Genomic DNA, 57,537 nt, shown 5'->3' on the forward strand with positions numbered 1-57,537 from the left:
GCCGATTTTCTTGCGCAGGCGACTGACATAGACCTCCACGGTGTTGCTTTCGATTTCCGAACCGAAAGCATAAAGCGCTTCTTCGATCTGGTCCTTCGAGACGATGGCGCCCGGCCGTGCGACGAGCAAATCGAGGACGGCCCATTCCCGCCCGGTCAACACGATATCCTTGCCGGAAAGCGTAATGCGCCGTTGCGGCAGGTCGATTTCGAGATCGGCAAAACGAACTGTTGGCTGCGGGCTGCCGCTGTAACGGCGGGCCACCGCCATGATGCGGGCCGTAAGCTCGCCGAGATTGAAAGGCTTGACCAGATAATCGTCGGCGCCGCTGTTCAGGCCCTCGATACGGTCGGAGATCTGGTCGCGGGCGGTCAGAATGATGACGGGCGTCTCGTCCGGCTTGCGGCGCAACTTCTTGAGGAAATCGATGCCGATGCCGTCGGGAAGCTGAAGGTCAAGCAGGATGAGGCCGTAGTGCACGGCACTGGTCACCTCTGCGGCATCGGCGAGGTTTTTCACCCAGTCGATGGCATGCGGAGTCGCAGCGATATGGTCGCGAACCGCGCCGCCGATCATATCGTCGTCCTCGACCAGAAGAATCCTCACCTGTCCCTCGCAACATCGCCGGTGCATCAGTTAATGCCGACGAACCTATCTGGTCAATAAAGGCCGAAATAAGCCACAAAGAGAAGCACAGTTCTTATCCTTGGGTTCTCCGGCTGACAACGTTCACAACGGCTATGGACAGAGATCGGAGCCGCGATTACTTCTTTGCTCCCAATAAGGAGCGCGGCTGTCGGAATCGCCGCTGATGGAAGAGCTGGAGGAGAGTCGTTTATGCTGAAGGGAATTTCGCCGCTATTGAATGCGGACGTGCTGCATGCGTTGAAATCGATGGGGCATGGCGACATGCTGGCGATCGTCGACACGAATTTTCCGGCCGATGCGATTGCACGCCAAACTAGGTTGGGCCACCTCCTGCGGATCGACAATGTATCGGCGGCCGAGGCTGTCGCGGCGGTGCTGTCGCTGATGCCGCTCGATACGTTCATCACCGATGCGGCGGGGCGGATGGAAGTGGTCGGCGCGGCCGATGAGGTGCCGCAGGTTCAGAAGGAAGTGCAGGCGGCGATCGATCGCGCCGAAGGCAAGCACTGGCCTCTGACGCCGGTCGAGCGTTTCGCTTTCTATGAACGGGCAAAAGCCGCCTATTGCGTGATCCAGACCGGCGAGCGCCGCTTCTACGGTTGTTTCACCTTGACCAAAGGCGTCATCCCGCCGGAAACTGAGTAGCGAGCCACGCTGGTGCCGCATCCGGTTAGAGGGTGTTGCTTTCGCAGAGGAATGTGATGGTCAGGAAGTTGGATTCCCAGGGGCGGCTTGACGATGCGGCGCGAGCCGGCTGGCTGTATTACGTTGCAGGGCGGACGCAGGACGAAATCGCCGCAGCTATGGGAATCTCCCGGCAATCGGCACAGCGGCTGGTATCGCTCGCGGTTGCCGAGAGGCTGATCAAGGTGCGGCTGGACCATCCGATCGCCGCCTGCCTCGAATATGCGGCGGCGCTGCGGGAAAAATTCAAGCTGAGGCATGTGGAAGTGGTGCCGAGCGATCCGGACGGGACATCGTCCACGGTCGGTATCGCCGAAGCGGGAGCCGCCGAGATCGAGCGCTGGCTGAAGCGCAGCGATCCGATCGTGCTGGCGATCGGCACGGGCCGCACGCTGAAGGCGGCGGTCGATCAACTGCCGGTCATCGAATGTCCGCAGCACCGGGTCGTGTCGCTGACCGGCAATATTGGGCCGGACGGCTCTGCCGCCTATTACAACGTCATCTTCAGCATGGCCGACGCGATCAAGGCGCGGCACTATCCCATGCCGCTGCCGGTGCTCGTCTCCTCGGCCGAGGAGCGGGAACTTCTGCATGCGCAGGCACTGGTACGCTCGACGCTCGATATCAGCGCGCAGGCCAACGTGACGTTCGTCGGCGTCGGCGAGATGGGCATCGAGGCGCCGCTCTGTCTCGATGGCTTTCTCGAGAAGGACGAGATGCTGGCGCTGATGAAGCGGGGAGCGGCCGGCGAAATCTGCGGCTGGGTTTTCGACGGCGACGGCAAGCTGATGTCGGACGCTATCAACGACCGAGTCGCGAGCGCGCCGCTGCCGCCACGCGAAGCCTCTTCCGTCATCGGAATAGCCAAGGGCAAACGCAAATTCGAGGCGATCAAAGCGGCCGTTACCGGCCATCAAATCAATGGTTTGATCACCGACGAAGCGGCTGCTGAATTTCTGCTCAAAGACTGAGCAAAAAATAACTTCATAAAAACAAAGAGATGAGCTGCGTGTTCGGCGCTGCAGCAATGAATTCGCATTGACATTTTGTCGCAAGAGGTGAGTAATTGCTCACGAGCAAAGCGAATGCTCATAGCTAGCTGATCTTCTGGGAGGAAGATATGAAATTGAAAACTTTCCTGCTGGGCGCGTGCTCCGCACTGATGTTTGCTGGAATGGCGTCCGCCGAAACCCTCACGATTGCCACCGTGAACAACGGCGACATGGTTCGTATGCAGAAGCTTACGGACGATTTCAAAGCCAAAAACCCCGACATTGACCTTCAGTGGGTCACGCTCGAGGAAAACGTATTGCGCCAGAAGGTTACGACAGACATCGCTACCAAGGGCGGCCAATACGACGTGCTGACGATCGGCACCTACGAAGTGCCGATCTGGAGTAAGCTCGGCTGGCTCGCGCCGCTCGACAAGCTTGCTGCCGACAAGAGCTACGATGTGGATGACCTTCTCCCGGCTATCCGCAGCGGTCTGACGGTGGACGGCAAGCTCTATGCCGCTCCGTTCTACGGCGAAAGCTCGATGGTGATGTACCGCAAGGACCTGTTCGAGAAGGCCGGCTTGAAGATGCCGGATGCGCCGACCTGGGACTTCATCGCCGATGCTGCCCGCAAGATCACCGACAAGGACCATGAGATCTACGGCATCTGCCTTCGCGGCAAGGCCGGCTGGGGCGAAAACATGGCATTCCTGACGGCGATGTCGAACTCGTTCGGCGCGCGCTGGTTCGACGAAAAGTGGAAGGCACAGTTCGATCAGCCGGAATGGAAGGACACGCTCGACTTCTACGTCAAGCTGATGAAGGACGCCGGCCCTCCGGGCGCTTCGTCCAACGGCTTCAACGAAAACCTGGCTCTGTTCCAGTCCGGCAAGTGCGGGATGTGGATCGATGCAACGGTCGCAGCCTCCTTCGTTTCCAACCCGAAGGAATCGAAGGTTGCCGATAAGGTTGGCTTCGCTTTGGCGCCGGACAAGGGCCTCGGCAAGCGCGGCAACTGGCTCTGGGCTTGGAGCCTGGCGATCCCGGCATCTTCGAAGAAGACCGAAGCTGCTGAGAAGTTCATCTCCTGGGCAACCGGAAAGGACTACATCAACCTTGTTGCTCAGAAGGAGGGCTGGCTGAATGCACCTCCCGGCACCCGCGCTTCGCTCTATGCGAATGCGGACTACCAGAAGGCAGCACCTTTCGCGAAGATGACGCTCGACTCGATCAACTCGGCCGATCCGACCCACCCGACCGTCAAGCCGGTCCCGTATGTCGGCGTGCAGTTTGTCGCTATCCCTGAGTTCCAGGGTATCGGCACCGCTGTCGGCCAGCAGTTCTCTGCTGCCCTTGCCGGCCAGGTCCCCGTCGATACCGCCCTCAAGTCGGCACAGCAACTGACCAGCCGTGAAATGACCAAGGCTGGCTATCCGAAATAAGAAACCTCCCAAGGTATGAAGGGGCGCGTCTCGCAGCGCTCCCCTTCCTTAAGGTCGCCGAGTGTCCGAACTCTCTTCGGCGGCCTCTTTTATTTCAGCCGGTCCGCGGCCACTCTCCCTGCTAAAAGATAGGTCGGTACTTGCCATGGCAACGCTACACACCCGTTCTACCGCACGCGTCATGATGGCGCCCTCGGTTTTGCTTCTGTTCGCGTGGATGATCGTCCCGCTGGTCATGACGATCTATTTTTCGACGCTGAACTACAATCTCATGTCCCCCGGTGCGCATGACTTCATCGGGTTCTTGAACTACGAATATTTCGTCACCGACCCGGCCTTCTGGAATTCGCTCGTCGTCACTATTCTGCTCGTGGTCGGCGCGCTCATCATCACGGTGGTTGGCGGTATTGCTCTCGCGCTCCTTCTCGATCAGCCGATCTTCGGCCAAGGCATCGTGCGCATGCTGGTGCTTGCGCCCTTCTTCGTCATGCCGACGGTCGCCGCCCTCATTTGGAAACACATGTTCATGAACCCGGTGAACGGGCTTCTGGCATATCTTTTCAAGCTTTTCGGGCTCGATCCGCTGACCTGGCTGGAGACGATTCCGCTATTTTCGATCATCATCATCGTCGCCTGGCAGTGGCTGCCCTTCGCAACGCTCATCCTGCTGACCGCTTTGCAGTCGCTCGACGAAGAGCAGAAGGAAGCCGCCGAAATGGACGGCGCCGGCGCGGTATCGAAGTTCATTTATATCATCCTGCCGCATCTGGCGCGCGCGATCACGGTCGTCATTCTCATCGAGACGATCTTCCTGCTCTCGGCGTTCGCCGAAATCCTGGTCACCACCAATGGCGGTCCGGGCACGGCAACGACCAACCTCACTTACCTGGTCTATTCGCAGCTCGTTCTGCAGCAGGACGTCGGCGGCGCATCGGCGGGCGGCATCATCGCCGTCATCCTCGCCAATATCGTCGCGATCTTCCTGATGCGTGCAGTCGGCAAGAATCTGGAGGCTTAAGATGGCTCGTACTGTCTCAACCAAACACAAGGTGGTCGTATCCGTCGCTGCCTGGGTGGTCGCGATCCTGATCTTCTTCCCGATCCTCTGGACGTTCCTGACGAGCTTCAAGACGGAAGGCGACGCCATCGCCTCGCCTCCGCAATTCCTCTTCTTCCATTGGACGCTGGAGAATTATTTCGAGGTGCAATCGCGCTCGAACTATTTCCTCCACTTCGGCAACTCGGTGCTCATCGCCTTCGGCTCGACGATCCTCGGTTTGATCGTCGCCGTTCCGGCCGCCTGGGCCATGGCCTTTTCGCCGACAAAGCGCACCAAGGACGTGCTGATGTGGATGCTGTCCACCAAGATGATGCCGCCGGTCGGCGCCTTCATCCCGATCTACCTGCTGTTCCAGGCTTTCGGCCTGCTCAACAATCAGTTTGCCAGCCGCCTTGGCATGGTCGTCGTGCTGATGCTGATCAACCTGCCGATCATCGTGTGGATGCTTTATACCTACTTCAAGGAAATCCCCGGCGAGATCCTCGAAGCGGCCCGCATGGACGGTGCGTCGCTGGCCAAGGAGATCATCTATGTGCTGACGCCGATGGCGATCCCGGGCCTAGCCTCTACGATGCTTCTCAACATCATCCTCGCATGGAACGAGGCCTTCTGGACGCTGAACCTCTCCGCCGTCGACGCGGCGCCGCTCAGCACCTTCATCGCCTCCTATTCCAGCCCGGAAGGCTTGTTCTACGCCAAGCTTTCGGCGGCATCGACCATGGCGATCGCCCCGATCTTGATCCTCGGCTGGTTTTCGCAAAAACAACTCGTTCGCGGCCTCACCTTCGGCGCGGTTAAGTAAGGAAGAGAAACATGGGTAGCATTGTCCTTAAGAAGGTTTCTAAGGTCTTCGGCGAAGCCAAGGTCATCCCTTCCATCGACCTCGAAATCAATAACGGTGAGTTCGTCGTGTTCGTCGGCCCTTCCGGTTGCGGCAAGTCCACGCTGCTGCGCCTGATCGCCGGCCTTGAAGATGTCTCCAGCGGCCAGATCATGATCGACGGCAAGGACGGCACCAATCTGGCGCCGGCACAGCGCGGCCTCGCCATGGTGTTCCAGTCCTACGCGCTCTATCCACATATGAGTGTTCGCAAGAACATCGCCTTCCCGCTCAAGATGGCGAACATGCCGCAGGCGGAGATCGACAAGAAGGTGGCGGATGCGGCCCGTGTTCTGAACCTGACGGATTACCTGGAACGCAAACCGCGCCAGCTTTCCGGCGGGCAGCGCCAGCGCGTCGCCATCGGCCGGGCCATCGTGCGCCAGCCCGCGGCCTTCCTGTTCGACGAGCCCTTGTCGAACCTCGATGCCGCGCTGCGTGTCAACATGCGTCTCGAAATCAGCGAACTGCACCAGCAGCTCAAGACGACGATGATCTACGTGACGCACGATCAGGTCGAAGCCATGACCATGGCGGATAAGATCGTGGTCCTGAACCGCGGCAATATCGAGCAGGTCGGTTCGCCGCTTGAGCTTTATCGCAGCCCGCAGAACCTCTTCGTTGCCGGCTTCATCGGCTCGCCGAAGATGAACTTCGTTACGGGCGCCTATGCTCAGAACCTCGGCGCCCACACGATCGGCGTCCGTCCGGAACATGTGCTGCTGTCGACCACCGAGGGTGACTGGCAKGGTAGGGTGAATGTTGCCGAACATCTCGGCTCCGACACGTTCCTGCATATCGATGCCGATGGTATCGGCACGATCACCGCCCGCGGAACCGGCGACTTCCCGGCGCGCGCCGGCGATACCGTCTATCTGACACCCGACAAATCCCGCATCCACCGGTTCAACGACAGGGGGCTGTCGATCTAAATCGAACGCCCTCACCATGCCCGGCCTCACGCGGCATGGCGGATACCATTTAGACCTGGGCCACATCAGGTAGGCCCAGGCCATCCTAACTGGATAAGACATTCCCAATCCATCCGGAGCAGAAGACCTTTCAGAAGGACTTGAGACATGACGTGCAAATTATCGCTCGCAACCCTTCAGGAGGCGGCTGCAACGGCTGCCATCCCGACCTATGATCCAAAGTCGCTGTCGGCGGGCATCGTTCATTTCGGCGTCGGCAATTTCCATCGCGCTCACCAGGCAATCTATCTCGATGACCTCTTCAATGCCGGCGAGGATCATAATTGGGCGATCATCGGCGCGGGCGTGCTCCCTTCGGACGCTGCCATGCGGGAGAAACTCGCGGCTCAGAATTTCCTGACGACGGTGGTCGAGCAGGATAACAACCGCACCGCCGCTCGCGTCACGGCGCCGATGATCGATATTCTGCCGGTCGGTGACGCCAAAGCCATCATCGCCAAGCTTGCCGACCCTTCGATCCGCATCGTTTCGATGACGATCACTGAAGGCGGTTATTTCATTGATGCCTCCGGCAAGTTCAATCCCAACCATCCGGCCATCGTTGCCGACGGTCAGAACGCGGATACGCCGAAGACGGTGTTCGGCCTGATCGTCGCTGGCCTCAAGGCCCGAAGCGCCGCCGGCCTTCAGCCCTTCACCGTCATGTCCTGCGATAACATTCCCCATAATGGCGGCGTCACCAAAGCTGCCGTCGTCKGCACAGCGAAGCTTTCGGATCCGGCCTTTGCCGACTGGATAGCCGCCAACGTCGCCTTCCCGAACGGCATGGTCGACCGCATTACGCCGGCGACGGGCGCACGCGAGATCGATCTGCTGAAGGAAGCCTTCGACATCGAGGATAACTGGCCGGTCTATTGCGAAGAGTTCAAGCAGTGGGTGCTGGAGGACAATTTCCCGGCCGGCCGTCCGGCGCTGGAAAAGGTCGGCGTCACCTTTGTTCCCGATGTTACGCCTTACGAGCACATGAAGATCCGCATCCTCAATGGCGGCCATGCGGCAATCGCCTATCCGGCGGCGTTGATGGACGTGCATTTCGTGCACGAGGCCATGGAAGAGCCTTTGATCCGCGCCTATCTCGCCAAGCTTGAGAACGAAGAGATCATCCCCGTGATCCCGCCGGTGCCGAACACGGTGCTTGCCGACTATTTCAAGCTGATCGAGCGCCGCTTTTCCAATCCGAAGATTGCCGACACCATTCCGCGCCTGGCGCAGGACGGCTCGAATCGGCAGCCGAAGTTCATTCTGCCGTCGACGGCCGACCGGCTCCGCCGCAAGGAGGATGTCGTGGGCCTGGCGCTGGTGTCGGCGCTGTGGTGCCGCTACTTCGCCGGCACCACCGACAGCGGCAAGGATATCGTCTTCAACGATGCCAGTGCCGACCGGCTGCACGCCGCGGCGCTGAAGGCCAAGGACGATCCGAATGCCTTTCTCGTCTTCGACGACATCTTCGGCGACGTCGCCAAATCGGATCTTTTCCGCAAGCGCTTTGCCCATGCATTAAAAACGCTGTGGGAAAAGGGCACTCGCGTCACCCTGCAGCTATACCTCGATAATAAACTTACGGAATAACTGTCCATCGGCCGGGTGCCCAAGTCCCGGCCGAATTTTTATGGCCATGCCTGCGTTGCAAGAGACGCGGCTCAAAACAGGGTTCGGGTTGGATCTGCGATGAGTGATGCGGAGAAGGGACTCGTAATCTTCGACTGCGACGGCGTGCTCGTCGACAGCGAACCGCTGTCCGTCAGCGTGCTCATCCAGGCCATGCACGACGTCGGCGTGGATATGAGCGAGGAGGACATCTACAGTCGCTTCCTGGGCAAAAGCCTTGCGACGCTTGTCGATACGCTGGAGACGGAGTTCGACGTCTTCATCGATCAGGATTTTCTCGATCGCATCCGCAATGACCTTTATGACCGCTTCCGGCATGAATTGAAGCCGATCGATGGTGTTGCCGAAACGCTGGACGCGCTGACCATTCGGCGTTGCGTCGCTTCCTCCAGCCAGATGGAGCGCATCCGTTTGTCGTTGGGCGTTACCGGCCTCTTGCCGCGGCTGGAGCCGAATATTTTCAGCGCCAGTATGGTCAAGCGCGGCAAACCGGCACCCGATCTTTTCCTTTATGCCGCCAAGCAGATGCAGGTCGCTCCAGAGGACTGTATCGTCGTCGAAGACAGCCCGGCCGGGATCACGGCGGCGAGGGCGGCCGGCATGACGGTTTTCGCTTTCACTGGTGGATCGCATGCCCATTCGCCGAGTTATCGGGCGGAATTGGAGCGGCTTTGCCCCGAAGTCGTGTTTGACGCAATGTCGGATTTGATACACCTTGTCCGCAACAAGACGTAAGTGGATGGGGCCTCTGCTGTATGCGTGATCATGTGGTTGCGGTCGATATCGGCACTGGCAGCGCGCGGGCTGGCGTGTTCACATCACGCGGCGCCCTGCTGGGCAAGGGCGAACACCCGATCATCATGAACCGCCCGCGTGAGAACCACGCCGAGCACGATTCCGAAAACATCTGGGCCGCGGTCTGTACGGCCGTGCGCGCCGCCGTCACCGCCTCCAGCGTCGACGTATCCGTCATAGGCGCCATCGGCTTCGACGCCACCTGTTCACTGGTGGTACGCGACACGGAGGGCAAGCCGCTCACGGTTTCGACCGGTGGCGAAGACCGGTTCGACACMATCGTCTGGCTCGATCACCGGGCACTTGCCGAAGCGGATTTCTGCACGGCGACCAAGCATCAGGTCCTCGAACACTCCGGTCACTTCATGTCGCCGGAAATGGAGATGCCGAAGCTGATGTGGCTGAAGAAAAATCTGCCGCAGAGCTGGGCAAAGGCCGGTTATTTCTTCGATCTTGCCGATTTCATGACCTGGAAGGCCACGGGTTCGCTTGCACGCTCGCGCTGCACGCTGACGGCGAAATGGAATTATCTTGCCCATCGCCAGCCCGGCTGGCAGACGGATTTCCTCAATGTGATCGGTCTTGGCGATCTGCGCGAGCGCGGTAACCTGCCGGAAGAGACGACGCCGGTCGGGGAAAGCGTCGGCACGCTGACGGCGCAGGCAGCGGAAGCCTTGGGGCTCGACCGCGAGTGCCATGTTGGCGCCGGTATGATCGACGCCTATGCGGGCGCGCTCGGCACGCTCGGCGGACATGCCGGTGATCTCAACGCGCTGGAGCATCAATTGGCGCTGATTGCCGGAACGTCGAGCTGCATCGTCTCCTTCTCGCGCGAACGCAAGCGCAGCACCGGCATGTGGGGACCCTATTATGAAGCCGTATTTCCGGACACCTGGCTGGTCGAAGCCGGGCAATCGGCGACGGGTGCGCTGCTCGACTATATGGTGGGCATGCATGCGGCCGGCGGTGAGCCGACGGCGGCATTGCACGACCGCATCGTAAAGCGCATCGCCGAACTTCGCGCCGTCGAAGGCGATGCCTTTGCCGAGCGCATCCATGTTCTTCCGGATTTTCATGGCAACCGATCGCCGCTTGCCGATCCCCATGCGGTCGGCGTCGTCAGCGGCCTGACGCTGGATGCATCCTTCGACGGTCTCTGCCGTCTTTATTGGCGCACCAGCGTCGGCGTCGCGCTCGGTATCCGCCATATTCTCGAGAGGATGCATGACTACGGCTACGTGCCGGATACGCTGCATGTCGCCGGCGGTCATGTGAAGAATGCCGTGCTGATGGAGCTCTATTCCGACATTACCGGCTGCAAGGTGGTCGTGCCGAAGATGAACGAGGCGGTGCTCTTGGGAACGGCGATTGCGGCTTCCGTCTCCTGCGGCCTTTACGACAGTCTCGCTGCGGCAGGCTCCGCCATGTATCCCGGGGGGCATGAGCGCCTGCCGGATATAAGCAAGAAGACGCTTTATGACCGCGATTACCGGCGTTTTCTCGCGATGTACCGCCATCGCGCCGAGCTGGAATCCATGGAATAAAAAACGCCGGAAGGGCTTTCCGGCGTCCAAACCATCATTTGTTGAGCACTATCGAAGCGGCATGTGGGCGAACATGCCTTCCAGTTCTTCGATCCTGTGGATGCGGCTTTCCGCCTCCTCGCCGGCCGTGTGAATGACAGCAACGGCCAGGAATTCCAGCAGCGCCATCATTGCAGACAGGTTTTCCTGGTTGCCGGCGCGAAGCGGCGGCAGCGACAGCGTCATATTGGCGAATTCATGCGCCCATTCCGTATATTGGCTGGTGATCAGCAGCACCTTGTAGCCGGAGCGGCGGGCGGAACGCGCCAGCAGCCGCGAGGCGACGAAGCGAGGCGAATCAACGATCACCACCAATGCATCGTTCGACTGATGGCCGAGGAGCTCAATATAGCTGCCATTGGCGCCGTCGAGGAATTGCACGTGGTCGCGGGCGAATGCGAGGCGGTTGCAGAGATGGCGCCCGAGGCTCGCGAGACTGAGATGTGACGTGACGAAAACTTCGCTGGACGACAGTATCGCCGCGACCGCATCCAACCATTGCGGCTGGCTGGTGAGATTGTAGATATGCTGCAGCATCTCGACCTGCTCGGCGATCTGGCCGGCAATCGGACGTCCCTCGTTGGCATCCTTCTGCAACTGCTCCAGAACGTTCGGCAGTTGCAGCGTCACCGGCGTCACATTTTCCCGCAGGTGCACTTTGATGCCGTCCAAGCCCTGATAGCCGAGCGATCGCAGAAAACGCCCGACGGTCATCGGGCTCAATTCCAGCCTGTCGGCGACGGAAGAGGCAGTTTCAAAGGGCAGCTCGTTCAAGTGTTCGGAGAAATACTTGGCGATTCGACGCTCGGCGGGAGTGCCTGTTTTGATATATTGTCTAAGTTTCTGGCCCAGGTCTTCCAAATGTATCGCCTCGCTGACGGTCTATCCGAAGTGTGATCGCGCCGAATGCCGAAACAATCGGAGTGCTTGCAGATTTTTGATGACCGTTGATCATGTTTAGGTTGTTGTTTTTCATATGTAACACACCATATATTAGTGTGGACTTGATTACAACAATTCAAATGGGTGAGGGTTATTACGCGGCCGGCGCGAATATATTGATATATCTGCAATTGTTACTTACATATCCAGCCACGATTAACGGGATATCGGACGAATGATCACCCATGCCGCGCGTCTTTCCATCGCCAACCTCTTTGCAGCCGAGACGCGTAAGGTTTTTTGGAAAGTCCTCGGGCTGACATTGCTGGCGCTTGTCGCCCTCTGGTTTGTGTTACGCGGCACCTTCATCGCTTTCGTATTGCCGTGGTTACAAAGCTTCATGCCGCCCGCACCGGATTGGACGAGCTGGCTTACCTTTCTTCTCGCGGTTCTGGCAGGCCTCGGCTTGGCGCTGGCCCTGGCGCTGCTGATCTCACCGGTAACGGCGTTGATCGCAGGGCTCTTTCTCGATGATGTCGCTGATGTCGTGGAGAAGAGGGACTATCCGGCCGATGCGCCGGGAAAAGCCATGCCGTTCGTGCCGGCTATGAAAAGTTCGCTGAAATTCCTCGGCGTTGTCCTCGCAGGCAACATCATCGCCCTGCTTCTGCTTTTCATTCCGGGGGTCAATCTCGTCGCCTTCTTCCTGGTCAACGGCTACCTGCTCGGCCGGGAATTCTTCGAATTCGCCGCCATGCGTTTTCGTCCGCCGGAAGAAGCACGGCGGTTTCGCAGCAAACATGCCTTCACCGTCTTCCTTGCCGGCCTGGTGATCGCCGCCTTCCTCGCCATTCCCTTGGTCAACCTTTTGACGCCGCTGTTTGCGGCGGGGATGATGGTCCACCTGCACAAGCTGATTTCCCAGAAGGAAGCAGCACGTCGCGGCTGAGGGTTGCCGGTGGGCAGCTCTATCCCGTTGTTTTTACGCATTCCGGACGGAAAACCGCTTCGCACTTTTCCTGGAAGTGCTTCAATCGGCGGCGCCGATCGGTTGAGGCGGCAGCTCGACCAATGGGGATGGGATATCCCAGGTCTTTTCCGGCGAGCGACAGAGGTCGGCGATGACACAGCGCTCGCATTCCGGCTTGCGCGCCTTGCAGACATAACGTCCGTGCAGGATGAACCAGTGATGCGCGTGGTAGAGATATTGGTCCGGGATCACCTTCATCAGCCGCTGTTCGACTTCGTCCGGTGTCTTGCCAGGGGCGAGCAGCAGGCGATTGGCGATGCGGAAAATATGGGTGTCGACGGCGAGCGTTGCCTGGCCGAAGGCCATGGAGAGCACGACATTGGCGGTCTTGCGGCCAACGCCCGGCAGCGTCATCAGCTCCTCGCGCGTCTGCGGCACCTCGCCGTCGAAATCCCGGATCAATTTCTCAGAGAGTGCGACGACGTTCTTCGCCTTGTTGCGGTAAAGGCCGATCGTCTTGATGTAGTCGCGGATACGCTCTTCGCCGAGATCGAGCATCTTCTGCGGCGTATCGGCAACGGCAAAGAGAGCGCGGGTCGCCTTGTTGACGCCGACGTCGGTTGCCTGCGCCGATAGGGCCACGGCGACGACAAGCGTGAAGGGATTGACATGCTCCAGCTCTCCCTTCGGCTCAGGCCGCTGAATGGAGAAACGGCGAAAGATCTCTTCCAGATCCGCCTTGGAATAGGGGCTCTTGAAAGCCGGTTTGCGGCCTGCCGTCGCATTTGACTTTTTCGCGTTTTGCGCGCTGGATTTGATCTTGGGGTTTGCCATGAACCACCTATACTCAAGTCCTATGACCGAACGCAACGCCGATACTGACATCGATGGCAACAGGCCGGTCTTTGCCGCCGAATTGTTCCCTCATCGCTCATTGGGGCGAAGGGGATTCAAGGTGATGCTGATGCTGACCGGGGCGTTCTGCCTGATCTACGGCATCGTATTCGTCATTCGCGGCGCATGGCCGATCGGTGTCTTCTTCGGCGCGGATTTCACGCTGCTCTACGGCGCCTTCTGGATGAATTATCGCTCGGGCCGGGTGCGCGAGGAGGTGACGGTCACGCGCACCAATGTCTCGATCCGCAAATTCTCGCCCTCGGGCCGCATGATCGAGCATCGTTTCAACCCTTTCTGGACGCGATTTCTCGTCCGCCGGCACAGTGAAATCGGGGTCGTTTCGATGCATGTCCGCGACAGGAGCCATGACACGGATGTCGGTTCCTTTCTCAATCCGGAGGATCGGGAGAGCTTTGCCAAAGCCTTCAAGCGGGCTTTGGCAACGGTGACGCAACGGATATAGATCGCTTGATGGGCGTGATCTTGTCCCAAACCGCTTCACACTTTTCACTGACGCGGTCCTTCGGTTCGGGATCACGCCATTATGCAAGAAACGGGTGGTTTTACCCGTCCCTTCGTGGTGTTCTCCTTTCTAAGGAGAAAGATTATGAATGCTATCGCACAGTTGAAGACAGACATCACACCGGAAGGACCGGACTACGATACCGTCCGCCGGGTGATCGAACTCATCACCGAGGACTATCGCGATCAGCCGTCATTGGAGACGATCGCCGAGCGGCTCGGACAATCGCCGACTCAATTGCAGAAGACCTTTACCCGTTGGGCGGGATTGTCGCCCAAGGGTTTCCTGCAAGCCGTAACGCTCGACCATGCGAAGCGGCTGCTGCGCGAGGAAGATCTGCCCTTGCTGGAAACCTCGTTCGAAGTGGGCCTTTCCGGTCCAAGCCGGCTGCACGATCTTTTCGTGACGCATGAGGCGATGTCGCCCGGCGAATGGAAGGCGAAGGGCGGCGGGCTGGTCATCCGCTACGGGTTCCACATCTCGCCTTTCGGACTGGCGCTGATCATGGTCACCGATCGTGGCCTTGCTGGTCTTGCCTTCAGCGATTCCGGCGACGAGAAGGCCTGCCTCGAAGACATGACCTGCCGTTGGCCGAATGCGCAATATGTCGAGGATCTGCAGGCGACCATGCCTTATGCKGCGCGGATTTTCGAGCCGTCGAAATGGTCGAGCGATCAGCCGCTGCGCGTGGTGCTGATCGGCACGGATTTCCAGGTGCGGGTCTGGGAAAGCCTGTTGAAGATCCCGATGGGCCGGGCCGTGACCTATTCCGATATTGCCAAAGACATCGGCCAGCCGACGGCGATGCGCGCGGTTGGTGCCGCGGTCGGCCGCAACCCCATCTCCTTCGTCGTCCCCTGTCACCGCGCGCTCGGCAAGAATGGCGACCTCACCGGCTATCACTGGGGCCTGACGCGCAAGCGGGCGATGCTGGGCTGGGAAGCGGGGAAAGCTTGAGGGGTTCTACCTTCTCCCCGCGGGGGGGGAAGGTAAATATTCTCAAGCCGCCTTCGCCATAGCCATCTGCAGCAGCGCCTTTGCCGCGCTTTCGTCTGTTATCAGCGTATTGCAGCCGATGCGCTTGATGGTGGCGCGGATTGCAAGGGCGCGGTGGGCGCCGCCGGAAGACAGCACGATGTGCTTGGCCTTCTTCAACGTGTCGAGATCGACCGACATGACGCGCTTGTTGATCGGATGATCGACGGAATTGCCCTCGGCGTCGAGGAAATTGAACATGGTGTCACAGACGCAGCCCGCCTCGATCAACTGATCCAGCTCCTGCTTCGATATAAAGCCTTCCGACAGCGAGGTGGAGCGGGGTCCGATATCGCCACAGCTCACAATGGCGAGATCGAGGCTTTCGGCCAGGCGATAGATCGCCTCCAGACCGCATTTTTCGATCAGATTGCGCTTGGTCTCGATGGAATCGACCAGGAGCGGCGCCAGGAACATGTAGCATTCCGCGCCGAGTTGGCTCGCCAGACGCCACGTATAGTCGATGGGGTTGGTCTGCTGGACGGCGACGATGCCACCAAGCAGCGAGACGACTTTGCAATTGTCGCGGCGTGGCGGGCGGAAGCTTCCGAGCGAGGCCGTCATCGTCCGGCCCCAGCCGACGCCGATCGTATAATTGTCGGGAATCGCTTCGGTCAGGAATTGGCCGAGCGCCAGGCCGACGCTTTTCGCCTGAGCGTCGACGTCTCCGCCTGCGGGCGACGGAACGACGATCGCCTCGTCCAGCCCATAGGCGCGCTCCAGCTTGATCGCCAGTTCGACGCAATCGTCGATGCCTTCATTGATCCAGATCTGCACTTCGCTGCGACGCATCGCCTCGTCCAGCAGGCGGATGACCGTGGTCCGGCTGATGCCGAGCTGTTCGGCGACATCCTTCTGCGTCAGGCCCTGATTGTAATAGAGCCACGCAGCGCGCAGCCTCAGAGACGCCGTCTCCGAATAGGCGGTGTGTGTCCCACGTCTGAGTTTGGCCACAGGTCCTCCGGCAAGATTTTTGCACGCCCTTTTGTTTTAATGATCGCAAACGACAAAGGTTGCGGCGATCGCACAGGACAGGGGCGGCAAGATCAGCTCTTCTATCCACCGATATTCTATGGCCTGAAACTTATGTCAATTGAAATGCACAAATGTCCTTGACTTTTCGCTGCGAGATTGATGATAGTCGCCGTGAGGAAGTCGGTCTTTGTCCAGTCGAGGAGGACAATGTGCGGGTGCGCAGCCGTGGACGTATTTCACCGGACAGGGAGCGATATAGTGCGCTCGCTTTCGGTGAAAAGCCTTGTCCGGTAAGGTTGTTTCTTCGCAGCTTTGACCACTCGCCGGAAATGGAACTTTCGCGCTTTTTCTCCCGTTACATAGGGAAGGGAGAAAAGGTGCAATCCGCCTGCAGTTTCGTGTCGTCTATCGAACCGGACGGGATTTCGCGCCGGTCCATCATCCCCACAATGGGCCAATTCAACAAGGATACGTATCATGACATCCAAGCTTGACCAACTTCGCGCTATGACGACGGTCGTGGCCGACACCGGCGATATCGAGGCGGTTGCTCGCCTGAAGCCGGTCGATTGCACGACCAATCCGACCATCGTCCTGAAGGCGCTCGGCACCCCGATGTTCGCCGATGCGATCAAGGAAGCCGTCGCTTGGGGCAAGAAGCAGGGTGGTACGCCGGATGCTGTTGCCGCTGCTGTCGCCGATCGTCTGGCAATCTCCGTCGGCGCCGCTCTCTCCGGCCTCGTTCCCGGTCGTGTTTCGACCGAAGTCGATGCCGATCTGTCCTTCAACACCGAAGGTTCGATCGCCAAGGCCCGCTCCATTATTGCCGCCTACAAGGAACGCGGCATCGGTCATGACCGCATCCTGATCAAGCTCGCTTCCACCTGGGAAGGCATCCGCGCCGCCGAAGTGCTGCAAAAGGAAGGCATCGACTGCAACCTGACGCTGCTCTTCAGCAAGGCCCAGGCCGTTGCCTGCGCCGACGCCAAGGTTTTCCTGATCTCGCCCTTCGTCGGCCGCATTCTCGACTGGTACAAGAAGTCGACCGGCAAGGAGTACACTCCGGAAGAAGATCCGGGCGTTATTTCCGTTCGCGAAATCTACAACTACTACAAGGCCAATGACATCAAGACGATCGTCATGGGCGCTTCCTTCCGCAGCGCCGGCGAAATCGAAGCGCTGGCCGGCTGCGATCGCCTGACGATCAGCCCGAACCTGCTTGACGAACTTGCCAAGGATGAAGGCAAGCTGGAGCGCAAGCTCTCGCCGGAAAGCAAGACTTCCGTCGCCAAGATCGCCGTCGACGAAAAGACCTTCCGCTGGATGATGAACGAAGATGCGATGGCGACCGAAAAGCTCGCCGAAGGCATTCGCGCATTCGCCAAGGACCTGATCGCCCTGCGCACCATGGTCGGCAAGGAACTGCAGCTCGCTGCCGCCTAAGCTGATGGTGAGAGCCTTCTGTCCAACGGGGTGAAGGCCGCGCACAAACTAGATCGAAGGGCGTCACATCGCGAGTGGCGCCCTTTTTTGTTGAGGCCCATCCACGCCCGACATCCACGTCCCGTCGCCGGCTGGTTGCGCGTACCAGTGGCGTAAATTTCGATCATGTTACTGTAACGTACTTACCTGCGGATACTTCCCTTCGCTATCTGGTTCGGGTTCGCCACAGCCGCGACCGGATAGTAGTTGTTGCCGAAAGCTGGAGGGGGCATGAAGAACAGTCTTATTTCCGCGTCAGTGGCCTTTGCCGCTGCCCTTGCGTCTGTCGGAACCGTCAGTGCCGATGCGGCCGATCTGGTCATCGCGATGCCGAATTGGCCTTCCGGCCAGGCGGCGGCGAATATTCTGAAGGTCGCGATTGCTAAGGAGTATCGGCTCGATGCAGAGGTCCGGGAGCTTGGAACTCTTACCGCCTTCAACGGTCTCGAAAGCGGCGAGGTCGATATCAATCCCGAAGTCTGGCGGCCGAACCTCGACAGTCTGATCGAGAAATACGTCAACGAAAAGCACGTCGTCGAGGTGGCGGCGCGCGGTGTCGATGCCTGGGAAGGCCTTTGCGCCACGCCAGATGCGGTCGCTGCCGGTATAAAGGACATCGCGGATTTGAGCGATCCCGCCAAGACGGCACTTCTGGATACTGACGGCGACGGACGCGGAGAACTGTGGATCGGGGCGGCCACATGGTTGTCGACGGGCATCGAGAGAGTACGCGCCAACAGCTATGGCTATGCGAAAAATCTGACCCTGGTCGAAGCGGAGGAAGAGGTCGGTATGGCTGCGGTCGATGCCGCCGTCGCGACCGGACGGCCGATGGTGTTTGCCTGCTACGCGCCACATCACGTCTTCGAGTTGCACAAGATCGTGCGGCTGACAGAGCCACCCTATGATGTCTCCAAATGGAAGATCATGCCCGCGAGCGATCCKACCTGGATCAGCGATTCGAGCGCACCGGTCGCCTGGCCGGCCACGAGTTTTCACATTGCCTATGCCGCCGCCTTCGCAAAGAAGCACACCGATGTTGCGAGCTTTCTCGAGAAGGTCGATTTCACCCCAGAGGAAATTACGCATATGACCTACGCCTTGCAGGTGGAGCGTCAGCTGCCTCTGGAATTTGCGAAGCAGTGGGTAGACAGCCATGCCTCTCGCGTCGACGGATGGGCAAAGCCATGAGAACCGACCCGACAAAGAACGCCGAGACCATGACAAAGGTGGAGGCAAGATCGGAGCGAGGCTGGAGGCGCACGACAGCCGTCATACTCCTGGCAGCAGTCACAGGTCTTGGCCCCCTCGTTGCGCTTGCGGCGCAGACGCAGATCTTCGATCCGCGGACCCGAACCTGGGTCGACTACGACGCGAAGAAGGCGCGTCAATATTACGCCCGCAACAAACAGGTGCCGGATGCTTTTCGCAGGCAGGTCGTTCCCTTCCGCACGGCAGAAGAGCCGGGAACGATCATCATCGACGGCAACCAGCATTTTCTCTATCTGGTTCAGCCCGGCGGCCAGGCGATCCGCTATGGCATAGGCGTTGGGCGGGAAGGTTTCGGCTGGGCCGGCATCGTGCGCGTCGGGTGCACGGCGGAGTGGCCGACCTGGACACCGCCCGCCGAAATGGTCGCCCGTGATCCGAATGCGGTGAAATGGGCGAACGGCATGCCGGGCGGACCCGACAACCCACTCGGGGCGAGAGCGCTCTACCTGTATGAAGGCAACAATGACACTATCTACCGCATTCACGGCACGCCGGAGTCATGGAGTATCGGCCTCGATGTCTCCTCCGGATGCATACGCATGAACAATGACGATATCATCGACCTGCACTCTCGCGTGAAGATCGGTGCAAAGGTGATCGTGCTCATGCAGGGCGCAGCCCTTTACAAGGGCGTATGACCGCAAAATAGGGGATGGAACATGACGAAATGGAATGGCTGGTCCGCGGCACGATTGCTTTTCCCGCTTGTGCTCCTTGCGCCAGTGACGGCATGCGTATCCTCGCCGCCGCCCGACCAGATGGCTCGAACGAAACTACAGACGGCACCCGCCGATCTACAACTCCTATGCGCTGACGCCGCAGCAAAATCCGCCGGCCTTACGCAGAACAAGGTGCTTCCGACGAATTCGCAGCAATTGGATGCGACCACCTACCGAGTCGAGTTGAATGCGACGGGTCGCAGATTCAATTGCATCATCGACAACACCGGCAAGGTCGCTTCGGTGCAACCGGTGGCGTGACGCTTCTTCAGCCCAGCGTGCGGGGGTGTCAGGCGAAGAATTCCGCCCTGAGCTTCTCGGAATCGCTGCCGATCGTCGGGGCGGCGAGGTCGTTCTTGTGTCTGACACCGTCGACACGGATTGGGCTTGCCGTCGTGTGAACGGAAACGCCGTCGCCGCGGGTTACCGTCTGCAGCATATCGAGCTGGCGGAAGGCGGCGGTTTTCAGCAGCTTCGGCCAGTCCAGCACTTCGGCGGCCCAAATATCGGCGGGCTCCAAAATGGCCAGCCATTCCTTCACCGTCTTCTGATGCAGGCGGCTGGCGATCAGGCTCTTGATCTGGTCGCGGCGGGTGAAGGCCTCGTCCGGTGTAAACTCGGCAAGCGCCGGAAGCTCGAAGAGAGGCGCCAGCTTTGGCAGCGGCATCATGGCAAGCGCCAGCCAGCCATCGGCGCAATGATAGACGCCGTAGGGAGCCGAAAGATAGGCGTGGGCATTGCGCACGGAGGATTTCTTCGGCAGGCGGCCGCCATCGTTCAGATGGGTCGTCAGTACCTCGAATTGGAAATCAATCATCGCTTCCAGCAGGCTGGTTTCCACATGGACGCCCTGGCCGGTAACGCCGCGCCGCACGAGGCCGGCGAGGATGCCCTGGACGATGAGGTTGCCGGCGAGCATGTCGGCAACCGCAAGGCCGAAGGGCACGGGGCCATCATCGGCTTCGCCGTTCAGCCACATGGCGCCGGAGCGGGCCTGGGCGAGCAGGTCCTGACCAGGAAAATGCCGCCACTCGTTATCCGGCCCGTAGCCGGTGATGCTGCCATAGACGATGCGGGGATTGATCTTGGCGACCGAGGCGTAGTCGAGACCCAGGCGATCGATGACCCCAGGACGGAAATTCTGGATGATGACGTCAGCCTTTGCGATCAGGACGCGAAGGTCCCGCAGGTCGCCTTCGTCCTTCATGTTGATGGCGAAGCTTTCCTTGCCGCGGTTGATTGCATGGAACAGCGTCGAGTCGCTGCCGATTTCGGTGTCGCTGAGATAGAGCCGGCGGCAGAGATCGCCGCCATCGGGACGCTCGACCTTGATCACCCGCGCGCCGAGATCGCCAAGCCGGAGGGCGGCCATCGGTCCGGCGAGGAACTGGCTCATATCGAGCACCGTGATGCCGGCGAGCAGGCCGTCATTGCTTCCTTTGGTCATTTCAGCTCTTCAATTCCGGAGCGTCTGCTGGCCGGCCGTTCTTGTAGCGTACCGTCTGGATATGCTCGCAATAGAGTACCAGCTCGCCTTCGCCCTTGAAGACCTCGTAGGAAGAGCGGATCAGGCCGAGATCCTTGTATTTCGGCTGTTTATCGAGGTTGGTGCGGATGGTGTAGATCGTATCGCCAATGAATGTGGGCTTGATGAAGCGCAGCTTGTCGTAGCCATACGAGAACGCATTGATGCAGTTGGTGGCGACGAGGCCGAGGCCCGCGGAAAAGACGAAGGCGCCGGCGACGAGGCGCTTGCCGAACAGACCCTCCGTCTCCGCAAAGATCTGGTCGCTGACATAGGGATGCATATCGAGCACGAGGGCGTTGAACTGCTGGGATTCACCTTCGGAGATCGTCCGCCGCAGCGAGCGGATCTTGTGGCCGATTTCGAAATCTTCGTAGAACCAGTTTTCCGAGTTCCAGACGGGAATATCGGCATGATCCGCCGGCATGGTCTTGGGATGAGTGCTGGAAATGCCGACGGTGGCGGTCATTGTATTGGCTTTCGAGAAAATCGTGGAGCGCTCAAAGTGACCAGAGGCGCTTGGCGTTGAGCCGATAGAGGCTGTTGCGTTCGTCGGCGCTTGCTCCTTTGGTCAGTGCATGCGTGGCGCCGACCCAAGTGGAGAGACCGCCGCCCAGCGTGCAGACCGGCCAATCGCTGCCCCAGATGACGCGATCCCAGCCGAAGCTTGCTATCGAATGCTCGACGAAAGGGCGCAGCGTATCGACGGTCCAGCTATCGGGGTCGGCATAGGCGACGACGCCGGAAATCTTGACGACGACGTTCGGCCGCCTGGCCATCTCGGTGATTCCGGCGGTCCAGACCGCGCTGAAACTATCCTTGACCGCGGGCACGCCGCAATGATCGAGAATGAACTGAACATTGGGGTTGAGGTCGACCAGCGCGATCGCCTTGACKATCTGATGCGGCAGCACGCAGAAATCGAAGGTGAGGCGGGTGCCGCCGAGCCGCTTCAGATTTTCGCGGAAAAGTGCGCCCTCGGAAACATCGTCCGGTACGACATGCAGCACACGACGGAAACCCTTKACGAAGGGATCGGCGAGCACGCGTTCGAGATAGGCGGGGAAGCCGGCATCTTCCGGACGGCAGGCAGCGATGGCACCGCGGATCAGGTTGCCGGGCTGCCGGCTCAAATCCTTGACGTATTCCGTTTCCCGCTCGATATCGCTCTCGGCGACATCCACCTCCATATGCAGTGTGTCGGTAATCCCCAGGCGATGGGCTTCGCGTGCATAGTCCGCATAGAGGCTGTCGCGGTTCAGCGCGCCGGCCCCTTCCAGCCAGGGATATCCAAGTTTCGCGCGATCGACGATGTGCAGGTGGCTGTCGAAAAGCATGGCGATCCTCCCATCATGCTGATCAATATATACTCACAGAAGAATAGTTTATTCAAATAAAAATTATATCTCGGCGTTGTCCAATGTCCCGGCGACGGTCTCCGATACGTCCTTGGCTGCTTCGCGGACATATTGGATGACCTGCTCATAGCTCGGCGCATTCGGGTTGACCGGCTGGATATAGGGGCAGGTGAGCGCGGCCAGCGCATAACCATCCAGTGCCAGCACAGGTGCCGAGATGTTGCGCACCCCATTGGTCTGCAGACTGTCCATCGTCTCGAAACCCTGCTCCTTGATCACCTGGAGGCGTTTATCGAGATCTGATGGCATCGGCACATCATCGTCTTGTTGCCGCTGCTGCTCGTTGATCATCATCTTGCGATGTTTCTCGTCGCGGAAGGCCAGCAGGACGTGGCCAGAGCCGGTGTTGAACAGGTTGATCTGGGCGCCGACGCGGATCGAGATGCCCCAATAGGTCGGCGAATCCTGCTGAGCAATGACGATGACCGAGCCGCGGTCGAAAATCGCCAGATGGCAGGCTTGCTCGGCGCGATTGGAGAATTCGCGCATCAGCGGCGTGGCGAAGGAAACGAGGCGGCGCACCGGTGCGTGGTAATGCGCCAGGCCGAAAAGCTTCAGGGTCAGATAGAAGCGGTCGCCATCCTGCCGCTGCACATAACCACGCCGGACCAGGCGATCGAGCATGCGGTAGAACTCGTTGGGGCTCTTGCCGAGCGCCTTGGCGATTTCCGCCTGGGTCAGCCCTCCGTCGATGCGCGCCAGCAGTTCGAGGATATCGAGGCCTTTGTCCAGCGCCGGTGCGCGGTATCGATCGCTGTCGTCTTCTACACTCATAGAGGCCTCACTAGGGAAATATGATTCATCATTCATATATGAATGAAAGCGATTTGCAAGCGCCCGCGATGCCGGCTTGACGGTCAGTGAATAAGGTGTTTACATATAAATCATTGATCCATATTTGGATTGTGAGGGCGATCGGGCGGAGTGTTCGGTCCTTTAGGGAGGAAATTCAATGAGGAATTTGAAGGCCGGTCTCGCCGCCGGCGTATTGGCATTGTTCGCGAGCTCCGCGATCTCTGCTGCCGACCTGCCCGGCAAGTTCCCGGGCGTGACGATCGACGCCAAGCTGATCGGCGGCCAGCAATACGAGCCGCTTTATGCGCGCATTTCCGAGTGGGAGAAGGAGACTGGCGCTAAGGTCAACATCCTCTCCAAGAAGAACCACTTCGAGCTCGACAAGGAAATCAAGTCGGACATGGCGTCGGGCGATATTTCCTGGTGCGTCGGCTCGAACCACTCGTCCTTCGCCCCCCAGTATCCCGACCTCTACACCGATCTTGGCAAGCTGCTGCCGAAGGAAGAAATCGCCAAGTTCGTCGATTCGACGATCGAGGCATCGACCATCGACGGCCGGCTGATCATGCTGCCGCGTGCCCAGTTCGACGTTTCGGCTCTCTACTACCAGAAGAGCCTCTACAATGATGAGGCCAAGAAGACGGCATTCAAGACCAAGTACGGCTACGATCTGGCACCGCCGAAGACCTGGAAGGAAGTGTCCGATCAGGCGACGTTCTTCGCCAATCCGCCGAACTTCTTCGGCACGCAGTTCCCCGGCAAGGAAGAGGCGATCAACGGCCGCTTCTATGAAATGCTGGTCGCCGAGGGCGGCGAATATCTCGGCAAGGACGGCAAGCCGGCCTTCAATTCCGAAGCCGGCGTGCGCGCGCTCGACTGGTTCGTKAACATGTACAAGGCAAAGGCCGTTCCGGCTGGCACGACCAACTATCTCTGGGACGATCTCGGCGCTGGCTTCGCATCGGGCACCGTCGCGCTCGATCTCGATTGGCCGGGCTGGGCGACCTATTTCAACGATCCGAAGTCTTCGAAGATTGCCGGCAATGTCGGCGTCGTCGTGCAGCCCGTCGGTTCGGCCGGCAAGCACACCGGCTGGTCCGGCCATCATGGCTTCTCGGTGACGGAAGCGTGCAAGAACAAGGATGCTGCTGCCTCGCTCGTCTGGTTCCTGACCAACGACGATTCGCAGAAGCTTGAAGCTGCCAACGGCACGCTACCGACCCGCAAGGCCGTCTGGGACTGGGACATCCAGCAGGCTGCATCCGATCCCTATAAGAAGGAAGTGCTGAGCACTTTCCAGGAATCGATGAAGTACGCCTTCCCGGTTCCGCGCACGCCGCAATGGATCGAGATTTCCAACGTGGTCTATCCGGAACTTCAGGCTGCCATCCTCGGCGACAAGACGTCCAAGGAAGCGCTCGACACGGCTGCACAGAAGGCAACCGACGTTCTGAAGGACGCCGGCGCTCTCTGATCGCTGCAATAAAAGTCCCGCACCCTCTGCCGGATGCGGGACTTCTTTGAATAATACTTATGACCTGCGCCTTTAGGGGCCGGTCTGTCCGGCCGGTGTGATGCCGGCCCCTCGGCCCCATGCAATCGTATTCCGCGCAGTCCGAGCCACGCTGCTGAGGAATGCCGACAGGTGCAAACCATGTATAAGAAAATATCTCCACCGGTCCTGCTGCTTCTTCCGGCAATCATCGTGCTTGCGGCGGTGGTGCTGTTTCCGTTGCTTCTGTCTTTCTATTCCAGCTTCACGCCGTTCCGCCTGACGCGGCCGGCGACGCTCTTCACCTTTATCGGCCTTCGGAACTACACCCGCATTCTCACCGATCCGGTCTTCCTGGCGGCCTTCGTGCGCACCGTCGTGCTGCTGACCATCGCGCTCAATCTGGAAATGCTGCTCGGTCTCGGCCTGGCGTTGCTGGTCAACAAGGCGACTTACGGCAAACGCATCCTGCGCACGCTGATGATGTTCCCAATGATGTTTTCGCCGGTGCTCGTCGGCTTCCAGTTCAAATTCATGTTCAACGACAATGTCGGCATCATCAACAATGCCCTGCAATCCCTGGGCATCACCAACAATGCCATCCCGTGGCTGATCGACGGCAATCTGGCGCTGCTGTCCATCGTCATCGCCGAAGTCTGGTCGTCGACATCGGTCTTCGCCATTCTCATCCTCGCCGGCCTGCTTGCCATGCCGCAGGAGCCGGTGGAGGCCGCGAAAGTGGATGGCTGCACGAGCTGGCAGACCTTTCGTTATGTCACCTGGCCATTCCTGATGCCGTTCGCCTTCATCGCCATGACCATCCGTTCGCTCGACGTTGCCCGCGCCTATGACATCGTCAAGATCATGACGGATGGCGGCCCAGCGCGGCGCACGGAGCTGATTTGGACGCTCGTCGGGCGAACCGCCTATGCCGATGCGCAGATGGGGCTCGCCAACGCCATGGCCTATGTCTCGATCATCCTGTCGATCGCCTTCACAGTCTATTTCTTCCGTAAGCTGGCGCTTGCCCGCACCCAGATCGGAGCGGAGTGGTAATCATGGATCGCAACGCCAAACAACACATGCGTCGGCGCATCGGAAAAGTCGCCTATCTCATCGGCCTTTTCATTGCGATGCTCATCATCTGCCTACCGGGCTTCTGGATCATCCTTAGCTCGCTGCGCCCGACGGTCGAGATCATGGCGAAGCCGCCGGTCTGGATCCCGCAGGAGCTTTCGCTCGAAGCCTATCGCGCCATGTTCGGTGGCGCGGGGCAGGGCGGCATTCCCGTCTGGGATTATTTCCGCAATTCCCTCATCATCTCCGTCACCTCTACCGTCATTGCGCTCGTCATCGGCATGTCCGGCGGCTATGCCTTCGCCCGCTTTCGCTTCGCCGGCAAATCGGCGGTGTTCCTCGGCCTAATGCTGACGCGATCCGTGCCGGGCGTGGCGCTGTCGCTGCCGCTGTTCATGGTCTATGCCCGGCTCGGCATCATCGACACGCATTTCGGCCTGATCATCACCTATGTCGCGCTKAACGTGCCCTTCACCATCTGGCTGATCGACGGCTTCTTCCGGCAGGTGCCGAAGGATCTCGCCGAGGCGGCGCAGATCGACGGCTGCACGCGCTGGCAGGCCTTTTGGCAGGTGGAATTTCCGCTCGCCGGTCCCGGCATCGCCTCTGCCGGCATCTTCGCCTTCCTCACCTGCTGGAACGAATATGCATTGGCCTCGCAGCTCACGCGCTCGGTCGATTCCAAGACGCTGCCGGTCGGCCTTCTCGACTATACGGCCGAATTCACCATCGATTGGCGCGGCATGTGCGCTCTCGCGGTGGTGATGATCGTTCCGGCGCTCGCTCTCACCTTCATCATTCAGAAGCACCTGGTGTCCGGTTTGACATTCGGTGCGGTCAAAGGTTGAACCCCATGGCTCAGGTTTCTCTCAAAAAACTCGTCAAGCGCTACGGCGCCCTGGAAATCGTCCACGGGATCGATCTCGATATCAGGGACAAGGAATTCATCGCCTTGGTCGGGCCTTCCGGCTGCGGTAAGTCGACGACGCTGCGCATGATCGCCGGCCTCGAGGACATCTCCGACGGCGCCATCATGATCGGCGATATCATCGTCAACAACCTGCCGCCGCGCGATCGCAACATCTCCATGGTGTTCCAGTCCTATGCGCTCTATCCGCATATGACCGTGCGCGAAAACATGGGCTTCTCGCTGAAGATCGCCAAGCAGCCGCCAGCGGAAATCGACCAGCGTGTCAACGAAGCCGCCGCGATCCTCAGCCTGGAAGCGCTGATGGATCGCCGACCGGCGCAGCTTTCCGGCGGCCAGCGCCAGCGCGTCGCCATGGGGCGTGCCATCGTTCGCCAGCCGGAAGTCTTCCTCTTCGACGAGCCATTATCGAACCTTGACGCGAAACTCCGCACGCAGATGCGCACCGAGATCAAGAAGCTGCATGCCAAGGTGCAGTCGACGGTGATCTACGTCACCCACGACCAGGTGGAAGCGATGACGCTTGCCGACCGCATCGTCATCATGCGCGACGGCTATATCGAGCAGGTCGGCACGCCGGATGAAGTGTTCAAGCGGCCTGCCACACGCTTCGTCGCCGGCTTCATCGGCTCGCCGCCGATGAATATCGAGGAAGCGACGGTTTCGGCCGGTGCGCTGGTGTTCAGGAACGGCGACAAGCTGCCGTTGCCGGGGCAATTTGCAGACCGGGTCCAGGAGGGCGAAAAGGTTGCCTTCGGCCTGCGCCCGGACGATATTTTCCCGAGCGGGCACGGCTTGCATTCGGGCGCCGAAGCAGCGGTGCATGAGGTGACGTTGCCCGTTGCCATTACCGAGCCTCTTGGCAACGAAACTCTGGTCTTCGTCGAATTTGCCGGCCGCGAATGGGTGTCGCGCATGCTCAATCCGCGCGGATTGAAGAGCGGCGAACAACTGAAAATGAGCTTCGATCTCAGTCAGGCACATCTCTTTTCGGCCGAGACGGGCAAGAGCCTGGCGGTCTGAGCGAGGGAGACGGCACATGGCCCGCATCGAGAAAATTGAACTGCGCATGGTCGACCTGCCGCCGAAGGTGAAGCGGACGGATGCGATCCAGAGCTTCGTCAGCCAGGAGACGCCGATCGTTACCATCACCGATTCTGACGGTGCCGTCGGTACCGGCTACAGCTATACGATCGGCACCGGCGGTTCCTCGGTCATGCGGCTGCTATCGGACCATCTCGTGCCGCTGCTGATCGGCGAGGATGCCGATTGCATCGAGGCGATCTGGCACAGACTAGAATTCGCGACGCACGCGACGACCATCGGCGCCATCACCGCCCTGGCGCTTGCCGCCGTCGATACGGCGCTCTGGGATCTGCGCGCCAAGAAACAGAAGCTGCCGCTCTGGAAGCTCGCCGGCGGCGCCAAGGATCGCTGCCCGCTCTACACGACCGAAGGCGGCTGGCTGCACATCGAGAAGGAAGCGCTGGTCGAGGATGCCTTGCAGGCAAAGGCCAAGGGCTTCTCCGGCTCGAAAGTGAAGATCGGCAAGCCGCACGGATCGGAGGATTACGATCGGCTTTCGGCGATGCGCCTGGCGCTTGGCTCCGGCTTCGAGATCATGACGGACTGCAATCAGGGCTTCACGGTCGATGAGGTCATCCGTCGTGCTGCAAGGTTGAAGGAGCTGGATCTCGCCTGGATCGAGGAGCCGTTGCCGGCGGACGATCTTGACGGCCATATCCGCCTGACGCGCTCGACGCCGACGCCGATCGCGGTCGGCGAATCCATCTATTCCATCCGGCATTTCCGCGAATATATGCAGAAGGGTGCCTGCTCAATCGTCCAGGTCGATGTCGCCCGCATTGGCGGCATCACGCCCTGGCTGAAGGTGGCGCATGCGGCTGAGGCCTTCGATATTCCGGTCTGCCCGCACTTCCTGATGGAGCTGCATGTCAGCCTGGTCTGCGCCGTGCCGAATGGCAGGTATGTCGAATATATCCCGCAGCTCGACGATCTCACCACCAAGGGCATGGAGATCGTTGACGGCAAGGCTATCGCGCCCTCCGAACCCGGCATCGGCATCGCCTGGGATTGGGAAGCGGTGAAGGCGCGCTCGATCGGTGAATTCACGAAAGAGATTCACGGCTGAAGGAGGATAGGGCCATGCAGCGGATGGGGATGGTGATCGGTCTGGAGCCGTCGAAGATCGAGGAATACAAGCGCCTGCATGCGGCCGTTTGGCCCGAGATCCTGGCACTGATTTCCGAGTGCAACATCACCAATTATTCCATCTTCCTGAAGGAGCCGGAAAATCTGCTCTTCGGCTATTGGGAATATGTCGGCACCGATTTCGAGGCTGATATGGCCAAGATGGCCGCAAGCCCGAAAAACCAGGAATGGTGGTCCGTCTGCATACCCTGCCAGAAGCCGCTCGATACCCGTAGGGAAGGCGAGTGGTGGGCTATGATGGAAGAGGTGTTTCATCATGGCTAGGGATTCGAATGGAAAGCGCCGCGAAGCGGCCACCTCCCCCTTGAGGGGGGAGGTCGCGCGGAACGCGCGGGCGGGGGTGACGCTCGAGATGCGCATGTCCATCTTGCTTGCACGAGGAGGGATCACCCCACCCCGGACCTTCGGTCCGACCCTCCCCCTCAAGGGGAGGGTATAATGACCTTCGATCCCAAATCCCTCCGCCAATGGTGGCCTAAACCCACCAAGCCGCGCCCGATCGTCATCTTCGGCGCCGGCAGTATCGTCGGTGACGCGCACCTGCCGGCCTACAACAAGGCAGGTTTCCCGGTTGCCGGCCTCTATGATCCGAACGGCGAAAAGGCAAAGGCTTTGGCGGACCAATGGGGCATTCGCGCCTTCGCGTCTGAGGCGGAGGCGTTTGCCGTCGAAGGTGCGATCTTCGATCTGGCGACCCCGCCMGCTGCGCATGCCTCTATTCTTTCAAAGCTGCCACGCGGCTCTTTCGCGCTGATTCAGAAGCCTATGGGCGGTGATCTGGCCGCGGCGACGGAAATTCTCCGGGTGTGCCGCGAGCGCGACATCAAGGCGGCGGTCAATTTCCAGCTTCGGTTCGCGCCGATGATGCTGGCGCTCTATGATGCAGTGGACAAAGGCTACCTTGGCGAGGTCGTCGATTTCGATGCTTGGCTGGCGCTCTCGACGCCCTGGGGCCTCTGGCCGTTTCTCAAGGGCCTGCCGCGCATCGAGATTGCCATGCACTCGATCCACTATCTCGACTTCATTCGCGGGCTGCTCGGCAATCCCCAGGGCGTGCATGCCAAGACCATCGGCCATCCAAGCCATCAGGTGGCGCAGACGCGTACGGCCGCGATCCTCGACTATGGCGACAAGGTGCGCTGTGTGCTCTCCGTCAACCACGACCATGATTTCGGTCGCAAATTCCAGGCTTGCGAATTCCGCATCTCCGGGACGAAGGGTGCGGCCTATATCAAGCTCGGCGTCAATCTCGACTATCCGCACGGCGAGCCGGACGACCTGTGGATTCGCCCCGCTGGCGGCAGCGATTGGGTCGAGGTGAAGCTCGAAGGCGCCTGGTTCCCGGATGCCTTCGTCAACCGCATGGCCAATCTGCAGCGTTTTGCCTCGGGTGAAGATCAGGAGCTGATCGGTTCGGTTGAGGATGCCTGGCAGACCATGGCGCTGGTCGAGGCCGCCTATCAATCGAGCGCTGCGCCGGCAACGCCGATTGCCGCACTTCCAAAGGTGTAAGCGATGGCTGAACAGATGATCTACTTCGAAGACTATGAGCTTGGCCACGTTCGCACGACGACAGGACGGACGATCACCGAGACCGATTTCGTCGTCCATGCCGGGCACACCGGCGATTTCTTTCCGCATCATATGGATGCGGAATTCGCCAAGACCTTGCCGGGCGGTCAGCGCATTGCCCATGGCACGATGATCTTTTCGATCGGCGTCGGGCTGACGGCATCACTCATCAATCCCGTCGCCTTTTCCTATGGCTACGACCGGCTGCGGTTCATCCGCCCAGTCCATATCGGCGATACGATCCGCACGCGGGTGACGATATCGGCGAAAGAGGACGATCCGAAACGTCCGGCGTCCGGCCGGGTCGTCGAACGCTGCGAAGTGCTGAACCAGCGCGGCGAGGTGGTGCTTGCCGCAGACCATATCCTGATCGTCGAGCGCAAAGCGGCAAACTGAGAGAGAATGATGGCGCAACTCAAGGGAATGACCTGGTCGCATCCGCGCGGCTACGATCCGATGGTGGCTTGCTCGGCCATCTGGAAGGAAAAGACCGGCGTCGAGGTCGTCTGGGAGAAGCGCTCGCTGCAGGATTTCGAAACTTTTCCGGTCGAAGAGCTGGCTGCTGCCTACGACCTCATCGTCATCGATCATCCGCATGTCGGCCAGATCACCCGCGAGGACTGCCTGCTGCCGCTTGAAGATGCTGCGCATGCCGAAGAGCTTGCTGCAATCGCCGCAGGCACGGTCGGGCGCTCCTATCCGAGCTACAACTGGCAGGGCCGGCAGTGGGCATTCCCGCTCGATGCGGCAACGCAGGTTCAGGCTTACCGGCCTGATCGGTTGAGCGGCCCGGTCACCGATCTTGCCGAAATCGTCTCGCTGGCGGCCAAGGCCAAGGCGATCCTGCCGATGCKGTCGCCGCATGTGCTGATGACCTTCTTCACGCTTGCGGCGCATCTCGGCACGCCGTGCAGCGTCGAAGGGCCGGAGTGCATCGCCAAGGCGGATGGGGAAGCCGTGCTCGATTGGATGGCACGGATCGTCGGCGGCATGGATGCGAAATGTTACGATATGGACCCGATCGCTGTCTTCGATCTCATGAGCCAGCCGGATTGCCCCTATGACGTCGTTCCCTTCGTCTACGGCTACGTCAGCTATTCCTTCGCCGGATTCCGACCGGCGCGCTTGGCCTTTGCCGACATGCCGGTGATCGACGGTCGTGCGCCCAACGGCTCGGCGCTCGGCGGCACCGGTATTGCCGTTTCGGCCCGGACGCAGATGCCGGAGGAAGCCAAGGCCTTTGCACGTTGGATCGCCAGCGGGCCGGTGCAGGCAGGCGCCTATGCCAGCGGCAATGGCCAACCGGGCCACGCCGATGCCTGGGTGAGCGATGCCGTCAACGCGCCGACGCTCGATTTCTACCGCAATACGCGCGCTACGCTGGAGGGCGCCTATGTCCGGCCACGTCATGACGGCTACATGGCTTTCCAGAGCGAAGCTTCTGATATTATTAACAATGGACTGCGTACCGCCGCGCGGCATACAGTCCTCATCGACAAGCTCAACCAGCTCTTCGCGCAATCGTTCGAAAGCTAGGGCAAGGCGGCTTTAGCTGTTTGTTTTCGCATGATCTTATCCGCAAGCAACCACGCGTTTTCGTTTCGTGGCCTTTCGGTCCCGGGATCATGCCCTGGAGGAAAGGATTAGGATTATGAGTCACGGATTGGAAGGCAAGAAGGTCGTCATCACGGCGGCGGGACAGGGCATTGGCCGCGCCACGGCGGAGCGCTTCATTTCGCTCGGTGCGCATGTCTACGCCACCGACATCAACGAGCAGACGCTTTCGACGCTGGAAGGCGCCAGCAAGCATGTGCTGAACGTCCTCGACAGTGCTGCGGTCAAGGCTTACGCCGACGAACTCGGCCCGATCGACGTGCTCTTCAATTGCGCCGGCTTCGTGCATGCCGGCACCATTCTCGACTGCGAAGAGAAGGATTGGGATTTCTCCTTCAATCTCAATGCCAAGGCGATGTACACGACCTGCCGCACCTTCCTGTCGGGTATGCTCGAGAAGGGCAAAGGCTCGATCGTCAACATGTCCTCGGTCGCCTCCAGCGTGAAGGGCGTGCCGAATCGCTTCGCCTATTGCGCCTCCAAGGCAGCCGTGATCGGTCTCACCAAGTCGATCGCCGCCGATTTCGTCGCCAAGGGTATCCGCGCCAATGCCATTTGCCCCGGCACGGTCGATAGCCCGTCGCTGCATGAGCGCCTGCGCGCCACCGGCGATTATGAGAAGGCCATGACCGACTTCATCGCCCGCCAGCCGATGGGCCGCATCGCCGACGCCAACGAGATCGCAGCGCTGGTGACCTATCTGGCCGGCGACGAAGCGGGCTTCACCACCGGTCAGATCCATGTCATCGACGGTGGCTGGACAGCTTGAATCAGCATCTTTTCCGGAAGCGGAGGCCTCGCATTGCGGGGCCTCTTTTTGTTTGCCACCTTCGTCAGTGAATCTATATCTGATACATATTCAGCGAATGGGAGATCGGCATGCGCATGGACGAACCGCACCATCGTTTCGGGGCCGCCATGCTGTTGCACAAGCATCAGGTAATTCTGGTCAGCGTCGCAGCCGGCATCGTGTTCTTCCTGCTTCTGACCTCGCGTGCATTCAATGCGGGCAACATTCTCATCGGCTGGAATGCCACCGCCAACGTCTACATCGCGTACAGCCTGTACCGGATGCTGACATCCGATGTGCATCGCATTCGCAAGCGTTCGGCCGATCTCGATTTTTCGGACGCAGTTCTGCTGTTCCTATCGATCGCTGCCGCAATTGCCAGTATCGGCGGCATCGCTCTGGAACTCCTCGGCGTCAAGGAAGCGCCGCCGGAGGTGGCGTTTTTCCGCGCGGCAATGGCGATCGTGACGATCCTGATTTCCTGGGTGTTCCTGCACATGCTGTTCACTGTCCACTATGCGCACCGATTCTATCGCGGTCCGGGCAAGGGGCAGGGGTTGAAATTCGCCGAGCCGGTGGAGGAGCCCATCTATTGGGATTTCCTCTATTTCTCCTTCACCATCGGCGTTGCCGCCCAAACCGCCGATATCGGCGTATCCACCGTCAGCATGCGCAAGCTGGTGCTGCTGCATGCCATTCTGTCGTTCCTGTTCAACACGACGATCCTGGCCCTTGCTATCAATGTCGGGGCGAGCCTGGTGTAGCTCGCCGCCCTCCAAAGCATAGGTGAGTCATCGTCTGTTTAGAGCACGGCGTTGCCGGCCATCACCGCCATGATCAGGAAGACCAGGAAGACGATCAGGAAGAGCGCGAAAAGCACGCGGGCGATCGTCGCCGTTGCGGCCGAGACACCGGAAAAGCCGAAAAAGCCGGCGATCAGGGAAATCACGAAGAATATGAGGGCCCATTTCAGCATTAGGAAATCTCCTCTGCGTTGCGCCTAATGAAGACGCAGAAAAGGGGAAATTGTTCCGATGCCGTTTCGATCGTCGGGGGTTGGAATGACCCTTGGCCCTGCCGCATGCTCTGGGCGTTCGGCGCAGCAATCGACCCATTGGGCCGATTGCTTCGGTTACACCGAACCGCGCCTCACCCTCATCCGTGATTGATCATGACGTGGCGGACGGCGGTGTAGTCTTCGATCGCGTAGACCGACATGTCCTTGCCATAGCCGGATTGCTTCAGGCCACCATGCGGCATTTCGTTGACCAGCATGAAGTGGGTGTTGATCCAAGTGCAGCCGTATTGCAGGCGGGCGGCGGTTTGCATGCCGCGGCTGACGTCCTTGGTCCAGACGGAGGAGGCAAGGCCGTAGTCGCTGTCGTTGGCCCAGGCAACGGCATCGTCGGCGCTGGTGAAGCGGGTGACCGAGACGACGGGACCAAAGACTTCGCGGCGGACGATCTCGTCATCCTGCGTAGCGCCGGCAACCACGGTCGGGGCATAGAAGAAGCCACGATCACCAGAGGTCTTGCCGCCGGTGGTGATTTCCATGTGCTTGTGTTCGGCGGCGCGGGTGACGAAGCTTTCGACGCGGTCGCGCTGGCGCTTGGAGATCAGTGGACCGATTTCGTTTTCCGTGTCGTCGCCCAGATTGAACTTGATGCTGGAGACAGCGGAAGTGAGGTCGGCGACGAAATTGTCATAGACTTTGGCATCGGCATAGATGCGGCAGGCGGCGGTGCAGTCCTGGCCGGCATTGTAATAGCCGAAGGTTCTGATACCAGCGACGACGGCATCGATATCGGCATCGTCGAAGACGATGACCGGAGCCTTGCCGCCGAGTTCGAGATGCGTGCGCTTCACCGTTTTGGCCGCGGCCTGCAACACTTTCTTGCCGGTGGCGACATCGCCGGTGATGGAGACCATGCTGATCTTGGGGTGGTTGATCAACGCATTGCCGACGCTTTCGCCGCGACCGAGAATGACGTTGACGACACCTTCCGGCAGGATATCCGCCAAGAGTTTCGCCATCTTCAGTGCCGTCAGTGGCGTTTGTTCGGAGGGCTTGAAGACGACGGTGTTGCCGCCGGCAATGGCCGGTGCCAGTTTCCATGCCATCATCATCAACGGGTAGTTCCACGGCGCGATCGAGCCGACGATGCCGATCGGATCGCGGCGGATCATCGAGGTGTGGCCGGGCAGATATTCGCCGGCAACGGGGCCATGCAGGTTGCGCACCGCCCCGGCGAAGAAGCGGTAGCAATCGACGATGGCGGGGATTTCGTCATTCAGGACGGCATTGATCGGCTTGCCGCAGTTCAGCGCTTCCAGCGTTGCAAAGCCCTCGGCATCTTTCTCGATGGCATCGGCAATCTTCAGGAGATAGGTGGAGCGCTGCGCGGGTGTCGTCTGCGACCAGCTCGTGAAGGCCTTTTCKGCGGCGTCGACGGCAATGTCGATCTGGCTGAGCGAGGCCTCCGGCAGGTTGAGCACCGTCTCCCCGGTCTTCGGGTTGAGGATATGCTCTTCCGTTTCCGTGCCGGCCTCAAAGCGGGAGCCGATCAGCATTTGGGTATCCATTATTATCTCCCTTTCATTTGCCGCCGCCGGCGATCTGGTCGCCGTCGCGGGTAAGATAGTAGGCTGCCAGGATCGGCAGGAAGGTGACGAGCACCACGACCATGGCGACGACATTGGTGACGGGGCGCTGGCGTGGACGGATCAACTCTTCCAGCATCCAGATCGGCAAGGTCATCTGCTGGCCACCGGTGAAGGTGGTGACGATGACTTCGTCGAAGGACAGCGCGAAGGCGAGCATGCCGCCGGCGAGTAGCGCCGTGCCTATATTCGGCAGGATGATATGGCGGAAGGTCTGGAAACCGTCGGCGCCGAGGTCCATCGAGGCTTCGATCAGCGAGCCGGAGGTGCGGCGGAAACGGGCGACGGCGTTGTTATAGACCACGACGACGCAGAAGGTGGCGTGGCCGAGAACGATCGTCCAGACGGAGAAGGGAATATCGAACAGGCTGAAGGCCGAGCGCAGCGCTATGCCGGTGATGATGCCGGGAAGCGCGATCGGCAGGATCACCAGCAGCGAGATTGCCTCGCGGCCGAAGAATTTTGTCTGGCTGACGGCGGCAGCACAGAGCGTCCCGAGCACCAGAGCGATCGCGGTTGCGACGGTCGCTACCTGCACCGACAGCGCCAAGGACGACCAGACATCCGGCCGGTTCCAGGCAATGCCGAACCATTGCAGGGTGAGGCCCGGCGGCGGCCATTGGTAGCTCTTTTCCTCGGTCGTGAAGGCATAGACGAAGATCAGCAGGATCGGCAGATGCAGGAAGAGCAGCCCGCAGGTGGCGCCGATCTTCAAGGGCAGGGAAGCCTGTTGGCCGCGATCAGAGCGCATCGAAAGCCCCCTGTTTCTTGGCGATCCAGAGATAGATGGCCATGATGACGATCGGCACGACCGAAAAGGCGGCGGCGAGCGGCACGTTGCCGGCCGTGCCCTGCTGCGCATAGACGGCCTGGCCGATGAAGAGGCGCGAAGAGCCGATGATCTGCGGGATGATATAATCGCCAAGCGTCAGCGAGAAGGTGAAGATCGAGCCGGCGACGACGCCGGGCAGCGCCAGTGGCAGCAGCACCGTGCGGAAGGTCTGGTTCGGCGTGGCGCCGAGATCGGCCGAGGCTTCGAGGAGATTGGTGGGCACGCGCTCAAGGGCTGCCTGCGTCGGCAGGATCATATAGGGCAGCCAGATATAGACGAAGACGAGGAAGGTACCGATATAACTCACCGACAGCGAATTGCCGCCGACGATGGGCAGGTTGAGCACGCCGTCGAGCAGCCAGCCGAGACAGAGCTTGTCGAAAAGCCAGGTCAAAATGCCTTCCTTGGCGAGGATCAGCTTCCAGGCATAGACCTTGACCAGATAGCTCGACCAGAGCGGCAGCATGACACCGAGATAGAACAGCGCCTTCCATTTTCCCTTGGCGTACCGCGCCGCATAATAGGCGATGGGGAAGGCGACGAAGGAGGAGGCGATAGTTACCAGCGCCGCCATGATGACCGTGCGGATGATGATGTCGAAATTGGCGGAATTCAAAAGCTGCGCATAGGTCGCCAGCGTGAATTCGTAGTTCACCATCCCGGAGAAGTCGTCGATCGAGAAGAAGCTCTGCAGCAGCAGCGCGATCAGAGAGCCGATATAGATGATGCCGAGCCAGAGCAGCGGCGGCGTCAACATCAGGAAGAGCAGCAGCTTCGGGTGGCGCCAGAAGAGATCGGAGAGGCGGCCGAAGAAACCGCCCCGGCGTGGCAGGATCGAGGTGGCCGCGGGTGCGGCGATGGCGGCGGCTGTCATGCGGCGTCGTCCATGTAATGAATATCGGCAGGCAGCCAGGCGATGCGCACCGAGGCGCCGGTGTCGGGAATGGGTTGGCCGGCGGGCAGGGTGACATGCATGCGCGTGCCCTGCGCTTCCACCGAAAGCCGGGTGGCGGCGCCGAGGAAGCTCGTCGCCTGCACCGTCGCCGGAACGCCGGCATCCTGCGTCAGTCGTATCGCTTCCGGCCGCAGGCTTGCCCAGCGTCGTTCGCCGCCGAGCGATGACATCGTCTCAGGGGCGATTACATTGGAAGAACCGACGAAATCGGCGACGAACCGGGTCTTCGGCCGCTGATAGATATCGTGCGGCGTGCCCTCCTGCACGATCCTGCCATTGTTGAAGACGGCGACGCGGTCGGCCATGGAGAGAGCTTCGCCCTGATCGTGGGTGACGAAGACGAAGGTGATGCCGAGCGCCCGCTGAAGGCTCTTCAGCTCCTCCTGCATCTGCTCGCGCAGTTTCAGGTCCAGTGCGCCGAGCGGTTCGTCGAGCAGCAGCACCTTCGGCTTGTTGACGAGTGCGCGGGCGAGCGCCACGCGTTGGCGCTGGCCGCCGGAGAGCTGGCCGGGGCGGCGGTTGCCATAACCCGGCAGCTTCACCAATTCGAGCGCCTGTTCGGCGGCTCTCAGCCTTTCGGTCTTGCCGATGCCCTTGACCATCAGCCCATAGGCGACGTTGTCGAGGATATTGAGATGCGGAAAGAGGGCGTAGTCCTGAAAGACGGTGTTGACGTTGCGACGATAGGGCGGCACGCCCTCGGCGGTTTCGCCGAAGATCTCGATATGGCCGCCGGTCGGTTGCTCGAAACCGGCAATCAGCCTGAGGCAAGTGGTTTTGCCGGAGCCCGAGGGACCGAGCATGGCAAAGAATTCGCCGGACGCGATCTCCAGATCGACGCGGTCAACGGCGCGGACCTGGCCGAAATGGCGCGATACCTGCTGGAAACGAACGGCGGTCATGGGATGCTCCCGGGTATGCGGAGGTGAAGGGCATATTGTTCCGTCGCGCCTCTCCGTTTGGAAGAGGCTCGACGAGGCGATGAGGGGCGTCAGATTCGGGCCCCTCATCGTCCCGATGCGATCGCGCTCTTAGGCTGGAGAGGCGGTCGCCATTATCGGCGTGAACTATCTGCCCCCAATCACGCCGATATAGTCTGAAACCCAGCGATGGTAGGGTACGCATTCGCTCTCCGTCGTGCACTTGGCAACCGGGGTTTTCCAGAACTTGATCTTGTCGAAATGGTCGTAGCCGTTGGTGGCGCAGCCGCTGTCGGTCAGGAGCTCGTCGCCCTTGCAGGCGGCGGGAACCGAGGGCACCGCACCGAACCAGGCGGCTGCATCGCCCTGTACCTTGGCCTGCAGCGAATGTTCCATCCACATATAGGCGCAGTTCGGATGCTCGCTGTCGGCATGCAGCATGGTGGTATCGGCCCATCCGGTCGTGCCTTCATCCGGGAAGGTCGAGCCGATCTTCTGCTTGTCCGCCTGCAGCAGGTTCACCTGGAAGGGCCAGGAGCCGGAAGCGACGACGCCTTCGTTCTTGAAGTCGTCCGTCTGGATCATCGCATCGTGCCAATAACGGCTGACGAGCTTGCGCTGGCCGCGCAGAAGGTCGAGGGCGGCCTTGTACTGGTCTTCGTTGAGTTCGTAGGGGTCCTTGATGCCGAGTTCCGGCTTGTGGGCCATCAGATAAAGCGCAGCATCGGCGATATAGATCGGGCCGTCATAGGCCTGAACGCGGCCCTTGTTGGACTTGCCGTCCGGCAGGGTCATTTCCTCGAAGACGACTTTCCAGCTCTTGGGTGCTTGATCCTTGAAGGTGTCGGTATTGTACATCAGCACGTTCGGCCCCCAGAGATAGGGCACGCCGTAGTGCACACCGTTGACGGTATGCCATGGCGCATTTTTCAAACGTTCATCCAGATTTTTCCAGCTCGGAATCAGATCGGTGTTGATCGGCTGGACACGCTTGCCGGCAACGAGGCGCAGCGACGCGTCGCCTGAGGCGGTCACAAGATCGAAGCCGCCTTCGTTCATCAGCGCGACCATTTCATCGGAGGTGGCGGCGGTCTTAACGCTCACCTTGCAGCCCGTGTCCTTTTCGAATTGGGTGACCCAATCGTAATTCTTGTCGCTCTCGCCGCGCTCGATATAGCCGGACCAAGCAACGATGCTGACGGCACCTTCGCCTTTGCCGAGCGTCTTCAGCGGCTCAGCGGCGATGACCTGCGTGGCGAAACTTAAACATGCGAGCGCAGCCGTGCATGGTTTCAGCAGATGCTTCATCAAACTCTCCCGGTTCTTGAGCCAGTTGGTATCGGAGCCAGTTTCTGGCGTTTTGTTCCCGGAGAAAAAGGTGACGCTATTTTGCCGTATTCGCAAATTCATTTATCAGAAAGTCGATATCGGAATTTCCGATAGCTGCTATCTTTGGCGGCCCGAACGCATGGCCTCGGCAATGCCGACGAAATCGCGGGCGGCCTGCGGCAGGCTGGAACCCTTGCGCCAGACCATGCCGACTTGCACGACCGGCAGCGCGCCGGAGACATCGCGGCTTTCGATCCGATCTCCTTCCAGCGACCAGGGGCGGTAGACGAGGTCCGGTAGCAGCGCTACGCCGGCGCCCGTGGCCACCAGGCTACGGACCGCCTCGACGGAGCGGGTACGGAAGGCGACATGCGGGCGGGCGCCGAGCGCCGTCAGCAGCTTGCCGGTATTCTCCTCGATCTCGTCGATGGTCAGCATGATCAGCGGTTCGCGGGTGATGTCGGCGACGCTGATGATATCGGCGGAAACCAGGGGGTGGCCTATGGGCAGCCAGAGGCGATAGGGGGATGTCTCAAGGATTTCCGCCTGCAGCGCCATGCGGTCGCGCAGGTTGGAAATGACCATGACGGCGACATCGAGTTCGCCGCCGACCAGCAGGTGTTCGAGATAACCGCCATTGTCTTCGATGGCGCTGACTTCGACGCCGGGGCAGGCACGACGGTAACGCGCCAGGAGATCGGACAGCACATAACCGGCAACGAGCGAGGTGACCCCGATGTTCAACGTGCCGCCGGCCTCATTCTGCTGGCTGGAAAAACTGGTGCGCGCATCGGAAACGGTCGCGAGGATTTTTGTGGCGTGGCGCAGGAACTGGTGGCCGTTGTGGGTGATAGAGAGACCACGCGGATGGCGGTCGAAAAGCTCGACGCCAAGATCGCTTTCCAGCTCTTTCAGGGCTTCGGTGACCGAGGATTGCGAGATCGACAGGTTCTGTGCCGCACGGGTAATGGAGCCCTGTTCCGCCACGGCGACGAAATACTGAAGCTGTCTCAAAGTGAAGGCCATATATAGGTTAGAGCATGGGTTTAACGTGTATGGCAAGAACCGGCATCGGTCTGAAAGGCTTGGACCTTTTTTGGTAACGGAAATGCGAGCGGCGCAAGATTCACCTCTTCTTTAAGTATTCCGAAACGCGATATCCCTAACGTGAGAGTTGATCATCTTGTCGCGTTGGAGTGCTCTATGGTGGAGCAGTTGGCGTGAGCGCCTTACTGCACATTTTCCGGCCATCCCGGAAGCTTGTTTTCATCATCGGCGGAGTGGCCTTGCTGATAGGCTGCTCCGGCGTCTTCGCGCTTTATATCGGCAAGGACAAGCTTCTGGGTCTTGCCTCGGCCTCCCCGAATGGCTTGAAATGCAGCGACGTCAACCTCGTTACCATCCGCAAGGAAAACCGGGTCTGGGTGCGCAAATATATCCGCACTGATCCGACCGATGGTCTGACGCGCGTCAAAACGGCGCTTCGCGTTGCCAAAGCAGTCTATGACGAGCAAAAACCGGATCTTGTTCAGGTCGTCGTTCTCGATCAGAACGGCCCGACATTACGGTCCGATATTCGCGGTCGGGCGCTGGGGGCTGACGTCGTCTATGTGCCGCATCCCGACAAGATCGCCGATGGCGCCGCCGAAGAGCCGGTGACGGCGCGCTACTATAATGGCGGTGCGAGCGCCCAAGGTCTGTTCTATGGCGAACAGATCAACATGCTGCCCAAGGATATCGATGAGGCGCTGGCGGCGCTGCAGGATCACAGCGACTGCGACAATCCGCTGGCGGCCGAGAACGAGGGCGGCGGCAGCGCCAAGAAGGACAAACAGAAAGCCGCCGAGGCCGCCGAACAGAAAGCCGTCGCCCGCGAGGAAAAAGAGGATACGCCGGCGACGCCTCCTGAACAGAATCCTCCCGCGTCAAAAAGCAGTCTTCCGCCCGAGGGCAACAATACCGGCAGCTTCATTGGCGCCGACGCGACCCAACCGGATGCGGCGCCATCGCCAGGTCTGGATCCGACCATGACAGGCGCCAGCAGCCGGCGGTCACCGGTCACGAATTGAAGGTAGGCATTCTTGGCCTTACGGGGACCAAGGTATTCCCTCAATCCGCCAGATGTTTCTCGCCGATCGCCTGATAAAGCGCGAACAGTGCTTCGTGGACGTCACCGGCGAGACGGTAGAATTCCGGAATGGCGAGGATGGCGGGGTGTTGCAAGAGATGGTCGTCGGTCATGTCGAGCATGAGCGAGGTCGTATGCATCGCCTCATGGCAACCGAACGTGCCCGGCGCGAATTGCGCCAGATCGACATCGCCGATTTCGGCGAGATCGGCGAGGCGCTGCCGTTCATGATCGGCGTCCGCGGTCTGGTTTTCGTTCTCAGTCATGTTTCGTGCCTCTTGTTTCCGGATGGCGAGGATTCGCCGCGCGTTGGGGGACTTATACGCAATCCGCAAGCAATGGCCCAACGAAAAAAGGCCGCCATGGCTTAGCCGGGCGGCCTGTCGTCTGTACGAAATCGTCTTAATCGGCTTTGCTGCGCCGCGCCGGGAAGAGGATGATGTCGCGGATCGACGGCGAATTGGTCAGCAGCATGATGAGGCGGTCGACGCCGATGCCGAGGCCGCCGGCAGGGGGCATGCCCTGGTCGATGGCGTCGAGGAATTCCTCGTCCAGTGCCTTCTGCTTCTCGCCGCGTGCATGGGCCTGTTCGAGCTGCTCGACCATGCGGGCGCGCTGCTCTTCCGGATCATTGAGTTCCGAGAAGGCGTTGCCGAGTTCCCAGGTGTTGCAATAGGTCTCGAAGCGTTCGACGAGGCGCGGTTCGCCCGGCACTTCCTTGGCGAAGGGCGAGATGTCCTTCGGGAAATGCGTGACGTGTGCCGGCTGGATCAGCGTACCCTCGACCTTCTCTTCGAAGATGAAGGCAAGGCATTCGCCCCAGGTCGCGTCCTTCTCGACGGCGAAGCCGGCAGCCTTGGAAGCGGCGCGGGCTTCTTCGTCGGTCTTGATCGCCAGGAAGTCGATCCCGGTGGCTTCCTTGACGGCATCGGGCATCGGTACGCGGCGGAACGGACCCTTGAAGGAGATCTGCTTGTCGCCGAAGGCGAATTCGGTGCTGCCATGGATCGCCATGGCGAGCGTCGAAAACAGCCGCTCGACGAGGTCCATGATGTCCTCGTAGTCGGCATAGGCCCAGTAGCACTCCATCATCGTGAATTCGGGATTGTGCCGGGTGGAGACGCCTTCGTTGCGGAAGTTGCGGTTGATTTCGAAGACCTTGTCGGTGAGGCCGGAAACCAGCGTGCGCTTCAGGAACAGTTCCGGCGCGATGCGCAGGTACATGTCGAGCTTCAGCGTGTTGTGATGCGTCTTGAAGGGCTCGGCGGTGGCGCCGCCATAGACCGAATGCAGCATCGGCGTCTCGACTTCCATGAAGCCGTCATTCTCCATGAAGCGGCGGATGCCGGAGACGATGCGGCTGCGCTGCTGGAAGCGGAGCTTCGATTCTTCATTGGTCATGATGTCGAGATGGCGCTTGCGATAGCGCAGCTCGATGTCGGACAGGCCGTGCCACTTTTCCGGCATCGGCAATAGCGACTTCGTCAGCATGGTGATTTGCTGGGCATTGATCGTCAGCTCGCCGCGCTTCGTGCGGCGCACGACGCCTGTCACGCCGATGATGTCGCCAATATCGATCATCGGCAGCAGGGCACGGGCCTCTTCGCCGGTTACGTCCTTGTGGCTGAAGATCTGGATCTTGCCCGACGCATCGTGGATATCCATGAACATGCCGGAATTGCGCGAGGAATAGACGCGGCCGGCGACGGTGACGACATCCGTGGTCTCGGTGTCCGGCTCCAGGCCCTCGTATTTCTCCGCCAGTTCAGCGTTGGTCAGTGTCCGGTGAAAGTGGGCCGGATAGACGTCGCCGATCTGCTCGCGCAGCAGCTTCAGCTTCTGCGCGCGGACTTCCGTAGCATCGGACGAGAGGGAGGCGGTTTCGGTCTTGTCGTTCATGGTTCTAAGTCCGGTTCAGTTCTTCGGGCCGACGAGGGTCGCAACGGTCTGGGCGGCAAGTTTCAGCCGCTGGCGCACGACGGCGCGGCCGAGGATCGCCATGCTGTCGAACAGCGGCAGCGAGCGCGATGAGCCCGAGACGGCCACGAAGAGGGGAGCAACCACCACCTTCAGCTTCTTGCCCATGCGGTCGGCAATGGCGCGCAGCTCGGCTTCGATCGTCTCGACATTCCATTCGAGGATCTTTTCGAGGTCCGGCTGCACTGTGTTCAGGATTTCCAACAGCTCTTCCGGCGTCGACTTGATCTTGGCAAAAGCCGAGGGATCGAGATTGAGGTCGGACTTGAACAGGAAACCGGTCAGGTCGGGCAGTTCGCCGAGCTTGGAGATGCGCGACTGCGACAGCTTCAGGCCTTCCCGCAGCCGGCTGTTTTCCATCGCCCAGGTGAGCACACGATGCTGGAACTCTTCTTCCGAGAGCTTTTCGCGGATCCAGCGGCCGTTCAGCCAGTCGAGCTTCTGGATATCGAAGATCGCGCCGGCCTTGGAGAGGTTTTCCGGATCGAACTTTTCGGCAAGCTCGTCCATGGTCAAAAGTTCTTCACCTTCGGCGATCTGGATGAAGAACAGGCCGAGGAAGTTCATCAGCGCCTCGGGAATATAGCCGAGCGCGGTGTAATAGGAGATCGACGTCGGGTTCTTGCGCTTCGACAGCTTCGACTTGTCGGCATTGCGCATCAGCGACAGGTGCATGAACTGCGGCGGTTCGAGGCCGAGATACTGATAGATCAGAATGTGCTTCGGCACCGAAGCGAGCCATTCCTCGCCGCGCGCGACATGGGTGATCTTCATCAGATGGTCGTCGACGACGTTGGCCATGTGATAGGTCGGCATGCCGTCGGCCTTGAGCAGGACCTGCATGTCGACTGCATCCCACGGAATTTCGACATCGCCATAGACGCCGTCATGGAATTTGCAGGAGCCTTCGGTCGGGATCTTCATGCGCACGACATGCGGCTCGCCGGCGGCAACGCGCGTCGAGACTTCCTCGGCCGTCAGGTTCAAACAGTGTCCGTCATACTTCGGCGGCAGGCCGGCGGCGCGCTGGGCTTCGCGCATCTTTTCCAGGCGCTCGGGCGTGCAGAAGCAGCGGAAGCCATGGCCGGCGTCGACGATCTTCTCGACGAAGGGCTTGTAGATGTCCTTGCGGTCGCTCTGGCGATAGGGACCGTAGGGACCGCCGATATCGGGGCCTTCGGACCATTTCAGGCCGCACCATTTCAGCGCGTCGAGCACCTTGGTTTCGAATTCCGGCGTCGAGCGTGTCGCGTCCGTGTCTTCTATACGCAGGATGAACTCGCCGCCATGCTTCTTGGCGAAGAGATAATTGAACAGCGCGATGTAAGCGGTGCCGACATGCGGCTCGCCGGTGGGGGAGGGTGCGATGCGGACGCGAACGCCTGATGTTGTCATCTTGTTTGCCCGTCAGAAAAAGCCAGGCCGCTGCTTGGGATAAGCGCTGCCCGGCTGGAGATGTTTATCTGGATCAGGAAACCGGCCGGAAAAGGGCGTCTTGCCGCTTCAATCCCGCGTTTTCCGTTTGGCAGGCCTTAGGCCATATTCAACGGGTAACGTCAAGGGAAACTGCGCCGCCGGATTGCCCGGGCAGAGGTGCCGACCTTGCGTCGCATCGATTCGAGCCGATCTCTCAATTTCGCCAGGCATTTTTACCCTTCATAAAACCAGGGGGATAAAAGCGGCTCGCTTGTCGAATTTTATTTGCAATTTTCGCGGCAGTGACGACATAGGTCTTCAATCGTTCACCGCGAGGAAAACAATGAAGAAACTAGTTTTAAGCTTCATATTGGCGACCGCCATGTTCGACGCAGCAGCGGCCCAATCGACCATTACGCGTGACAGCTCGACACATCTGATCGAGTCCTATCGTGCCTATATAGGCAACGACGATCTTTATAATTCCAAGGGAGAGCGTCTGACGTTGCCTTGGCAGATTATCCGGCAGGATCGCGCCAACTATTATGCCTATCGCCGTCGTGATCGCGGCGACGAGGGCGACAGCTTCTTTTCGGAGGCATCCAATCGCCAGAAGCTGGAAGCCATGCTGGCAAGCGGCAATATCGCCGGTGATGCCGCCAACCTGATCGCTCGCGGCAATGTCTGGATCAAGGTCGATATTTACGGACGCGGTAATATCGGCGAGTCGGTCGACGTCCACGTCCAGGATTGATGGCCGCACCCGTTTTGGGTGCGGATATTTCCCGTCAATGGCCGCCGGATAGCTTTTTCCGCCGGTTTCGTGCCAGCATATTCAGCGCCTCGACCACGGCGGAGAAGGCCATTGCGGCGTAGACATAGCCCTTGGGAACATGGAAGCCCATGCCTTCGGCGATTAGTGTCGTGCCGATCATCAGCAGGAAGGCGAGCGCCAGCATGACGATGGTCGGGTTCTTCTCGATGAAGTTGGCGAGCGGCGTGGCKGCTACCAGCATGACGGTGACAGCGGCGATGACGGCGATGAACATGATCGGCAGATGCGGCGTCATGCCGACGGCCGTGATGATGCTGTCGATTGAAAAGACGAGATCGAGCAGCAAGATCTGGCCAATAGCCGAGGCAAAGCCGGTCGTGGTCGATTTGGCGATGAAATCCTCGCCCTGTTCGGCGGGGTCGACATTGTGATGGATTTCCTTGGTTGCCTTCCAGACCAGGAACAGGCCACCGCTGATCAGGATCATGTCCTTCCAGGAGAAGCCCTGGCCGAAGATTTCGAAGACCGGTTCGGTGAGCTGCACGATCCAGGCGACAGTGCCGAGCAGGGCAAGGCGCATGACCAAGGCGAGACCGATGCCGATCCGGCGGGCTTTTTCCCGGTGTTCGGGCGGCAGCTTGTTGGTCAGGATCGAGATGAAGATGAGGTTGTCGATACCGAGAACCACCTCCATGACGACGAGGGTGACAAGCGCAACCCATGCGCTCGGGTCCTGCACCAAACCAACAATATCCATCGATGAATTTTTCCTCTGGTCAGCGTCTGCCGACGCTGACCCCCAGCTCCGGCTCCTTGATAGCGATCGTTTATGTAAGGAGCGAAATCGCAGGTGCAAGCGCCGCCATTATTTTCGCGGACGGCGCGCATATTTCTATGCCTTCAGAGGAATCCAGATCTCCGTTACGCCCATGCCGGTGCGCGGGTCGAAACGGTCGTCGTAACGCTCCATCATGTCTGGCACGCCGCCGTGCTGGTGACCGGATTGCGGCAGCCAATCACCGAAGATCTGCTGCACGGTGGCGGAGATGCCGGAAATATGGCCGCGATGGGTAAAGACGGCATAGCGCTGCTGTGGCAGTTTCAGGGTCGTAAAGCCTTCCGGCAGATCGTCGTCCGAAGTGACCTCGGCGGCAGACATATAGCGGAAGCTTTCGCTGTCGCCTTCATTCTGGGTGCAGACGCCATAGGCGACATTGCCCACTTGGCCGGAAATATGGCCGAAATGCTGATTGAATTTCTGCCATAGCGAGGGAATCCCCTGTGTGGCTTCACAGGCATAGGTTTCCGCAAGGCCGGCAAGCAGCATTGCGGGGCGGGTCTCGAAACGTGGCGCATCGAGTTTGGGGAGGCGGGTGTCGTCCATTCTGATCGGCTCCAGCAAAACAAGGTTTCGGGCGTGCCCCTGCTTGCGCAAACTGTCCGGCGTCATGCCGAATTGCTCGCGGAAGGCACGGGTGAAAGCCTCATGCGAGCCATAGCCCGCATCGAGGGCAACCTCGAGAATGGTCGATGAGCTGTTGATCAGCGCAAGAGCTGCCCCGCTAAGGCGCCGGCCCCTGACGTAGCCGCTGATCGAATGGCCGGTGGTGAGCCCGAAGACGCGCGACAGATGATAGCGCGACAGGCCAGCCGTATCGGCAATCTCGTCCAGCGAGATATCAGACGAGAAGTGGCTTTCGATAAACCATATTGCTCTTCCGATCGCGCTCATGTTCGATTCCCTGGTTGCGCGCCCATTGTTAGGCGCCGACCGGCTACCGGGTTTGATCGCGATTGCGGGATTGCGGTGGCTATCCGCTGGCTATCGGAAGGCGGTCAGGCCTGATCTTTCCGATTGTTACCATAAGCCGCCATGAAGACGCGAACGGCGCCGCGCACGACATAGTCGATCTCATCTTTCGAGGGAGGGAAATCCATGTCGCCGAACAGTCTCAGCTTGAAATAGCTGCCGCTGGCCATGTCGAGGAAATGGCGGGCGGCCATATCGAAGTCCTCGATGCGGAGGCGATCGACCGCAACCTGGCGTTCGAGAAAGCCGCGCAAAACGGTGCGCAGATTTTCCGGGCCGGTGAAGAAGCGTTGACAGAGGGTTGGCATGCGTTCGCGAACACCAATGACGGTGCGCATGGCGCTGATGGTCTTGTCCGATGTGACATGGGTCACGAACACCATGCCGAATTCATAAAGACTGGTTGCCACATCGATGTCATCGGCAAGTGCGGTGCGTACGGTCTCGACGAAACGCGCCCGCTCACTGTCGATCATGGCGGAGAACAAGTCTTCCTTATTGGCGAAATAGACGTAGAGCGTGCCCTTGGAGACGCCTGCTTCGCGCGTGACGTCGTTCATGCTCGCGGCATCGAACCCCATTTTCATGAAGACACGCGTAGCACCATCCAGAATCTGCTGGCGTTTGACGGGGTCTTCTCCGGCGGCCCAACGCCCCCCTGAAGCAGGTGCGTTCAAGACGGCGACATTTTGCGGTTCGTGCTTCATCGTCTCCTTCGCTCGATCACTTTTCCTGAATCTTAATCAGATTCGTTAATTAAATCGAACCGGGTGGTTCGATAAGACTTGATATGGAATGAAAAACGATCTATGTCAACTGAACTGAACTGAACCGTTCGGTTCGATTATTTTACCCAGATGTCCGGTGGTAGAGCAATGTCATCAAGTCATAGTAACAATATAGCGCGCATCGTTGATGATGTCGAAGTGGAGGCTCCGGATACCGGCGCATCCGCCGAGGCTCCTGCCGCGGAAAAGCCCAACAGCCCACCCCCCGCCCAGGCTGCGCCTGCTGCTCCGGTTCAGGCGGCCCCACCGCCGGCCGAGAAGAAGCGGCGCAGCCTGGTGCTTCCGATCGTTGCCGTTGTGGCGCTCGTCGCCGGCGGCTGGTACGGCTATGACTGGTGGACGAACGGCCGTTTCCTGGTATCGACCGACGACGCCTATATCGAAGGTGACATCGCGACCATCCAGCCGAAGGTGACGGGCTATGTCGCCAAGGTKAACGTCGTTGCCAACCAGTTGGTCAAGGCGGGCGATGTGCTCGCCACGCTCGACGACGGCGACTATAAGCTCGCGCTCGAGCAGGCCCAGGCTTCGCTCGACACCGAGCAATTGTCGCTGCACACCATCGACGCGCAGATTGCCGCCGGCCAGGCTGCGCTTGCCCAGTCGCAGGCCCAGAAGGTCGCGTTGGAAGCGACGGTACGCGGTGCGCAGATCACCCAGACCCGCGCCGCCGAACTTCAGTCGAAGTCCGTCGGCACCACCGCGTCGCTGGACAGCGCCAATATCGCCCTCGATCAGGCCAAGGCCAATCTCGTCGGCGGCGATGCCGCCATTGCGTCGGCTCAGGCCAATATCAATCTGCTGCAGGCGCAGCGCCGTCAGGCCGAAAGCACGATCAAGGGCCTGGAGGCCGCTCGCGACAAGGCTGCTCGCGATCTCTCCTTCACCGTGCTGAAGGCTCCTTATGACGGCGTTGTCGGCAACCGTTCGGTTCAGGAAGGCGATCTCGTTTCGCCCGGCCAGAAGCTGATGGCGATCGTTCCGACCCGCCAGCTCTATATCGACGCCAATTTCAAGGAAACGCAGATCCAGCATCTGGTTGCCGGTTCCAAGGTCAACGTGCATGTCGATGCCTACAGCGATCATCCGATCGTMGGCACGGTAGAGTCGATTTCGCCGGCTTCCGGTTCGGTCTTCTCGCTGCTGCCGCCTGAAAATGCGACCGGCAACTTCACCAAGGTGGTCCAGCGCGTGCCGGTTCGTATCGCGTTGCCGCAGGATGCACTCGACAGCGGTCGTCTGCGTGCCGGTCTGAGTGTCGTCGTCGATGTCGATACCCGCACTGCGCCCGATCGAGTCGGGTTGGCGAGTAACTAAATTCGGAGAGCGCCGATGGCCTCGACAGCAGCGACCGTAGGTTCGACAGCCGGTCCCGTCGCGCCAGCGGCGGATCACATGGACCCCCGTAAGCTCATCGCTTTCTTTGCGATGGTGCTCGGCATGTTCATGTCGATCCTGGACATCCAGGTGGTTTCCGCCTCTCTCAGTGAAATCCAAGCTGGCCTCAGCGCCGGCTCGGATGAAATTCCTTGGGTGCAAACGGCCTATCTGATCGCTGAAGTCATCATGATCCCGCTTTCGGGAACATTGGCTCGCATCATCTCGACACGATATCTTTTCGCGATCTCCGCTGCCGGCTTCACCATCGCCAGCGGCCTTTGCGCCACGGCGACCAACATCGATCAGATGATCGTCTATCGTGCGCTGCAGGGCTTTATCGGCGGCGGCATGATTCCATCGGTTTTCGCGGCTGCCTTCACCATTTTTCCGCCATCGAAGCGCAACGTCGTGTCGCCGATCATCGGTTTGATCGCAACGCTTGCCCCGACCATCGGCCCGACGGTCGGCGGCTATCTCAGCCACGCATTTTCCTGGCACTGGCTGTTCCTCGTCAATATCGGCCCTGGCATCGTCGTCACCCTCGTCACCTGGAATTTCATCGACTTCGACAAGCCGGAGCTGTCGTTGATGAAGAAGTTCGACTGGTGGGGATTGTTTTCCATGGCGCTGTTTCTCGGCGCGCTGGAATATGTGCTTGAAGAGGGCAACACCAACGACTGGTTCAACGACAACTATATCGTGATTGCAGCGATCGCCTCCGCGATTGCCGCGCTCGTCTTCTTCTACCGGGCCTTTACCGTCGAGTTTCCCGTCGTCGATTTGAGGGCCTTCGGCAACAAGAACTTCGCGTTCGGTTCAATGTTCTCTTTCGTCATGGGCATCGGGCTTTATGGTCTGACCTATATTTATCCCGTCTATCTCGGCCGGATTCGCGGATATGATTCGCTGATGATCGGCGAGACGATGTTCGTCTCGGGCCTCGCAATGTTCTTCACCGCGCCTCTCGCCGGTATTCTTGCCGGCAAGATGGATCTGCGGATCATGATGATCATCGGCTTCTGCAGTTTCGCGGCCGGAACGTGGATCATGACCGGCCTGACGACGGACTGGGATTTCTGGGAGCTCTTCATTCCGCAGATTCTTCGTGGCTTCGGGCTGATGTTGTGCATGGTGCCGATCAACAACATTGCGCTCGGAACCACGCCTCCCGCCCGCATGCGCGGGGCTTCCGGCCTGTTCAACCTGACCCGCAACCTCGGCGGTGCCGTCGGGCTCGCCATCATCAATACCGTGCTTAGTACCCGCCAGGACACCCACTACATGCATCTGCGCGATCATGTGCATTGGGGGAGCCCCGCCGCCATCGACAAGATCCACAATATGACGGCCAATTTTGATGCCAACGGCCTGGACGGTGCGCAGGCGGCATTAAAGCAGTTGGTCAACATGGCGGAGCAACAGGCGGTCATCATGGCTTTCGGCGACGTCTTCCTGATGCTGACGGTATTGTTCCTGGCGATGATCGTTGGCGTGTTGATGCTCAGCAAACCGAATGCGCCCCCGAAAGGCGCGGGCGGCGGTGGCCACTAGGCTTAACCATTTTTCTACTATCCATCTGTAATTAAAAGGCTTCTCGGATCGAGAAGCCTTTTTCCTTTCGTGCTGATCGACAGGAAACTTCAGGCTTCGAAAATTTTTGATTTACGTACATCAGAATTCGCAGTAAGGATTTCATCAGGAGGAGCTGATGAGACCCACCGTTTACGATATCGCCGCTGCCGCGGGCGTTAGCCTTGCGACTGTGGATCGTGTACTGAACCGGCGCCCGGGCGTGCGTCTCGTGACGCGCGAGAAGGTGGAAGCTGCGATCCGTGACATCGGCTATGTCCGTGACGTGGCAGCTGCCAATCTTGCCAAGGGCCGTGTCTATCCGCTCGTCTTCATCCTGCCGACCGGCGACAATTCCTTTATGCACGGCCTCTATGGCGAAGTGCGCCAGGCGATGACGCGTTCGACCTTCGATCGCACTGAAATTMGCATCGTGGAAGTGCCGGCCTTCGACCCGCCGGCGCTGGTAGCCGAGCTTGACGCGCTGCAGGGGCAGGAGCTCGCCGGCGTGGCCCTGGTAGCAACCGACGCGCCGGAGGTGCGCGCCGCCGTCGATCGGCTGGTAGCGTCAGGCATCCCCGTCGTCACGCTCGTTTCCGATCTCACCGGTTCCACCCGGCACCACTATGCCGGCGTCGACAATATTGCCGCAGGCCGGACGGCTGCCCGGCTGCTCGGCCGTTTTCTCGGCGGGCGCAAGGGCGACATCACCGTTCTCGCCGGGTCCATGCTGGTGCGCGACCATCGTGAGCGCCTGGAAGGATTTTCCTCCGTCATGGCAGCGGAATTTCCGCAATTGCGCCTGCTGCCGGTGCTCGAAGGCCGTGACGATCCGGAAATCGCCAACACGCTCGTCTCCGAGGCGCTGTCCGGCAGCAACAGTATCATCGGCATCTATAGCCTCGGCGCCGGTAATCGCGGTCTGCTTAGGGCACTGAAGGAGACCGGGCAGGGGCGCGAGCTGACGGTCGTCGTGCACGAGCTGACCGAACACACCCGCATCGCGTTGCTGGACGGCACCATCGATGCCGTTCTCAACCAGGACGCCGGCCATGAGGTGCGCAGTGCCATACGCGTCATGAAGGCGACGGCGGACGGCCAGGATGTGATTGCCGGCCAGGAGCGCATCCGCCTCGACATTTTCTTGAAGGACAATCTGCCCTGACCATCGAAATCTGCGGCAGAGCATAGGGAGTTACATCTGATGTATTTGGGTCTTGATCTCGGAACGTCCGGCGTCAAAGCGATGCTGATCGACGGCAACCAGAAGATCATCGGATCGGCCAATGGCGGGCTCGACGTGTCGCGTCCGCATCCGGGCTGGTCGGAACAGGAGCCGGCGCACTGGATTCGCGCCACCGAGGAAGCGGTCGCCGGCCTGAAGGCGGCGCATCCGAAGGAATTGGCTGCGGTGCGGGGTATTGGCCTATCCGGCCAGATGCACGGCGCGACGCTGCTCGATGCCGACGACAAGGTGCTGCGTCCCTGCATTCTCTGGAACGACACGCGCAGCTATCAGGAAGCTGCCGCTCTCGACGCCGATCCGCGCTTCCGCGCCTTGACCGGCAACATCGTGTTCCCCGGCTTCACCGCACCGAAGCTTGCCTGGGTCGCCAAGCATGAGCCGGAGATTTTTTCCAAGGTGCGTTGGGTGCTGCTGCCGAAGGACTATCTGCGTCTTTGGCTGACGGGCGAACATATGTMGGAAATGTCCGATTCCGCCGGTACCTCCTGGCTGGATACGGGCAAGCGCAAATGGTCTTCCGAGCTGCTCGCCGCGACCAATCTCGATGAAAAGCAGATGCCGACGCTGGTGGAAGGCACGGAAGCCGCCGGCAAGCTGCGCGGCGAACTGGCCTCGAGCTGGGGTATTTCCGGCGACGTCGTCTTGGCCGGCGGGGCAGGGGATAACGCGGCTTCGGCCTGCGGCATGGGTACAGTCAGCCATGGCGCCGCCTTTGTGTCGCTCGGTACATCCGGCGTGCTCTTTGCCGCCAACGGCTCTTACCTGCCGAAGCCGGAAAGCGCCGTTCATGCCTTCTGCCACGCGCTGCCGAACACCTGGCACCAGATGGGCGTCATCCTGTCGGCGACGGATGCGTTGAACTGGCATTCGAGTGTCACCGGCAAATCGGCCGCCGAACTCACCGGTGAAGTCGGGGATACGCTGAAGGCACCGTCTGGCGTCACCTTCCTTCCCTACCTTTCCGGCGAACGCACTCCGCATAATGATGCGACCATCCGTGGCGCTTTCATCGGTCTCGGCCATGAGAGCAGCCGCGCCGTGCTCACGCAGGCGGTGCTCGAAGGCGTCAGCTTCGCCATTCGTGACAATCTGGAAGCGCTGCGCTCGGCAGGGACCGATATCGCCCGCGTCACCGCCATTGGCGGCGGCTCGCGCTCACGCTACTGGCTGGCCTCGATCGCGACCGCGCTCGGCGTTCCCGTCGATTTGCCGGCCGACGGCGATTTCGGGGCCGCTTTCGGTGCCGCCCGTCTCGGCCTGATCGCGGCAACCGGCGCCGACCCGGTCGAGGTCTGCACACCGCCGAAAACCGCCGGCACGATCGATCCGGTCGCTTCGCTGACGGATGCCTATGCCGACGCCTACAAGCGCTACCGGGCGCTTTATCCGGCGATCAAGGCGCTGAGCATAGTTTGAGGTGAGACCCCCTCACCCTAGCCCTCTCCCCGGAGGGAGAGGGAACGACGGAGCTTGCGGTAGCCGCCCATACCTTCTCCCCACGAGGGAGAAGGTGGCCCGAAGGGTCGGATGAGGGGGCGTTACCGACAAATGAAGAACACTAGCAAATATCCCAAACCCAAGGAGACAGGACATGAGCACCGGATTTTTTGGTGACATCAAGAAAGTGAAATACGAAGGCCCCGAGAGCACCAATCCGCTGGCCTTCCGTCACTACAACAAGGAAGAAGTGGTTCTCGGCAAGCGCATGGAAGACCACCTGCGTTTTGCCGTTGCTTATTGGCACACCTTCACCTGGCCGGGCGGCGACCCCTTCGGTGGCCAGACTTTCCTCCGCCCATGGTTCCAGGACACGATGGAAGCGGCCAAGCTGAAGGCCGATGTTGCCTTCGAATTCTTCAACCTGCTGGGTGCGCCTTACTACTGCTTCCACGACGCCGACGTGCGCCCGGAAGGCAAGAATTTCGCCGAGAATACTAAGAACCTCAACGAGATCGTTGACTACTTCGCACAGAAGCAGGCCGAAACGGGCGTCAAGCTGCTTTGGGGTACGGCGAACCTCTTCTCCAACCGCCGCTTCATGTCGGGTGCTGCGACCAATCCGGATCCGGATGTCTTCGCTTTCTCGGCCGCGACCGTGAAGACCTGCATGGACGCAACGCACAAGCTCGGTGGTGAAAACTACGTTCTATGGGGCGGCCGCGAAGGCTACGAAACCCTGCTCAACACAGACCTGAAGCGTGAGCTGGACCAGTTGGGCCGCTTCCTCAACCTCGTGGTCGAGTACAAGCACAAGATCGGTTTCAAGGGCACGATCCTGATCGAGCCGAAGCCGCAGGAACCGACCAAGCATCAGTATGATTACGACGTCGCGACCGTCTACGGCTTCTTGAAGAAGAACGGCCTGGAAAACGAAGTGAAGGTCAACATCGAGCAGGGTCACGCGATCCTTGCCGGCCATTCCTTCGAGCATGAACTGGCGCTTGCCAATGCCCTTGGCATCTTCGGCTCCATCGACATGAACCGCAACGACTATCAGTCCGGCTGGGATACCGACCAGTTCCCGAACAATGTTCCGGAAATGTCGCTCGCTTACTACCACGTTCTGGCAGGCGGTGGCTTCAAGACCGGCGGCACCAACTTCGACGCCAAGCTGCGCCGTCAGTCGCTCGATCCGGAAGACCTGTTGATCGGCCATATCGGCGGCATGGATTGCTGTGCTCGCGGCCTCAAGGCTGCTGCCAAGATGATCGAGGACAAGGCCCTGTCGCAGCCGCTTGCCGACCGCTATGCCGGCTGGGATTCCGCTGAAGGACAGAAGCTGCTCCGCGGCGAATACTCCCTCGACCAGATCGCACAGTGGGTCGAGAGCAAGGACATCAACCCGCAGCCGAAATCCGGCAAGCAGGAACTCCTGGAAAACATCGTCAATCGTTACGTTTGATCGTCAAAATGTGGGAGGCGGTGATCCACCGCCTCCCACATTACCGCCTGAATGCGCGGCTCGAAATGGATATGGAATTCCCGCAGGGGTCCTTGGCATTGGCGAACACGTAGCCGTCAGCCTGATGCACAGGCCCGAATTCGAGCCCATCGCTGGCGCATTTGGTGCGGAAAGCTTCGACATGCTCGACGTCGAAGACCAGTTTCACCAATGATTGACCCATCTTCTGCGTCTTTGCCGCGGGATGGATCATCAGATTGGCGCCGCCGTCCGGTGCCAGCAACTCGACAATTCGATCGCCGTCCTGTCGAAGCGGCCTGAACCCGAAGTGTTTTTCGTAAAAGCCGATCGTCGCTTCCATATCGCKGGCGTAGAGGACGAGTCTGCCGATCGGCATGGCGACGTGTCCCTATCGCCGGGCGCGCGATGGTGTCGAGACCGAGTTGCGCACCACCAGATCGGGCCGTAGCAGGATCTCCGTCTCGGCCGGCTGGCCGTCCGACAGGAGTTCGAGCAGGAGCGCCATCGCATGCTTGCCGATGGCTGTGCGCGGCTGCCGGATCGTCGTCAGCGAGGGCGACATGAAAACGGCTTGCGGCACATCGTCGAAGCCGGTCACCGAGAAATCCCCCGGAATGTCGTAGCCGCGCGCCTTCAGTCCGATCATCACGCCGATGGCCGTCTGATCGTTGACGCACATGAAGGCTGTCGGCAGCGTGTCACGCATGAAAAGCTGCTCGACGGCCAGCCTTCCGCTCTCGATAGTGCCGTCGCCCTCGAACACAATGCGGAGGTCGGTACCGATACCGGCGGCATCGAGCCCAGCGTCATAGCCCATCCGCCGCCGGCTATAGGCGAGGCGGGTGCGCGAATCGCCGATGAATGCAATTTTCCGATGACCCTCGGCAATCAGGAGGTCGATCGCCTTGCGCGCCCCGGCGATATCGTCCACGCCGACATAGGGGATGCCCCCATTGAAGACCGGCTCGAAGACGCCGACGCTCGGCGGAAGCCGGGCCGTCATCGTCTGATGTCCGAAGGGCAGGATACCGGTGAACAGGATCAAACCAGCGGCCTGGTTGGAGTTCAGGAATTTCAGATATTCCAGCCCGCGTTGAGCATCGTTCTGCGTGTGGCCGATCAGGATGCCATAGCCGTGCGAGCGTGCCTCATTTTCCAAACCGATGAGAATATTGGAGAAATTGGGGTCACCGATATCGGGTGCGACCACGAGGATCATGTTCGACCGACCAAGCCGCAGGCTGCGCGCCATGGCATTGGTGGTGTAACCCGTGACCGCGATTGCCTGGTTGACCTTCAGGCGCGTCGAGTTCGCGACCTTCTCAGGCATATGGATTGCCCGCGAGACCGTTGCGATCGAAACATTGGCAATGCGGGCGACGTCTTCGATAGTTGCGGGCGTGGAATTAGACACTGCGCTCTGCCTTGGGTCTCGTCTCGGACCGGACACTACACAGACTTCCGCGGAGATCAAAGGCGACCGCGTAAAATTGTGCAACATGCAATGATGTAAACCTTTACACAAACTATGTAAAGGTTTACACAACATGGAAGTGGTGTGGGGCCACAGGGAGGAAATAATGAGTTCGGAGACCGTCGACGGCGCGGTAGTGCTGTCCGCGAGGCGAATTTCCAAGTCCTTCAGCGGCGTGCAGGTGCTGTTCAGCGTCAATTTCGATCTTCGGGCCGGCGAGATCCACGCGCTCATGGGCGAGAATGGCGCCGGCAAGTCGACGCTCGTCAAAATTCTCTCCGGTTTCGAGCAGCCAAGCTCAGGCGAGATCCTGCTCGACGGCCAGGTGGTGAAGCTGCCGCCCAACGGCGGCGCGGAAGTGCTCGGCATTGTCATCATCCACCAGGAATTCAATCTCGCCGAACATCTGACCGTTACCGAGAGCCTGTTTCTCGGCCGTGAAGTCACGCGTTTCGGCGTGCTCGACCGC

General features: G+C 60.0%; 58 protein-coding genes (2 of these 58 only partly in view). 35 read left to right on the top strand and 23 right to left on the bottom strand.

The window, feature by feature from the left end:
• A protein-coding gene (locus QD357_RS11750; RefSeq protein WP_107109319.1) for a response regulator transcription factor crosses the window boundary here: on the bottom strand, positions 1–606 show its 5' portion. It extends 54 nt beyond the left edge of the window; only the first 606 of its 660 coding nucleotides appear in the window; its start codon is at positions 604–606; its stop codon lies off the left edge, out of view.
• 231 nt (positions 607–837) lie between these two features.
• Between QD357_RS11750 and QD357_RS11755 the strand changes: the two genes are divergently transcribed.
• From QD357_RS11755 to QD357_RS11795, 9 genes are all read left to right on the top strand, one after another.
• Positions 838–1,293: an RbsD/FucU family protein gene (locus QD357_RS11755; protein WP_107109318.1), complete on the top strand. Its 456-nt coding sequence runs from the start codon at positions 838–840 to the stop codon at positions 1,291–1,293.
• 56 nt (positions 1,294–1,349) lie between these two features.
• Positions 1,350–2,303 (top strand): sugar-binding transcriptional regulator, encoded by a 954-nt coding sequence (locus QD357_RS11760; RefSeq protein WP_107109317.1) that lies wholly within the window; start codon positions 1,350–1,352, stop codon positions 2,301–2,303.
• A 149-nt stretch (positions 2,304–2,452) separates the two neighbouring features.
• Positions 2,453–3,769, top strand: coding sequence for an ABC transporter substrate-binding protein (locus QD357_RS11765; RefSeq protein WP_107109316.1), 1,317 nt, complete (start codon positions 2,453–2,455; stop codon positions 3,767–3,769).
• Between the two features lie 145 nt (positions 3,770–3,914).
• Positions 3,915–4,787 (top strand): carbohydrate ABC transporter permease, encoded by an 873-nt coding sequence (locus QD357_RS11770; RefSeq protein ID WP_107109315.1) that lies wholly within the window; start codon positions 3,915–3,917, stop codon positions 4,785–4,787.
• Between the two features lies 1 nt (position 4,788).
• Positions 4,789–5,631: a carbohydrate ABC transporter permease gene (locus QD357_RS11775; protein WP_104824373.1), complete on the top strand. Its 843-nt coding sequence runs from the start codon at positions 4,789–4,791 to the stop codon at positions 5,629–5,631.
• Positions 5,632–5,642: 11 nt separating this feature from the next.
• Positions 5,643–6,641, top strand: coding sequence for an ABC transporter ATP-binding protein (locus tag QD357_RS11780; protein ID WP_414124373.1), 999 nt, complete (start codon positions 5,643–5,645; stop codon positions 6,639–6,641).
• Between the two features lie 147 nt (positions 6,642–6,788).
• On the top strand, positions 6,789–8,270 hold the full coding sequence (locus tag QD357_RS11785) for a mannitol dehydrogenase family protein (RefSeq protein ID WP_414124374.1): 1,482 nt from the start codon (positions 6,789–6,791) through the stop codon (positions 8,268–8,270).
• A 99-nt stretch (positions 8,271–8,369) separates the two neighbouring features.
• Positions 8,370–9,044 (top strand): HAD family hydrolase, encoded by a 675-nt coding sequence (locus QD357_RS11790; RefSeq protein ID WP_107109312.1) that lies wholly within the window; start codon positions 8,370–8,372, stop codon positions 9,042–9,044.
• Between the two features lie 20 nt (positions 9,045–9,064).
• The gene (locus QD357_RS11795) at positions 9,065–10,648 is read left to right on the top strand and encodes an FGGY-family carbohydrate kinase (RefSeq protein ID WP_107109311.1); all 1,584 of its coding nucleotides are present in this window, start codon (positions 9,065–9,067) and stop codon (positions 10,646–10,648) included.
• A gap of 48 nt (positions 10,649–10,696) precedes the next feature.
• Here the strand turns inward: QD357_RS11795 and QD357_RS11800 are convergent, their stop codons facing one another.
• Positions 10,697–11,548: a MurR/RpiR family transcriptional regulator gene (locus tag QD357_RS11800; protein ID WP_107109310.1), complete on the bottom strand. Its 852-nt coding sequence runs from the start codon at positions 11,546–11,548 to the stop codon at positions 10,697–10,699.
• 256 nt (positions 11,549–11,804) lie between these two features.
• Between QD357_RS11800 and QD357_RS11805 the strand changes: the two genes are divergently transcribed.
• Positions 11,805–12,518, top strand: coding sequence for a sulfate transporter family protein (locus QD357_RS11805; RefSeq protein ID WP_107109309.1), 714 nt, complete (start codon positions 11,805–11,807; stop codon positions 12,516–12,518).
• 81 nt (positions 12,519–12,599) lie between these two features.
• Here QD357_RS11805 and nth read toward each other — a convergent pair whose 3' ends face one another.
• The gene (gene nth, locus QD357_RS11810; RefSeq protein WP_181316096.1) at positions 12,600–13,373 is read right to left on the bottom strand and encodes an endonuclease III; all 774 of its coding nucleotides are present in this window, start codon (positions 13,371–13,373) and stop codon (positions 12,600–12,602) included.
• Between the two features lie 22 nt (positions 13,374–13,395).
• Between nth and QD357_RS11815 the strand changes: the two genes are divergently transcribed.
• A complete protein-coding gene (locus tag QD357_RS11815) occupies positions 13,396–13,899 on the top strand; it encodes a DUF2244 domain-containing protein (RefSeq protein WP_107109308.1) in 504 nt (167 codons plus the stop codon).
• 144 nt (positions 13,900–14,043) lie between these two features.
• Positions 14,044–14,916 (top strand): methylated-DNA--[protein]-cysteine S-methyltransferase, encoded by an 873-nt coding sequence (locus QD357_RS11820; protein ID WP_107109307.1) that lies wholly within the window; start codon positions 14,044–14,046, stop codon positions 14,914–14,916.
• Between the two features lie 42 nt (positions 14,917–14,958).
• On the opposite strand, the gene QD357_RS11825 is transcribed toward QD357_RS11820, so the two are convergent.
• Entirely contained in the window at positions 14,959–15,948 is a 990-nt protein-coding gene (locus QD357_RS11825) for a sugar-binding transcriptional regulator (RefSeq protein WP_107109306.1), read from the bottom strand.
• A 498-nt stretch (positions 15,949–16,446) separates the two neighbouring features.
• Between QD357_RS11825 and tal the strand changes: the two genes are divergently transcribed.
• The 4 genes from tal to QD357_RS11845 all read left to right on the top strand — a co-directional run bounded on the left by tal (position 16,447) and on the right by QD357_RS11845 (position 19,703).
• Positions 16,447–17,412 carry a transaldolase gene (gene tal, locus QD357_RS11830; protein ID WP_107109304.1) on the top strand — a complete coding sequence of 322 codons (966 nt, stop codon included), beginning with the start codon at positions 16,447–16,449 and terminating at the stop codon, positions 17,410–17,412.
• A gap of 270 nt (positions 17,413–17,682) precedes the next feature.
• Positions 17,683–18,642, top strand: a complete 960-nt coding sequence (locus tag QD357_RS11835; protein WP_107109303.1) for a glycine betaine ABC transporter substrate-binding protein — start codon at positions 17,683–17,685, stop codon at positions 18,640–18,642.
• A 29-nt stretch (positions 18,643–18,671) separates the two neighbouring features.
• Positions 18,672–19,361, top strand: coding sequence for a L,D-transpeptidase (locus QD357_RS11840; protein ID WP_107109478.1), 690 nt, complete (start codon positions 18,672–18,674; stop codon positions 19,359–19,361).
• Between the two features lie 21 nt (positions 19,362–19,382).
• On the top strand, positions 19,383–19,703 hold the full coding sequence (locus QD357_RS11845) for a hypothetical protein (RefSeq protein WP_107109302.1): 321 nt from the start codon (positions 19,383–19,385) through the stop codon (positions 19,701–19,703).
• Positions 19,704–19,731: 28 nt separating this feature from the next.
• Here the strand turns inward: QD357_RS11845 and QD357_RS11850 are convergent, their stop codons facing one another.
• The 4 genes from QD357_RS11850 to QD357_RS11865 form a co-directional block, all read right to left on the bottom strand.
• Positions 19,732–20,889 carry a CaiB/BaiF CoA transferase family protein gene (locus QD357_RS11850; protein ID WP_107109301.1) on the bottom strand — a complete coding sequence of 386 codons (1,158 nt, stop codon included), beginning with the start codon at positions 20,887–20,889 and terminating at the stop codon, positions 19,732–19,734.
• 1 nt (position 20,890) lies between these two features.
• Positions 20,891–21,436: a MaoC family dehydratase gene (locus QD357_RS11855; RefSeq protein WP_028752752.1), complete on the bottom strand. Its 546-nt coding sequence runs from the start codon at positions 21,434–21,436 to the stop codon at positions 20,891–20,893.
• Positions 21,437–21,467: 31 nt separating this feature from the next.
• On the bottom strand, positions 21,468–22,304 hold the full coding sequence (locus QD357_RS11860) for an amidohydrolase family protein (protein ID WP_107109300.1): 837 nt from the start codon (positions 22,302–22,304) through the stop codon (positions 21,468–21,470).
• A gap of 63 nt (positions 22,305–22,367) precedes the next feature.
• A complete protein-coding gene (locus tag QD357_RS11865; protein ID WP_107109299.1) occupies positions 22,368–23,159 on the bottom strand; it encodes an IclR family transcriptional regulator in 792 nt (263 codons plus the stop codon).
• 178 nt (positions 23,160–23,337) lie between these two features.
• On the opposite strand from QD357_RS11865, the gene QD357_RS11870 reads away from it, so the two are divergent.
• The 11 genes from QD357_RS11870 to QD357_RS11920 all read left to right on the top strand — a co-directional run bounded on the left by QD357_RS11870 (position 23,338) and on the right by QD357_RS11920 (position 33,649).
• Entirely contained in the window at positions 23,338–24,654 is a 1,317-nt protein-coding gene (locus QD357_RS11870; protein WP_107109298.1) for an ABC transporter substrate-binding protein, read from the top strand.
• Positions 24,655–24,834: 180 nt separating this feature from the next.
• A complete protein-coding gene (locus QD357_RS11875) occupies positions 24,835–25,728 on the top strand; it encodes a carbohydrate ABC transporter permease (RefSeq protein ID WP_107109297.1) in 894 nt (297 codons plus the stop codon).
• A 2-nt stretch (positions 25,729–25,730) separates the two neighbouring features.
• Positions 25,731–26,597, top strand: coding sequence for a carbohydrate ABC transporter permease (locus QD357_RS11880; protein WP_107109296.1), 867 nt, complete (start codon positions 25,731–25,733; stop codon positions 26,595–26,597).
• A 5-nt stretch (positions 26,598–26,602) separates the two neighbouring features.
• Positions 26,603–27,700 carry an ABC transporter ATP-binding protein gene (locus QD357_RS11885; protein WP_107109295.1) on the top strand — a complete coding sequence of 366 codons (1,098 nt, stop codon included), beginning with the start codon at positions 26,603–26,605 and terminating at the stop codon, positions 27,698–27,700.
• A gap of 16 nt (positions 27,701–27,716) precedes the next feature.
• Positions 27,717–28,829 (top strand): mandelate racemase/muconate lactonizing enzyme family protein, encoded by a 1,113-nt coding sequence (locus tag QD357_RS11890; RefSeq protein WP_107109294.1) that lies wholly within the window; start codon positions 27,717–27,719, stop codon positions 28,827–28,829.
• Between the two features lie 14 nt (positions 28,830–28,843).
• Positions 28,844–29,173 (top strand): L-rhamnose mutarotase, encoded by a 330-nt coding sequence (locus QD357_RS11895; protein ID WP_107109293.1) that lies wholly within the window; start codon positions 28,844–28,846, stop codon positions 29,171–29,173.
• A gap of 174 nt (positions 29,174–29,347) precedes the next feature.
• Positions 29,348–30,421, top strand: coding sequence for a Gfo/Idh/MocA family protein (locus QD357_RS11900; protein ID WP_107109291.1), 1,074 nt, complete (start codon positions 29,348–29,350; stop codon positions 30,419–30,421).
• Between the two features lie 3 nt (positions 30,422–30,424).
• On the top strand, positions 30,425–30,877 hold the full coding sequence (locus tag QD357_RS11905; protein ID WP_107109290.1) for a MaoC family dehydratase: 453 nt from the start codon (positions 30,425–30,427) through the stop codon (positions 30,875–30,877).
• A 6-nt stretch (positions 30,878–30,883) separates the two neighbouring features.
• Entirely contained in the window at positions 30,884–32,017 is a 1,134-nt protein-coding gene (locus QD357_RS11910) for an extracellular solute-binding protein (protein ID WP_414124375.1), read from the top strand.
• 115 nt (positions 32,018–32,132) lie between these two features.
• Positions 32,133–32,864, top strand: coding sequence for an SDR family oxidoreductase (locus QD357_RS11915; RefSeq protein ID WP_107109288.1), 732 nt, complete (start codon positions 32,133–32,135; stop codon positions 32,862–32,864).
• Between the two features lie 116 nt (positions 32,865–32,980).
• The gene (locus tag QD357_RS11920; protein ID WP_414124405.1) at positions 32,981–33,649 is read left to right on the top strand and encodes a DUF1345 domain-containing protein; all 669 of its coding nucleotides are present in this window, start codon (positions 32,981–32,983) and stop codon (positions 33,647–33,649) included.
• Between the two features lie 38 nt (positions 33,650–33,687).
• On the opposite strand, the gene QD357_RS11925 is transcribed toward QD357_RS11920, so the two are convergent.
• The 7 genes from QD357_RS11925 to QD357_RS11955 form a co-directional block, all read right to left on the bottom strand.
• Positions 33,688–33,861, bottom strand: coding sequence for a DUF1328 domain-containing protein (locus QD357_RS11925; RefSeq protein WP_104824347.1), 174 nt, complete (start codon positions 33,859–33,861; stop codon positions 33,688–33,690).
• 179 nt (positions 33,862–34,040) lie between these two features.
• Complete coding sequence (locus QD357_RS11930; protein WP_107109287.1) at positions 34,041–35,468, bottom strand: gamma-aminobutyraldehyde dehydrogenase; 1,428 nt, start codon at positions 35,466–35,468, stop codon at positions 34,041–34,043.
• A 13-nt stretch (positions 35,469–35,481) separates the two neighbouring features.
• Entirely contained in the window at positions 35,482–36,297 is an 816-nt protein-coding gene (locus tag QD357_RS11935; RefSeq protein ID WP_107109286.1) for an ABC transporter permease, read from the bottom strand.
• Positions 36,287–37,252, bottom strand: a complete 966-nt coding sequence (locus QD357_RS11940) for an ABC transporter permease (protein ID WP_107109285.1) — start codon at positions 37,250–37,252, stop codon at positions 36,287–36,289. The genes QD357_RS11935 and QD357_RS11940 overlap by 11 nt, the downstream gene beginning before the upstream one ends.
• Positions 37,249–38,235 (bottom strand): ABC transporter ATP-binding protein, encoded by a 987-nt coding sequence (locus tag QD357_RS11945; protein WP_107109284.1) that lies wholly within the window; start codon positions 38,233–38,235, stop codon positions 37,249–37,251. The genes QD357_RS11940 and QD357_RS11945 overlap by 4 nt, the downstream gene beginning before the upstream one ends.
• Before the next feature lie 165 nt (positions 38,236–38,400).
• A complete protein-coding gene (locus QD357_RS11950; RefSeq protein ID WP_107109283.1) occupies positions 38,401–39,561 on the bottom strand; it encodes an ABC transporter substrate-binding protein in 1,161 nt (386 codons plus the stop codon).
• A gap of 138 nt (positions 39,562–39,699) precedes the next feature.
• Positions 39,700–40,608 carry a LysR substrate-binding domain-containing protein gene (locus QD357_RS11955; protein WP_107109282.1) on the bottom strand — a complete coding sequence of 303 codons (909 nt, stop codon included), beginning with the start codon at positions 40,606–40,608 and terminating at the stop codon, positions 39,700–39,702.
• 194 nt (positions 40,609–40,802) lie between these two features.
• On the opposite strand from QD357_RS11955, the gene QD357_RS11960 reads away from it, so the two are divergent.
• Positions 40,803–41,651 (top strand): hypothetical protein, encoded by an 849-nt coding sequence (locus QD357_RS11960; protein ID WP_107109281.1) that lies wholly within the window; start codon positions 40,803–40,805, stop codon positions 41,649–41,651.
• 40 nt (positions 41,652–41,691) lie between these two features.
• Here QD357_RS11960 and QD357_RS11965 read toward each other — a convergent pair whose 3' ends face one another.
• The 3 genes from QD357_RS11965 to gltX all read right to left on the bottom strand — a co-directional run bounded on the left by QD357_RS11965 (position 41,692) and on the right by gltX (position 45,082).
• Positions 41,692–41,976 (bottom strand): hypothetical protein, encoded by a 285-nt coding sequence (locus QD357_RS11965; RefSeq protein ID WP_107109280.1) that lies wholly within the window; start codon positions 41,974–41,976, stop codon positions 41,692–41,694.
• 136 nt (positions 41,977–42,112) lie between these two features.
• Positions 42,113–43,609 (bottom strand): lysine--tRNA ligase, encoded by a 1,497-nt coding sequence (lysS, locus tag QD357_RS11970; protein ID WP_107109279.1) that lies wholly within the window; start codon positions 43,607–43,609, stop codon positions 42,113–42,115.
• Positions 43,610–43,624: 15 nt separating this feature from the next.
• Positions 43,625–45,082: a glutamate--tRNA ligase gene (gene gltX, locus QD357_RS11975; RefSeq protein ID WP_107109278.1), complete on the bottom strand. Its 1,458-nt coding sequence runs from the start codon at positions 45,080–45,082 to the stop codon at positions 43,625–43,627.
• Positions 45,083–45,446: 364 nt separating this feature from the next.
• Between gltX and QD357_RS11980 the strand changes: the two genes are divergently transcribed.
• On the top strand, positions 45,447–45,857 hold the full coding sequence (locus tag QD357_RS11980; RefSeq protein ID WP_107109277.1) for a hypothetical protein: 411 nt from the start codon (positions 45,447–45,449) through the stop codon (positions 45,855–45,857).
• A 34-nt stretch (positions 45,858–45,891) separates the two neighbouring features.
• Here the strand turns inward: QD357_RS11980 and QD357_RS11985 are convergent, their stop codons facing one another.
• From QD357_RS11985 to QD357_RS11995, 3 genes are all read right to left on the bottom strand, one after another.
• Entirely contained in the window at positions 45,892–46,635 is a 744-nt protein-coding gene (locus QD357_RS11985) for a TerC family protein (protein WP_107109276.1), read from the bottom strand.
• Positions 46,636–46,770: 135 nt separating this feature from the next.
• Positions 46,771–47,610 (bottom strand): GyrI-like domain-containing protein, encoded by an 840-nt coding sequence (locus tag QD357_RS11990; RefSeq protein ID WP_107109275.1) that lies wholly within the window; start codon positions 47,608–47,610, stop codon positions 46,771–46,773.
• 104 nt (positions 47,611–47,714) lie between these two features.
• Positions 47,715–48,395 carry a TetR/AcrR family transcriptional regulator gene (locus QD357_RS11995; RefSeq protein WP_107109274.1) on the bottom strand — a complete coding sequence of 227 codons (681 nt, stop codon included), beginning with the start codon at positions 48,393–48,395 and terminating at the stop codon, positions 47,715–47,717.
• A 168-nt stretch (positions 48,396–48,563) separates the two neighbouring features.
• Here QD357_RS11995 and QD357_RS12000 point away from each other — a divergent pair, with 168 nt between their 5' ends.
• From QD357_RS12000 to xylA, 5 genes are all read left to right on the top strand, one after another.
• Entirely contained in the window at positions 48,564–49,793 is a 1,230-nt protein-coding gene (locus tag QD357_RS12000) for an HlyD family secretion protein (protein ID WP_107109273.1), read from the top strand.
• A gap of 15 nt (positions 49,794–49,808) precedes the next feature.
• Entirely contained in the window at positions 49,809–51,407 is a 1,599-nt protein-coding gene (locus QD357_RS12005) for a DHA2 family efflux MFS transporter permease subunit (protein ID WP_107109272.1), read from the top strand.
• 157 nt (positions 51,408–51,564) lie between these two features.
• Positions 51,565–52,590 carry a LacI family DNA-binding transcriptional regulator gene (locus QD357_RS12010; protein WP_414124376.1) on the top strand — a complete coding sequence of 342 codons (1,026 nt, stop codon included), beginning with the start codon at positions 51,565–51,567 and terminating at the stop codon, positions 52,588–52,590.
• A 39-nt stretch (positions 52,591–52,629) separates the two neighbouring features.
• The gene (gene xylB, locus QD357_RS12015) at positions 52,630–54,087 is read left to right on the top strand and encodes a xylulokinase (RefSeq protein WP_414124377.1); all 1,458 of its coding nucleotides are present in this window, start codon (positions 52,630–52,632) and stop codon (positions 54,085–54,087) included.
• Between the two features lie 175 nt (positions 54,088–54,262).
• Positions 54,263–55,573 (top strand): xylose isomerase, encoded by a 1,311-nt coding sequence (gene xylA / locus QD357_RS12020; RefSeq protein ID WP_107109269.1) that lies wholly within the window; start codon positions 54,263–54,265, stop codon positions 55,571–55,573.
• 40 nt (positions 55,574–55,613) lie between these two features.
• Here the strand turns inward: xylA and QD357_RS12025 are convergent, their stop codons facing one another.
• Both QD357_RS12025 and QD357_RS12030 read right to left on the bottom strand, forming a co-directional pair.
• Entirely contained in the window at positions 55,614–55,970 is a 357-nt protein-coding gene (locus tag QD357_RS12025; protein ID WP_414124378.1) for a VOC family protein, read from the bottom strand.
• Positions 55,971–55,982: 12 nt separating this feature from the next.
• Entirely contained in the window at positions 55,983–57,008 is a 1,026-nt protein-coding gene (locus QD357_RS12030) for a LacI family DNA-binding transcriptional regulator (RefSeq protein ID WP_107109267.1), read from the bottom strand.
• A gap of 166 nt (positions 57,009–57,174) precedes the next feature.
• Between QD357_RS12030 and QD357_RS12035 the strand changes: the two genes are divergently transcribed.
• Positions 57,175–57,537: the 5' portion of a sugar ABC transporter ATP-binding protein gene (locus tag QD357_RS12035; protein WP_107109266.1), read on the top strand. 1,161 nt of this gene lie beyond the right edge of the window; only the first 363 of its 1,524 coding nucleotides appear in the window; its start codon is at positions 57,175–57,177; its stop codon lies off the right edge, out of view.

It is taken from the genome of Rhizobium sp. BR 317, assembly GCF_047445835.1.
GTDB classification, from domain to species: domain Bacteria; phylum Pseudomonadota; class Alphaproteobacteria; order Rhizobiales; family Rhizobiaceae; genus Rhizobium; species Rhizobium paranaense.

Bases quoted from the DNA above. Each gene is read 5' to 3' on its own strand.
- QD357_RS11755 (WP_107109318.1), top strand. From the start codon at position 838: ATGCTGAAGGGAATTTCGCCGCTATTGAATGCGGACGTGCTGCATGCG.
- QD357_RS11760 (WP_107109317.1), top strand. From the start codon at position 1,350: ATGGTCAGGAAGTTGGATTCCCAGGGGCGGCTTGACGATGCGGCGCGA.
- QD357_RS11765 (WP_107109316.1), top strand. From the start codon at position 2,453: ATGAAATTGAAAACTTTCCTGCTGGGCGCGTGCTCCGCACTGATGTTT.
- QD357_RS11770 (WP_107109315.1), top strand. From the start codon at position 3,915: ATGGCAACGCTACACACCCGTTCTACCGCACGCGTCATGATGGCGCCC.
- QD357_RS11775 (WP_104824373.1), top strand. From the start codon at position 4,789: ATGGCTCGTACTGTCTCAACCAAACACAAGGTGGTCGTATCCGTCGCT.
- QD357_RS11790 (WP_107109312.1), top strand. From the start codon at position 8,370: ATGAGTGATGCGGAGAAGGGACTCGTAATCTTCGACTGCGACGGCGTG.
- QD357_RS11805 (WP_107109309.1), top strand. From the start codon at position 11,805: ATGATCACCCATGCCGCGCGTCTTTCCATCGCCAACCTCTTTGCAGCC.
- nth (WP_181316096.1), bottom strand. From the start codon at position 13,373: ATGGCAAACCCCAAGATCAAATCCAGCGCGCAAAACGCGAAAAAGTCA.
- QD357_RS11815 (WP_107109308.1), top strand. From the start codon at position 13,396: ATGACCGAACGCAACGCCGATACTGACATCGATGGCAACAGGCCGGTC.
- tal (WP_107109304.1), top strand. From the start codon at position 16,447: ATGACATCCAAGCTTGACCAACTTCGCGCTATGACGACGGTCGTGGCC.
- QD357_RS11840 (WP_107109478.1), top strand. From the start codon at position 18,672: ATGACAAAGGTGGAGGCAAGATCGGAGCGAGGCTGGAGGCGCACGACA.
- QD357_RS11845 (WP_107109302.1), top strand. From the start codon at position 19,383: ATGACGAAATGGAATGGCTGGTCCGCGGCACGATTGCTTTTCCCGCTT.
- QD357_RS11850 (WP_107109301.1), bottom strand. From the start codon at position 20,889: ATGACCAAAGGAAGCAATGACGGCCTGCTCGCCGGCATCACGGTGCTC.
- QD357_RS11855 (WP_028752752.1), bottom strand. From the start codon at position 21,436: ATGACCGCCACCGTCGGCATTTCCAGCACTCATCCCAAGACCATGCCG.
- QD357_RS11865 (WP_107109299.1), bottom strand. From the start codon at position 23,159: ATGAGTGTAGAAGACGACAGCGATCGATACCGCGCACCGGCGCTGGAC.
- QD357_RS11875 (WP_107109297.1), top strand. From the start codon at position 24,835: ATGTATAAGAAAATATCTCCACCGGTCCTGCTGCTTCTTCCGGCAATC.
- QD357_RS11885 (WP_107109295.1), top strand. From the start codon at position 26,603: ATGGCTCAGGTTTCTCTCAAAAAACTCGTCAAGCGCTACGGCGCCCTG.
- QD357_RS11890 (WP_107109294.1), top strand. From the start codon at position 27,717: ATGGCCCGCATCGAGAAAATTGAACTGCGCATGGTCGACCTGCCGCCG.
- QD357_RS11895 (WP_107109293.1), top strand. From the start codon at position 28,844: ATGCAGCGGATGGGGATGGTGATCGGTCTGGAGCCGTCGAAGATCGAG.
- QD357_RS11905 (WP_107109290.1), top strand. From the start codon at position 30,425: ATGGCTGAACAGATGATCTACTTCGAAGACTATGAGCTTGGCCACGTT.
- QD357_RS11915 (WP_107109288.1), top strand. From the start codon at position 32,133: ATGAGTCACGGATTGGAAGGCAAGAAGGTCGTCATCACGGCGGCGGGA.
- QD357_RS11920 (WP_414124405.1), top strand. From the start codon at position 32,981: ATGGACGAACCGCACCATCGTTTCGGGGCCGCCATGCTGTTGCACAAG.
- QD357_RS11925 (WP_104824347.1), bottom strand. From the start codon at position 33,861: ATGCTGAAATGGGCCCTCATATTCTTCGTGATTTCCCTGATCGCCGGC.
- QD357_RS11935 (WP_107109286.1), bottom strand. From the start codon at position 36,297: ATGCGCTCTGATCGCGGCCAACAGGCTTCCCTGCCCTTGAAGATCGGC.
- QD357_RS11940 (WP_107109285.1), bottom strand. From the start codon at position 37,252: ATGACAGCCGCCGCCATCGCCGCACCCGCGGCCACCTCGATCCTGCCA.
- QD357_RS11945 (WP_107109284.1), bottom strand. From the start codon at position 38,235: ATGACCGCCGTTCGTTTCCAGCAGGTATCGCGCCATTTCGGCCAGGTC.
- QD357_RS11950 (WP_107109283.1), bottom strand. From the start codon at position 39,561: ATGAAGCATCTGCTGAAACCATGCACGGCTGCGCTCGCATGTTTAAGT.
- QD357_RS11955 (WP_107109282.1), bottom strand. From the start codon at position 40,608: ATGGCCTTCACTTTGAGACAGCTTCAGTATTTCGTCGCCGTGGCGGAA.
- QD357_RS11965 (WP_107109280.1), bottom strand. From the start codon at position 41,976: ATGACTGAGAACGAAAACCAGACCGCGGACGCCGATCATGAACGGCAG.
- lysS (WP_107109279.1), bottom strand. From the start codon at position 43,609: ATGAACGACAAGACCGAAACCGCCTCCCTCTCGTCCGATGCTACGGAA.
- gltX (WP_107109278.1), bottom strand. From the start codon at position 45,082: ATGACAACATCAGGCGTTCGCGTCCGCATCGCACCCTCCCCCACCGGC.
- QD357_RS11980 (WP_107109277.1), top strand. From the start codon at position 45,447: ATGAAGAAACTAGTTTTAAGCTTCATATTGGCGACCGCCATGTTCGAC.
- QD357_RS11990 (WP_107109275.1), bottom strand. From the start codon at position 47,610: ATGAGCGCGATCGGAAGAGCAATATGGTTTATCGAAAGCCACTTCTCG.
- QD357_RS11995 (WP_107109274.1), bottom strand. From the start codon at position 48,395: ATGAAGCACGAACCGCAAAATGTCGCCGTCTTGAACGCACCTGCTTCA.
- QD357_RS12005 (WP_107109272.1), top strand. From the start codon at position 49,809: ATGGCCTCGACAGCAGCGACCGTAGGTTCGACAGCCGGTCCCGTCGCG.
- xylA (WP_107109269.1), top strand. From the start codon at position 54,263: ATGAGCACCGGATTTTTTGGTGACATCAAGAAAGTGAAATACGAAGGC.